Source organism: Spirillospora sp. NPDC000708, assembly GCF_040299565.1.
Taxonomy (GTDB): Bacteria; Actinomycetota; Actinomycetes; order Streptosporangiales; family Streptosporangiaceae; genus Spirillospora.
On record NZ_JBEPCJ010000013.1, the window covers coordinates 1 to 55,139 of the forward strand.

A 55,139-nucleotide genomic window follows, 5' to 3' on the forward strand; every position below is an offset into this window, starting at 1 on the left:
GACCTGGGGCGGCAAGGAGCCGGTCGAGGTCGGCGGCGAGCCCCGGACGTTCCTGGAGGACGGCGACACCGTCACGATCTCCGCCACCGCGCCGGGTCCGGGCGGCGCGCGCCTCGGCCTCGGCGCGGTGACGGGCCGGGTCCTTCCCGCTCGTTGACCTCATGCGGCTCGCAATGACGGCGACTCGCCGCATCTCAGCGCGGGCCGGGTGGTCGCGGCCATGAGGGACGCGGCGGTGAGGGCGGCCGCGGCGGCGAGCAGTGCCGCCGCCGCGAAGCCGAGCGACGCCGACAGGGCGCCGAACGTGAACGGGGCGATCGTCGCGCCGGTGTAGACGCCGACCTGGACGGTGTGGCCCGCGTTCTCCGCGCGGTCCGGCAGGAGGCGGAGCGCCGCCGACAGGAGCAGGCCCGTCCAGCCCCATCCGGCGGAGAACGCCAGGACGGCCCCGGCGAGGAACGTGACCGGGGAGCCGACGGCGATGAGCGCCAGCCCGGCGGCGCCGCTCAGCATCATCACCGCGATGACCGTCCGGTCGCCGCGCGGCGCCCGGTCGGCGAGCGCGCCGGCGGCCAGCCGCACGGCGATCGCGATGACCGCGCTCATCGCGAGGAGGTCGCCGGTGAGGCCGTCCGGCACCCCGGAGTGCGCGCCGAGCTGCACGAAGTACGAGGCCACCGCGTTGTTCCCCGTCGCGGACAGGGCCGCCGCGACCGCCCACAGGACCAGCGTCCGCCGGACGGCGCGCGGCATCGGCGCGGACGCCGCCGCCGCGCGCCGGGGCCCGGCCGCGGGCGTGCGGGTCAGCGGGGCCAGCGCCACGGGGACGAGCGCCAGCAGCCCGGCGATCGCCATCGCGGCGCGCCAGCCGTACGGGTGCACGACGAGCGCGACGAGCAGGCCGGGGACGAGCGTGCCGGCGCCGAGCGCGGCGCCGATCGTCCCGGCGGCGAGGGAGCGGCGGCGGTCGGGGGCGCGGGCGGCGATGAGCCGGCCGGCGGCGGGCTGGACGAGCCCGTTGGCGAACCCGGCGGCGACCAGCACCGGGAAGAGGACGGCGACGTGCCCGGCGCGGGAGAGGGCCAGCATCGACAGCGACGCGACGGCCGCCGCCGCGGACAGGGCCACTGGGACGGGCAGCCGCGCGGCCAGCCGCTTCGCGGCGGGCGAGCCGAGCGCGCTCGCCGCGTAGAAGGCGCTCATCGCCAGCCCCAGCGTGGTCCGGTTCGTGTGCAGGGCGTGCTGCATCGACGGGGCGAGCGCGCCGACGGTGAACCCGGGCATCACCGCCGCGGTCGCGGCGGCCGCGGCGGCGACGATGGCGGGCCAGTGGCCCGTGCGGGCGGTGGCGGACGCGGTCACCGGTCCTCCGGGAGCCAGCCGGGGGTGCCGGGGACGACGCGCCCGAACTGGACGTCGCCGAAGTGGACGCCGAAGCCGATCGTGTCCGGGTCGGCGAGCTCGGCGATGAGGCTCCGGCGGACGTCGGCGGACAGTTCCGGGTCGTGGTCGACCACGGCGGAGATCTCCGGGTGGTCCACCTGGACGGGCGAGTGCAGCGCGTCGCCGAACGCGAGGAGCCGCCGCCCGCCCGAGGCGATCTCGTAGACGGTGTGCCCGGCGGTGTGGCCGGCCGTCGTCCGGACCCGCACGCCGGGGAAGATCTCCTCGCCGTCGGCGGTCGTCCGGACCCGCGCGGCGAAGCCGTCGAGGACGGCGGGGTCGGTGTCGGACAGCGCGCGGTGCTCCCACTCGGACGCGCTGACCAGCACCTCCGCGCCGGCGAGCGGTGACGGGCCGCCGGCGGCGGGCGCCAGCCAGCCGGTGTGGTCGACGTGCAGGTGGGTGATGGCGACGGCCTCGATCGCGGCGGGGGCGCGGCCGAGCCCGGCGAGGCTCGCGGGCAGCGCGCCGCCGCGCAGGGCGCCGATCGGCCGGTCCGGGGCGTCCGGCCAGGCGAGCGGGCCGACGCCGGCGTCGATCAGCAGGGCGCGGTCGCCGTGCTCGACCAGCAGGCCGCCGATGCTCGCGACGAGGTTGCCCGCCGCGTTGAGGTACTCGGGGCGTTCGGCCCAGAACGCGTCGGTGGTGCCGGGAAACCAGGCGCGGGGCTTCAGCTCGACGGCGCCGTCCGGGACGTAGGTGATCGCCAGGTCGCCGAGCCGGATCGTCCTGGCGCCCGCCTCGGCGGCGAACCGGTTCCGGGTGCCCGCGTCGGGCGTGCCGGGGGTGCTGGGCATGGGTGTCTCCCTTCGGGACGGCCGCGCCCTGCGGCCGCCGCACGACGGAAAACTTACAACTAGAACTATTCAAGCTGCAACCATTGCAGCTTGATGTAAGCTCGAGCCATGAGCACCGATCCGGAGTTCGCCGCCACCGCCGAGCGGGAGCTGTGCGGGCTGGTGACCGGGCTGTCCCGGCAGATCGAGGAGCACGTCCGCGAGCGCGCCACGACGCTCGGGCTCACCGGCCCGCAGGCCACCGCGCTGCGCGAGCTGACCGGGCCGATGACGATGCGCGACCTCGCCGAACGGATGAGCTGCGAGCCGTCCAACGCCACGTTCGTCGTCGACAAGCTGGAGAAGCGCGGCCTGGTCGAGCGCCGCCCCCACCCGCAGGACCGCCGCGCCAAGCAGCTCGTCCTGACCGCGGACGGCACCGAACTGCGCGCGCGCCTGCTCGAACTGCTCTCGAAGGACTCGCCCCTGGGCGGCCTCGGCGAGGACGAGCTCGGCGCCCTCCAGAACCTGCTGCTCCGCGCCCGGCAACCGCGCTGACCAGCGCCGGTCGGGTGCCTCAGGCGCCGTGGGCGCGGCGCCGGTGGTACGCGAACGTGACCGCCGCGAGCAGCGGCCCCCAGGCGACCAGCGGGACGTAGGAGACGACGACCAAGGCGCCCTGCCAGGTGTCGGCGTTGAGCGGCGAGTCGGCGGTGAGCCGGTCGCCCGCGATGTTGCGGCCGAACGCCAGCATCACGAACACCCACGTCCACAGGCACGTCAGGACGGCGGCGCCGATCGCGCCCGGGACGACCGCGGCGAGCGTCGGCACGCGCCGTCCGCGCAGGAACGGCACCCATTTCGGGAACACCTCGCCCCACGTCGACACGAGCCCGACGGCGGTGAACGCCAGCAGCTCGGAGAGGATCGACAGCAGCACCACGTACAGCTCGATCGGCAGCCAGGACGGCAGGTTGCCGCTCTCGTCGCCTCCCGTGTGCCGGACGATCGGCAGGTGCAGGGCGACGCCCGCGATCCGCCACAGGCTGGACGGCAGCACGACGAGCGGGACGGTCAGCGCGGCGGCCCGCGCCCAGCGCGGCACCCCGGGGACGGGCGCGTGCGCGGAGGCCCACGCGGCCCGCAGCCGCCCGGGGCGCACGGCGGCAACAGCGGAATCGGTCATGCTTCGAAGATCGCGCGCACGCCCCGGCCACACCTCCCCCACCGGCACGACCCGCCTCCCCCGCCGGAGTGAATCTCCAACGGCGCCGCTACACCTCGCCGCAGACAAGGGCGAGGCGCGGGTCGGGGGCCGGACGCGAAGCGCGGGTCAGAGGCGGGACGCCAGGTGCCGGACGAGGTCGGCGGCCGGGGTCTCGGCGGCGGCGCGGAAGGCGGTGCCGGCCCAGAGGTTGGGGATGTCCGGGTCGCCCTGCGCGGCGGCGGCCTTGCGCAGCGGCGACGTCACGTAGTGGACGTCCGGGTAGGCGGCGGGCGCGTCGGCGGAGTGCTCGGCGAGGAAGCGGTTGACCAGGCCGCGCGCGGGACGTCCACTGAACGCCCTGGTCATCGCGGTGGACGTGAAGCGCGGGTCGGCGAGCGCGGCCTTGTGCACGGCGCTCGCGCCGCTCTCCGGGCAGCGCAGGAACACCGTGCCGAGCTGGGCGGCGACGGCGCCGAGGGCGAGGACGCCGGCGACGTCGTCCGGCGTGCCGAGACCGCCGGCGGCGATGACGGGGAGGTCCGTGACCGCGAGGACGTCGCGGAGCAGGTCGTGGAGCGGGAGCGCGCCGTCGAAGGTGTTGGTGAACGAGCCGCGGTGCCCGCCCGCCTCGGTGCCCTGCGCGCACAGCGCGTCGGCGGCGGACGCCGGCCGGGCCTCCTCGGCGGTGGTCACGGTGACGACGACGGTGGTGCCGCGCTCCTGGAAGGCGCGGATGACGGCGGCGTCCGGGCAGCCGAACGTGAAGCTCACGACGGCGGGCGGGTCCGCCAGCAGGACGGCGATCTTGGCGTCGTAGGCGTCGTCGCGGGCCCCCGGGGTGCCGGGGTCGACGCCGAGCCGCCGCGCCTCGGGGGCGAGGGCGTCCCGGTAGGCGGCGACGGCGGCGGGGTCGACGTCGTCGTGCGACGGCATGAAGACGTTGACGCCGAACGGGCGGGACGTCAGCGCCCGCGTCCGGTCGATGTCGGCGCGCACGGCGTCCGCCGTCTTGTAGCCGGCGCCGAGGAAGCCGAGCCCGCCCGCGTCCGACACGGCCGCGGCGAGCTCCGGCGTGGACGGGCCGCCCGCCATCGGCGCCTGGACGATCGGCAGGTCGGGAAGCCAGGATGCCGTCATATCGGTTCCCTTTCCGGGGCGTCGCGGATCAACCACCGCCCGCGCGGCCGCCGGGGGCGGCCCTTCCCGGGCTCGCGGCATGCGCCACGATCGGAAAGATAGCCGCGGGACACCGGCCGCGACCGCCGGGTTCAGCGAACGTGAACCGACCGAGAGGGACCAGGATGCGGGTGCTGCTGCACTACGACATGGACCACACCGAGCCCGGCCTGGACATCGTCTCCTGCTCCGAGCAGGACGACGCCCGCTTCCACGCGCTGCTGCCGGACACCGAGGTGATCTGGCACGTGCTGCGGCCGCTGACCGCCGCCGACATGGACCGGGCGCCGAAGCTGCGGCTGGTCCAGAAGCTCGGCACCGGGGTGAACACCATCGACCTGGACGCCGCCGCCGAGCGCGGGATCGCCGTCGCGAACATGCCGGGCCGCAACGCGCAGGCCGTCGCGGAGACGAGCCTGCTGCTGGCGCTCGCGGCGCTGCGCAAGCTGGTCGCGTTCGACGCGCGGACGCGGCGCGGCGAGGGCTGGCCCGCCGACCGGTCGCTGGCCGGCGGTGAGCTGCGGGGCCGGACGGTCGGGCTGCTCGGCGGCGGCGAGATCGCGGGGCTGCTGCGCGGGATGCTGGAGGCGGTCGGCGCCCGCGTCCTGTACACCTCGCGGCGCCCGCGCCGCGACGACCCGGCCTGGCGGGAGCTGGACGACCTGCTGCGGGCGAGCGACGTCCTGTCGGTGCACATCCCGCTGACCGACGAGACGCACCACCTGCTGGACGCCGAGCGGCTCGCGCTGCTGCCGCCCGGCGCGGTCGTGGTGAACACGGCGCGCGGCGCGGTGATCGACGAATCGGCGCTGGTCGCGGCGCTGGAGTCCGGGCGGCTCGGCGGCGCCGGCCTGGACGTCTTCGAGCGCGAGCCGGTCGATCCGGGGAACCCGCTGCTCGCGCTCGACAACGTCGTCGTGATGCCGCACGTCGCGTGGCTCACCGGGGAGACGTGGGACCGGTACTTCGAGGTCGCGGCGGAGAACTGCCGCCGGCTCGCCTCCGGCCGCGACCTCCTCCACCGCGTGCGGTGACCCGCGACGGCCCGCGGCGGGTCGCGGCGGGTCGCGGCGGCTCGCGGCTCAGCCGGGCAGGAGGACGGGCTTGACGACCTTCCCGGACGCGGCGTCCGCCTCGGCCTCGTTGATCCGGTCGAGCGGGTAGGTCGCGATGAGGCGGTCGAAGGGGAACAGGTCCCTGCGCCACAGGTCGATCATCTTCGGGATGAAGGTGTGCGGGACGGCGTCGCCCTCGATGATGCCCTTGACCGTCCGGCCCATGAGCAGCAGGTTCGGGTCGAGCCGGTACTCCTCGGAGCCGACGCCGACGAGGCCGCAGACGCCGGTGGTGCGCAGCGACGCGACGGCGGTCGACACCACGGACGGGACGGCGGTCGTGTCGAACGAGTACTGCACGCCCTCGCCACCCGACAGCGCCCGGATCCGGCCCGCGATGTCGTCGTCCGCGCCGTCGACCGTGTGGGTGGCGCCGAGCTCGCGGGCCAGGTCGAGGCGCGCGCCGTTCAGGTCGACCGCGACGATCGTGGTGGCGCCCGCGACCTTCGCGGCCATCACGGCGGCGAGCCCGACCGCGCCCGCGCCGAACACCGCGATGCTGTCGCCGGCCCGGACGCCGAGGGAGATCAGCACGGACGCGGCGCCGGTCTGCACGCCGCAGCCGAGCGGCCCGAGCCGCTCGATCGGCACGTCCTTGGTCACCGGGACGACGTTCCGCACGGTGCCGAGGGCGTGCGACGCGAACGACGACTGCCCGAACCACCGGTTGCCGACCGCGTTCCCGTCGGCGTCCGTGGCGCGGGGCCGCCCGTCCAGCGGGACCGCGATCATGTTCAGCGCGGCCATCCGCGGGCAGGCGCCGGGCACCGCGTCGCGGCAGTTCGCGCAGGACCCGCACGAGTCGAACGACATGACCACGTGGTCGCCTTCGGTGACGCCGGTGACGTCCGGCCCCACCGCCTCGACCACGCCGGACCCCTCGTGCCCGAGGATCACCGGCTTCGCGACCAGGTCGCCCGGCACCCGCCCGAGCAGGTCGGTGTGGCACATCCCGACGCCCGCGATCCGGACGACGATCTCGCCGGGACCGGGGTCGGCGAGCTCGACGCGCTCGATCGTGTAGGGGGCGTCTGCGGCGCGCAGCACCGCGGCGTCGATCTGCACTGGGGCTCTCCTGTCAGGACGGCGGGTGTCGGGCGGCCGGTGCCGGGCGGCGGGCGGTCCCGGGCGGGCGGCGGGGAGGCGGGCGCGTCAGTCCAGCGAGTAGCGGACGGGCAGCCGCTTCAGCCCGCCGACGAACGTGGTCGCGATGCTCTCCGCCGGTCCCGCGAGCTCGATCGAGCGCAGCCGCGGCAGCAGCTCCTCGAAGAAGGCGCGGACCTCGATGCGGGCCAGCGCCGCGCCCAGGCAGTAGTGCACGCCGAACCCGAACGCCAGGTGCTTGTTCGGGTCGCGCCCGACGTCGAAGGAGAACGGGTCGTCGAACACGTCCTCGTCGCGGTTCGCCGACGGGTAGGACAGCAGCACCGCGTCGCCCTCCCGGATCGTCACGCCGCGCAGGTCGTAGTCGCGGGTCGCGGTCCGCATGAACTCCTTCACCGGGGTGACCCAGCGGATCATCTCGTCCACGGCGAGGGGCATCAGGCCCGGGTCGTCCGCGAGCCGCTTGCGCTGCTCGGGGTGCTCGATGAGGGCCTGGAGGCCGCCCGCGATCGTCGCGCTGGTCGTGTCGTGCCCGGCCGTCGCGATGATGACGTAGTAGGACGCGGTGTCGAAGTCGTTCAGCGGCTCCCCGTCGATCCGCGCGTTCGCGATGGCGGACGCCAGGTCGTCGGTCGGGTGCTTGCGGCGCTCCTCCGTCAGCCCCTGGAAGTAGGCGAAGAAGTCCAGCAGGACCTGCAGCTTCTCCTCGTTCGTCTGGCCGCGCTGCAGCTCGTCGTCGTCCCCGCCGAACAGCTCCTGCGTCAGCTTCAGCATCCGGTCGAAGTCGCTCTCCGGCAGGCCGAGCAGCGACAGGATGACGTACAGCGGGAAGTGCACCGCGACCTGCCGGGCGAAGTCGCACTCGCCGCCGAGCTCCACCATCCGGTCGACGTACCGCTTCGCCAGCTCCTTCACGCGCGGTTCGAGCGCCCGCATCGCGCGCGGCCGGAACCAGTCCGCGCCGATCGCCCGGATCACCCGGTGGTCGGGGTCGTCCATGTGGATCAGCGTGCGCAGCGCGATGCCCTGCTCCGCGCGCTCCCGGTTCAGCTCGTCGAACTCGGCGGTGCCGAGCAGCGGGCGCGGGGCGTTCAGGAAGATCTCGTGGTTCCGCTCGATCTCCAGCACGTCGGCGTGCTTCGTGATCGCCCAGAACGGGTTGTAGTCCGGTGCGTCCACCCACCGCACCGGCGACTCCCGCCGCAGCAGCGCGAGGGCCTCGTGCAGCCGGGCCTCGTCGGCGTACGCCTTCGGGTCGGCGAGCGCCCGGCCCGCCTCGTCCACGCTCAGGGTCATACCGCTCCTTCGGGTCGTCGGTGTCGAGCTTAGAACGGCGCGCCCCGGACCGTAAGTGCAGGGTTACTCCCGGGGCGGCGCCGGGTCAGGTGACCTGGAAGGCGTCGATCGCCGAACCGTGGCGGATCGCGAACACGTCTCCGGCGGTCTCGACGGAGCGGTAGGGGTTCCCGCCCTCGTCCGCGGGGAGCGGATACTCCCAGCGCCGCTTCCCCGTGCCCGCCTCCCAGCCGTGCACGGCAGGGTGCTCCCTGTCGAGGTCCACGGCGAGCAGCAGGTCCTCGCAGATCGCGAGGCGCCCGAGCGTCCCGCCCGCCTCCACCTGCCAGCGCGGCGCGCCGGTGCGCGCGTCGAGCGCGGTGAGGCGGGGCAGCGTGACGAAGACGTCGCCGCCCCGGACGGCGGCACGCCCGTCCGTCCCGGTGGCGAACGCCCAGCGCCGGCGCCCGGTCGCGGCGTCCAGCGAGTACAGGTAGCCCCCTGACACGTAGACGGCGTCCCCGGCCGCGATCACCGGCCGGCCGCCGGCGGCCGTGTCGGTCGGGGCCTGCCAGCGCTCGGTGCCGTCCGCGACCGCGTGGGCGTGCACGGTCCCGGACCGCTCGGTCCGGAACACCAGGCCCCCGGCGGGCGGGACGGTGATCATCTCGTCCATCGCGCTCTGCCCCTGGTACGACCAGAGGACCTTCCGGGACGCCGCGTCGACCGCGATCAGGGCGCGGGCGGCGCCGGAGGACCTGCAGAAGACCACCGGTCCCTGCGCTCCCCACACGAGGCCCGGTCCGAGGTCGCCGGGCAGCTCGATCGTCGCCCAGACGGCGCCGGTGGCCGGGTCGAGGGCGCGCATCGGAGCGCCGTCGTCGAGCGACCCCAGCGCGGCGTACAGGGCACTGCCGGACGCCGCGACGGGCGGCCGGGCCCACTCCCCGCCGGGCTGGTCGGCGAACAGCAGCCCGCCCTTGCGCCACCGCCGCCGTCCCGTGCTCAGGTCGAGCGCGACGAGGTCCGCGGAGAACGCGCCGGTGGCGTAGAGCACCAGGCCGTCCGCGATCGCCAGGCCGTCCGGGTTCTCGGCCCGCGCACTCCAGAGCGGGCGCGGGGTGACCTTCGGCTCGGCCGACGGCCGGGGCCGGGGCGCCGAGCCGCCGCGGGACGCGAAGGCGATCACGCCGCCCGCCGCCGCCGCGACCCCGGCGGCCGCCAGCCCCGCCAGCAGCCACCGGCGGCCGACCCCTCCGCCACCGGACGTGCCGTCCCCGGCGTTGGCGGCGTCCGCGAGCCACTCCGCCACCTCGGCCGCGACCGGGTCCGGCAACCAGTGCCGCGCCGGAGCCGGGGCGGCGCCGGGTTCGGGGAGGAACAACGCGGGCAGCCGGCCGACGGGCGGCCGCCGCTCCGGATCCCGTTGCAGGCAGGCGGCCAGGACGTCGCGGAGGGGTCCCGGCAGCCCGGCCAGGTCGGGGTCCTCGTGGCCGACCCGGTAGAGCAGCACCTCCAGGCGGGCGTCGCCGAACGGCGGGCGGCCGGTCGCGGCGAAGGCGAGGGTCGCGCCGAGCGAGAACACGTCGGACGCCGGGCCCGCCTCGTCCGCGGCGGCCTGCTCGGGCGACAGGTACCCGGCCGAGCCGACGACCGCCCCGGCGGCCGTCAGCGCCGCGTCGTCCACCGCCCGGCTGACGCCGAAGTCGATCAGCCGCGGCCCGTCGGCCGCCAGCAGGACGTTCGACGGCTTGAGGTCGCGGTGCACGAGCCCCGCCGCGTGCACGGCGGCCAGCGCCTCGGCGAGCCCGGCCCCGAGCGCGCGGACCGTGCCCTCCGGCAGCGGGCCGTGCCGCAGCACCGCGTCCCGCAGCGACGGCCCGGGCACGTACGCGGTGGCGAGCCACGGCGGCGATCCGTCCGGGTCGGCGTCGACGACGGGCGCGGTGAAGGCCCCCGCCACCCGCCGCGCGGCGTCGATCTCCCGCCGGAACCGCGCGCGGAACGCCGGGTCGTCGGCGTACTCGGCGTGGACGGCCTTCACCGCGAGCAGCCGCCCGGCGCGGGAGCGCGCGAGGTAGACCCTCCCCATCCCGCCCTGCCCCAGCCGCCCGACGATGCGGTGCGGCCCGAGCGTCTCCGGGTCCTCGGGGCGCAGCGGCTCCGTCATCTCCACTCCGGTCCTCTCCGCACTCCGGTCCTCTCCGCGTCGGCCGTCATCCTCGGAACACCAGCAGCCGCCTGCCGTCGAAGGCGTACACGCGGGCGCCGTCGGTCCGCACGTCCCACTCGGTCACGGCGTCGTTGGGGACGCGGTACGTCCAGCGGACGCGGCCGCCGCCCGGGTCCAGCGACGCCAGCCCGGCGCCGGCCCCGGCCCGGGCCTGCGCGTCATCGGGGGCGAGCGGCACGGCGACCAGCGCCGGGGACCACGGCGGCGTCGCGGCGGCCGGGGCGGCGGGCAGCCGGGTGCGCCACCGGACGCTCCCCGTGCGCGCGTCCAGGCCGATCGCGGTGGGGCCGTCGGCGACGCACACCAGGTTCCCGGCGGCCGCGAGGACGGTCGGCAGGAGCCGGCCCAACCCTCCGGCGGTCCACAGCCGCGCTCCGGTGCCGCTCGCGAACGCCGTGAGCGTGCCGGCCCCCGGGACCAGCACGGCCGACTCGGACACCTGGAGGGACGGCGGGTCCTCGGCCAGCGGCGTCCGCCACATCCGCCGCCCCGTCGCCGCGTCGACCGCCAGCACGGCGCCCTTCCCGGCCGCCAGCAGGCGGCCCGCCGCCAGCACGGGCATGAGCCGGGACGCCACCTCCAGCCGCCACCGCGTCCGCCCGCCCGGCACCTCGAACGCCCGGACGGACGCCGGGCCCTCGCCCGTGGGATACCGGCGGCCGATCATGAGCGTGCCCGCGACCCCGGCCACGTCGTCGTCGGGACGCAGGGGAAGGCGGTCACCGGCGACCCGCCACCGGCGCTCGCCGGTGGCGGCGTCGAACGCGAACAGCTCGCCGTCGCGCGCCCGGCCGTACACCGTGTCGCCGGAGACCTCGACGTGGTCGAATCCAGCGTCCACGCGGACCGCCCATCGCCGGGCGCCTGTGGCGGCGTCCAGGCACGTGAGCCCGGACGTCTCGCCGAGCAGGACCGTGCCGCCGCGCACGACGGTCGGCGGGTTCGGCACCAGGTCGTCCAGCGCCGGGGTGTAGGTCCAGAGCGGGCGCGGTCCCTGGGGCGCGCCGACGGTCGCGGAGCGCGGGCCGTGCGGCCGGTCGGAGTCGCGGTCGTGCAGCAGCCATCCGGTGACGCCCGCCGCCGCGGTGGCCCCCGCGGCGGCACCGGCCACGACCAGGAAGCGGCGGCGGCCGGGAGGTTCGGTCAGAATGCGCGTCGGCGACGGCTCGCGCACCGTCGGCGCGTCGTCTTCGGCCGCCCCCGGGTGCGTCGGGATCCCGTCCGGGACGGGCGGAGCGAGGGGCGGCGCGGCGAGCAGGGCGGACGCCTCGCCCGCGCGCGCGGCGATCTCCGCGCGGACCGGCGCGGGCCACCACTCCCCCGGATCGGCCCCGCCGAGCCGCTCGACCAGCTCCTCCGGGGACGGGCGCCGGCCGGGATCCTTGTCCAGGCACGCGGCCACCACGGGCCGCAGGCCGTCCGGCACGCCGTCCAGGCGCGGGTCCGCCCCGACGACGCGGGCGAGCACGGCCGGGACCGCCCCGGTGCCGAACGGCGGCGTGCCGGTCACGGCGTGCACCAGCACGCCGCCCAGCGCGAACACGTCGGCGGCGGGCCCCGCGCGGCGTCCCGAGGCGACCTGCTCGGGCGCCATGAACGCCGGAGACCCGACCAGCGCGCCGCTGCGGGTGACCGCCGTGCCGTCCAGCGCCCGGCTGATCCCGAAGTCGATGACCCGGGGGCCGTCGGCGGCGAGCAGCACGTTCGCGGGCTTGAGGTCGCGGTGGACGAGCCCCGCCGCGTGCACCGCCGCCAGCGCCTCGGCGAGCGCGGCGCCGAGGACGCGCACGACCGGCTCTTCCAGCGGGCCGTGCGCCCGCACCGCGTCGCTCAGCGGGGGCCCGGCGACGAACGCGGTGGCCAGCCACGGCGGATCCGCCGAGGGGTCGGCGTCCAGGACGGGCGAGGTGAAGGCGCCGCCGACCGCGCGAGCCGCCGCCACCTCGCGCTGGAACCGCGCCAGGAACGCCGGGTCGCCGGACAGCTCGGGACGCACCACCTTGACGGCCGCGGCCCGCGCCCCCGGGGACCGCCCCAGGTAGACGCGGCCCATCCCGCCGCTGCCGAGCACCGCCAGCAACCGGTACGGTCCCACCCGTGCGGGGTCGTGCGCGCCCAGGCTCTTCAACCGGCTGTCCACCGGCCGACATGATAGAGCGATCCGGGCATTCCGCGGCGGCCTTCGCGCCCGCCTCCCGCCCGTCCCGCGGCGGGCGCGGCGGGCGGGCGCGGCGGTGCGAGCGCCGTCAGCCCAGGTCGCCGAAATCCCCGTGGCGGCCGTGGCCCGCGGTGAACCTCCCGGCGCCGTCGAGCGCGTCCCGCAGGGAGCCGAGGCCGTGCCGGTACTCGACGGCGAGCGCCTCGTCCTCCGGCAGGCCCTCCGCGTCCAGGACGGACATGCGGTCGTTGCGCAGGCACGCCTGCGGGAAGCGGGCGAGGTCCGCCGCCAGATCCTCCGCCGCCTCCCGGGACGTCCCCGGCGGGACGAGCCGGTTCGCGAGGCCGATGTCGAACGCCTCCCGCGCGCCGACCGGACGGCCCGTGAGGATCAGGTCCATGGCGCGGCTCGTCCCGATCAGCCGCGGCAGCCGGACCGTCCCGCCGTCCACCAGCGGGACGCCCCAGCGGCGGCAGTACACGCCGAACGTCGCGTCCTCCTCGACGACCCGCAGGTCGCACCAGAGCGCCAGCTCCATGCCGCCCGCGACCGCGTGCCCCGCGACGGCCGCGACCACCGGCTTCGACAGCCGCATCCGCGTGCAGCCGAGCGGGCCGTCGGCGGGCGGCGCGTCCACGCGCGGGCTCCGCTCCGTGCCGATCGACTTCAGGTCGGCGCCCGCGCAGAACGTCCCGCCCTCGCCCCACAGGACGGCGACGCTCGCGTCCGGGTCGGCGTCGAACGCCCGGAACGCCGCCGCGAGCCCGTCCGCCACCGCCCCGTCCACGGCGTTGCGCGCCTCCGGACGGGACATGATCACGGTCGTCACGGGCCCGCGGCGCTCGCTCCTGACGCGCATGTCACTCCTCCGCGCGGACGAACGCGCCGTCCGCCAGGTCCTTGAAGCGTTCGAGGTCCTCCGCCGGCGCGTCGATCGCCCGCAGCGGGCCCGCGTCGGCGAGGTGCCTCCGAGCGTAGAGGCGCGCGACGAGGGCCTTGCGGTCGGTGCCCGAGTCGGCGCGCTCCCAGCCGGCCTGCTCCAGCAGCAGCGCCGCCGCGTACACGTCGGCCATGTACTGGGCGAGCGGGTACAGGCGCGCCTCCGCCGTCGCCCGGTCGAGGCCGCGCCACTTCCCGATCGCCTCGCGGAGGTGCCCGATCCGCGCGGTCACCAGCTCGGCGGTCGCGTCGTCGCCGCCGGGGGCGCTCGCGACGGCCTCGGTGAGCCGGTCGAGGAACGGCTCGTGCGCGTCGTCGCGTTCGATGGCGCGGCGGACGTCCAGGCAGAGAATGTTGTCGCCGCCCTCCCAGATCGGGTTGACCTGCGCGTCCCGCAGGATGCGGGCGACCGGCCACTGCTCGATGTACCCGTTGCCGCCGTGGATCTCGATCGCGTCGCTCGCCGCGGTCACGCCGAGCCGCGCCGCGCGCAGCTTCACCAGCGCCGCCCCGACCCGCAGCCTCGGTCGCCCGAGGTACCCGTCGAACACCAGCGCCTGGACGGCCTCGGTCTCGACGATCATCTCGGCGAGCTTGCGGCGCATCAGCGGCTGCTCGTCCAGCGACGCCCCGAACGCCTCGCGCGCCCGCGTGTAGCAGAGCGACTCCACCAGCGACCGGCGCGCGCAACCGAGCCCCATCATCGCGATGCCGAGCCGGGCGCCGTTCGTCAGCTCCATCATCCGCGCGAGGCCCTTGCCGTCCCCGCCCTCGCCCGCGCTCGACGCCGGAGCCAGCAGGAACGCCTCCGCGTCCGTGAACTCGATCTCCGCCGACGCCACCGACCGGGTGCCGAGCTTGTCCTTCAGCCGGCGGATCCGCACCCCGTTGCGCGTCCCGTCCCGCCGCTCCCGCAGCACCAGGAACGGCGCGATGCCGCGCACCCCGTCCACCGCGCCCTCGGGCTTGGCGAGGACGACGAACGCCGACCCGTTGGCGTTCGACGCGAACCACTTGAACCCGTTGAGACGCCACGCGTCGCCGTCCCGCGTCGCCGTCGACTCCAGCGCGCCGAGGTCGGAGCCGCCCGACCGCTCGGTGAGCATCTGCGCCGCCTCGCCGGAGAACGCGCCCGCCGCGAACAGCTCCCGGACGCGCTCCTTCACCTCGTCCGGCGCGAACAGCTCGGTGAGCCCGACGACCATGTCCCCGCCGGTGCCGAGCGCGCACGCCATGCCGATGTCGGCCTGGTCGAGCAGGTAGCTCCAGGCGACGCCGAGCGGCGCCGGGTCCACGCCGTTCGCCTTCGCCTCCGCGACGAAGGCGGGCCGGGTGAACGACGTCGCCACCAGCTCCCGCCGGGCCGCCTCGAACGACCCCGGCATGACGACCTCGCTGACGTCGCGCCCCCACCGGTCGTACTTCTCCAGCCGCGGCGGATTCCGGTCGGTCTCCTCCGCCCACGCGTTGACCGGGCCGCCCATGAGCGCGCCCAGCTCGCGGAGCCGGGGCTCGGCCCAGCCGAAGCCGTCGCCGAGGTGGCGCCGCATCAGGAACCGCAGCGTCGGGTCGCAGTCGTACCAGTTGAGGCCCGCCGCCCCCTGGTAGCGCTCCGTCGCGTACCGGCGGGCCTTGTCCGCGCCGCCGAAGGGGAGCCGGTCGAACGGCTCGATCAGGTAAGAGGCCATGCCCCGGACATTACGCTTCCATTTCACGTGATGTAAGGCTGTAATCTCACCGGCGGCCGCACCCGGACCGCCCGCTCCGCCGGGCCCGCACCGGCTAAAGTCCGCAGCAGCCATGGACACGCTGAACATCCGCCCGCTCACGGCACGCTCCGTCGTGCTGAGCACCCTGCTGGGCGTCCACCCGCCCCGCCTCGCCGCCCGCCACCTCGTCCGCGTCGGCGACCTGTTCGGCATCGCCGAGGGCACCGTCCGCGTCGCGCTCTCCCGCATGGTCACCTCCGGCGACCTCGTCCAGACCGACGGCCGGTACGCCCTCACCGACCGGCTCCTGGAGCGCCAGGCCCGCCAGGACGAGAGCCGCCGCCCCCGCACCCGCCCCTGGGACGGCGCCTGGGAGATCGCCGTCATCACCGCCGAGCGCCGCCCCGCCGCCGACCGCGCCGCGCTCCGGCAGGCCATGTCCGCGCTCCGCCTCGCCGAACTGCGCGAGGGCACCTGGCTGCGCCCCGCCAACCTCGACCGGCCCCGCCCCGGCACCGTCGTCCGCCAGTGCACCTTCCTCGAAGGCCGCCCCGAGCAGGACCCCGCCGCCCTCGCCCGGACCCTCTGGGACCTCGACGGCTGGGCCGCCACCGCCGAGGCGCTCCGCGCCGCCCTCGCCGGCGCCGACGGCATCGCCGAGCGCTTCACCCTCGCGGCCGCCGCCCTCCGCCACCTGCTCCGCGACCCGATCCTGCCGCCCGAACTCCTCCCGCCCGGCTGGCCCGGCGACGCCCTCCGCGGCGGCTACGAGACCTTCGAGACCGACTTCGCCCGGCTCCTCACCAGCGAACTCCAACCCTGACCGCCGCGCCCGCCACCCTCGCGCCCGCCGCCCTCGCGCCCGCCGCCCTCGCGGAGCCCGCTCACGGCGCCGCGAGCACCCGGAACCCCGCGTCGACCGGGATGCGCGCGCCCGCCACCGCGGGCAGCGCCCCGTCCGCCACCGCGGCGATCACCGCCGCCACGTCGTCCGGCTCCACCATCCGCTCCAGCACGGACCGCCCGGCCAGCGCCGCCTCGATCTCCGGCGTCCGCGCGGCCGACGACCCCTCGGTGCGCACCGCCGCAGGCGCGACCACGTTGACCGCCACCGGGCTCGCCTCCGCCGCCACATGCCGCGCGAACGCGTCCAGCGCCGCCTTCGCCGTCGTGTGCGCGCCGGTCATCGGCCGCGTGAGGTCGGCGCTGAGGCTCGACACGTAGACGATCCGCCCGTGCTCCGGCATGTCCGGCAGGACGGCCTGGGTCACGTGGTACGCGGCGGCCAGCTCGCCCTCCACCTTCCCGATGAACGCCTCCCACGGCAGCGACCGCACCGGCCCGAACGACGGATCGATGTTCGCGTTGCACACCAGGGCGGTGACCGGCCCGCACGCGGCCACGAGCGCCGCCACCTCGGCCGGGTCCCGGACGTCGGCGCGGATCGCCGTCCCGCCCGCCTCCGCGGCGACGGCCTCCGCCGACGCCCGGTCGCGGTGGTAGTTGACGACCACGCGGTATCCGCGGCGGCCGAGTTCCCTTGCGGTGGCGGCGCCGATGCCACGGCCCCCACCGGTCACGAGCGCGACTGGTTCCATGCCGCCCACGCTAGGAGAGGGGCTAACCTTTCGAAAGTACGTACCGAAAGGTAAGCCCATGCGCCGAGAGTAGGTGCCCTGATGGACGACGTCTTCCGGCGCGACTGCCCCGCAAGGGTGGTCCTCGACCACGTGACCCGCCGCTGGGGCATCCTCGTCCTCACCGCACTGGACTCCTCCGACCTGCGCTTCTACGAGCTCCGCGACCGCATCGAGGGCGTCAGCGAGAAGATGCTGTCGCAGACCCTCCGCACCCTCGTCCGCGACGGCCTCGTCCTGCGCACCGTGGAGCCGACCGTCCCGCCCTCGGTCACCTACGCCCTCACCCCGCTGGGCCGCGGCATCACCGTCCCCCTCCGCGGCCTGACCGGCTGGATCCGCGAGCACGCCGCCGAGATCATCACCGCCCAGCACACCTACGACGCCGCCACCGACCCGGCCGCCGGCGGGTTTGCGGCGCGGGGCTGGGGCACATGATCTGCCGTGGCGACGGTGCCTGGGAGGTGGCTGCATGCCTTCGGTCCTGGACGGGATGGTCCGGCGGAAGCCGATCGAGCAGATCGAGGACGAGTCGGGGGGCGCGGGCCTGACCCGGACGCTCGGGTTGTGGCAGCTGACCGCGATCGGGGTCGGCGGCATCATCGGCGCGGGGATCTTCTCGCTGGCCGGGGCCGTGGCGAACGAGAAGGCCGGGCCGGCGGTGCTGATCTCGTTCCTCGTCGCCGGGGTGGCGAGCGCGGCGGCGGCGTTCTCGTACGCCGAGTTCGCGGGGCTGATCCCCAAGGCGGGGTCGGCGTACACCTACGGGTACGCGGTGCTCGGCGAGTTCACCGGCTGGGCGATCGGGTGGGACCTGCTGCTGGAGTACACCGCGATCGTGGCGGTGGTCGCGATCGGGATATCCGGGTACTTCGACGACCTGCTCGGGTTCATGCACGTCCATCTGCCGCTGTGGATGAGCGGCGCGCCGGGGACCGAGCCGAAGGACGTGGCGGGCGGCAGCTACAAGGTCAACCTGTTCGCGGCACTGCTGTGCCTGCTGATCGCGTGGGTGCTGAACCTCGGGATGCGCAGCGCGGCGCGGTTCGAGACGGTGCTGGTGTACCTGAAGGTCGCGATCGTCCTGCTGGTGATCGTGGTCGGCGTCTTCAAGATCCGGAGCGGGAACTACTCGCCGTTCTTCCCGTTCGGCCTGTCCGGCGCGTTCACCGGGGCCGCGACGGTCTTCTTCGCCGTCTTCGGCTACGACGCGATGAGCACCGCGGCGGAGGAGTCGCGGGAGGCCCGCAAGCACATGCCGAAGGCGATCATCTACTCGCTGGCGATCTCGATGGTGCTGTACGTGCTGGCGTGCCTGGTGCTGACCGGGATGGTCGACTACCGGGAGATCAACCCGAACGCCGCGTTCTCCTCGGCGTTCAAGTCGGTCGGGCTGGACACCGTCGGGATCGTCATCGCGGTCGGCGCGATCCTGGGCGTGCTGACGGTGCTGTTCACGTTCATGATGGGCGCGACGCGGGTGTGGTTCTCGATGAGCCGGGACGGGCTGCTGCCCGGCTGGTTCGCGAGGACGCACCCGGCGCGGCACGTCCCGACGCGGATCACCTGGATCCTGGGGCTCGGGTCGGCGCTGATCGCGGGGTTCCTGCCGATCGCGGAGGCGGCGGAGCTCACCAACATCGGGATCCTGCTGGCGTTCATCGTGGTGTGCGTCGCGGTGATCGTGCTGCGCTACCGGCGCCCCGACCTGCCGCGCGAGTTCCGGACGCCGGGGATGCCGGTGGTGCCCGCCGTCGGGGTCGTCTTCTCGGTCTGGCTGATCACGTTCCTGCAGTGGCAGACCTGGGTGCGGTTCGTGGTGTGGTTCCTGATCGGCTGCGCCGTCTACTTCGCCTACAGCCGGCGCCATTCCCTGCTGAACCGGCGCTGACCAGCCCCGGACGCGCGGCCCCGGACGCCGTCACGCCACGACGAGCTTGGCCATCTCCGTGCGCATCGGCTCGGCGATCGGCACGGGACGGCGGGTCTCCCGGTCGACGAAGACGTGCACGAAGTGGCCCTCGGCGATGAGCGCGTCGTCGGACGCCCGGTACATGCCGATCTCCCAGCGGACGCTGGACGTGCCGAGCTTGCCGACGCGGAGGCCGAGACGGATCGTGTCCGGGAACGACACCTCGGCCTTGTACTGGCAGTGCGACTCCACGCAGAGCGCGATCGACGGCGCGTCCAGCGGCGCGAACCCCGCCTTGCCGATCATCCACTCGTTGATGGCGGTGTCCATCAGCGAGTAGTGCACGGCGTTGTTGACGTGGCCGTAGACGTCGTTGTCCTTCCAGCGCGTCGGCACGCTGACCTGGTGCGGGTAGTCGCTCATCACGCGCGCCAGTCTAGGTATCCCCTGGTGGCACGCGGCACGGCGCCCTCCGGGCCGCAGGGAAAGGGTTCTGAGCACGATCCCGGCCTGGAGGGCGCCGTGGTCTCGGGACGCGGCGCGGCGGCCGTCTACGCGGTGCCGGCCTTGTCGAAGCGGGCCTTGTCGAAGCGGGCCTTGACGTCCGTCCAGTTCACCAGCGACCAGAGCTTCTCGACGTAGTCCGGCCGCACGTTGCGGTACTGCAGGTAGTACGCGTGCTCCCAGGCGTCGAACACCAGCAGCGGCGTGGTGTTCATGCCCACGTTCCCGTGGTGGTCGTAGACCTGCTCGACCACGAGCCGCTCACCGAGCGGCTCCCACGCGAGCACGCCCCACCCGGCCCCCTGGACGGTGGACGTCGCGGTCGTCAGCTGCTTGCGGAACGCGTCGAACGTCCCGAAGTGCTCGTCGATCGCGGCGGCCAGCTCGCCGTCCGGGCGGTCCCCGCCGTCCGGCGACAGGTTGTCCCAGAAGATCGAGTGCAGGACGTGCCCGGACAGGTTGAACGCGAACGTCTTCTCCAGCCCCACCAGCCCGCCGAACTGCTCCTTGCCGCGCGCCTCGGCGAGCCTCTCCAGCGTGTCGTTGGCGCCCTTGACGTAGGCGGCGTGGTGCTTGGAGTGGTGCAGCTCCAGGATCTCCCCGGTGATCGCCGGCTCCAGCGCGGCGTAGTCGTACGGCAGGTCGGGCAGCGTGTAGTCGGCCATGCCGCCACTATTGCAAATTATTCGCACCTACGTCCAGCTTGCAACAAGCGCGCCCGATGTCCGAGGCCCCCGGCAGAATCGGCGCGACGGCTCGTCCTGCCACTCCGACGGAGGCCCCATGCCGCACCCGAGGCTGCCCGCGCCCGCGCCCGGCGAGGTGCTGCTCGTCTGCACCTCCTACGAGGACGGCAAGGCCCGCTGGGGCGGCGCCCTCACCGCCCTGGGCGGACGGCGCGAGGGCGACACGGTCACGCTGGACGGCGGCGTACGGCTCCGCCTCGCCGAGCACCCCGGCTGGGACTACCTGCACGGCGGGGACTTCCCCGCGCTGGCCGCGGCGGACGGCCCGGCGCCGCAGGTGATCGTGCACGCCGACATCCCCGTCGTGTTCGGCGGTGACGATCCGCTGGTGGTCGACATGCGCGACGTCCCCGGACGCGGTGTCCGGGTCGCCGCGAACGACCTCGGCCGCGTCCTGGCGGACCTGGCGTCCGGCGCCCTGCGCTTCGACGAGCTCGTCCAGGGCATGGACCGGTGCGGCAGGTACCGGGGCGACGGCGGCGCCCCGGAGACCCCCACCCCGACCGCGGTCGTCCGCACCTCGTTCCCGCGGCTGCCCGCCGGCGGCGGGACGATCCTCGTCCGCACCGATTTCCTCGATGACGCGGGCTGGCGCGCGCTGCTCGGCGCCCTCCCCGATCCGGAGCCGGACGGGGAGCCCGAGGACGGCGAGTACGGCGACCACGTCGACCTGGACCCCGTGGTCGTCGACGACCCCGCCTACGCGGACCTGCAGCCGGGCCAGGTCCCGGCTCTCGTGCCGCCCGGCCGGAGCCCGGACGGCCACACCACGATGGTGGCGCTCGCGGACGCGGAGGCCCTCGCGGATCCGGCCCGCCCGCTGCTCGTCGTCGACCTCTACGACACCCCCGGCCAGGTGGCCCGCGTCCCCCTCGACGAGGCCGGGAGCATGGCCGCCAACCTGGAGATCGCGAACATGGACTTCGCCGACTTCGTCTAGCGCCCGCTCAGAGTTCGCGGGCGTCCCCCGGGGCGAGGAGCGTCATCTCCAGGCCGGTCAGGTTGTTCAGCATTCCGGCGACCGAGTTCTGGCCCAGCTCGCTGAGCATCAGCTCGTGGATCTGGAGCAGCCTGCTGGGCCGGACGTTCCGGACGAAGTCGACGGCCTCGGCGAGCTTCGTCCACGGCCCGCTGGTGGGCAGCAGCAGCGCCTCCACCGGGACGTCCGGCACGTGGTAGGCGTCGCCCGGGTGGTACAGCCGGCCGTCGATCAGGTAGCCGGTGTTGGCCACGATCGGGATGTCCGGGTGGATCACCGCGTGCCGCTCGCCGTGGACGGTGACGGCGAAGTCCCCGATGGAGAGCGCGTCGCCGGACGCGACGGCCCGCACCCGCCCGCCGTGCTCGCCGAGCTTGTCCCGCACCGAGGCGGGACCGTAGACGTGCAGGTCGGGACGCTTGTCGAGGGCGGCGCCGAGGAGCGCGTCGTCGAAGTGGTCGAAGTGCTCGTGGGTGATCAGGACGGCGTCCGCGGCGGCGACGGCGGCCTCCGCGTCCGGGGTGAACTTCCCCGGGTCGAGGACGATCGTCGTGCCCTCCTTCTCGAGGACGACGCAGGCGTGGGCGTGCTTGGTGAGCTGCATCGGGCGGCCTTCCTTCCTGTCCGTTCCGCCATATCTACAGCTCAAACTGTACACCTTTGCTGTATATACTGGCGGGACGCCGCACCCCGGAGGCCGCCATGACGGACCACGACCAGCTCGCCGAGCGGCTGCGCACGTCCATCGGCGGGCTCGTCCGCACCGCCCGGTCCCAGGCCGACGCGCTCGCGCCGCCGGTCGCGCAGACGCTCGGGCTGCTCGACCGCGAGGGCGAGGCGAGCATCGCCTCGCTCGCGCAGCGGCGCCGCGTCCGGCACCAGAGCCAGAGCCGCACGGTGAAGGACCTCGAGAGCCTCGGCTACGCCGTCCGCCGTCCCGACCCCCGCGACGGCCGGGGCCGCGTCATCGCGATCACCCCCGAGGGCCGCGCCGCCCTCGACCGCGACCGCCGCGCCCGCCGCGACTGGCTCGCCGCCGCGATCGCCACCGCCCTCACCCCGGACGAGCAGGACCGCCTCGCCGAGCTCCCCGCCCTCCTCGACCGCCTGACCGCGTCCGCCGGCCCGCACTGATCCGGCACGGGGTCAGTCGCGCGCTCCCCCGGGAACGGCCGCCGGGTCGTGGAGCAGGTCCAGGACGCGCCGCAGGTCGGGGCGCCTGGCGGTGCCCGCCCGGCTGACGGTGAAGATGGTCCGGGAGACGGGCTGGACCAGCGGGTGGAGGCTGAGGGCCGCGGTGGTCTCCGGCAACGCCATGCGAGGGATCAGGGCGGCGCCCGCTCCCGCCGCGACCAGGGCGGCCAGCACGGAGAAGTCGCTGCCGCGGGCGCGGATGTCCGGGACGAAGCCCGCGATGCCGCAGGCGCGCTGGATCATCTCGTGGCAGGAGGTCTCCGGCCCGGGCGTCAGCCACGGCATATCGGACAGCCGGGAGAGATCCGCGGGTTGCCCGGGGGCCAGGTGCAGATCCTCGGCCTGCCGGGGATGCAGGGCCAGCAGCACCGGCTCCTCCATCAGGACGGCCTGCTCGCATGCGGCGGGGAAGTCGCGCGGCAGCACGGTGTAGCTGTGCACCACGGCGAGGTCGGTGGAGCGCTTGCGCAGCTGGTCGAGGGCTTCGTCGGGTTCCACGACGGAGAGCCGCAGCGAAGGGGCGGGCGAGGCGTCCGTCTCGGCCAGGCGCCGCCACAGGGGCGCGACGAGGGCGCGGGCGGCGGAGGGGAACGCGGCGATCCGCACGATGCCGCGCCGTCCGGTCTGCAGGGCGGCCAGGCCGGACTCGGCCGCCGCGAGCTCCGCCAGGATGATCTCGGCATGGGCCACCAGCAGCTCTCCGGCCGCGGTCAGCCGCAGCGTGCGGCCGACCTTCTCCACCACCGGCGTGCCCGCCTCCTTCCGCAGGGCGGCGAGGTGCTGGGAAACGGCCGGCGGCGTCAGATGCAGGGCCTCGGCGGTGGCCGCGACGGTGCCGTAGGCGGCCAGGTGCTGGAGGATCCGCAGACGGCGTACGTCGAGCACGGACGGGCTCCTTACTCGGTTCGCTCGAATCGGGGCGGAGGTTCCAAGTGTGTCCCGACGGCCTCGGGCACGTCGCCGTCCGGGGCGTCGCCGGGATCCGGAGCCGCCCTGTGCCGGTGGATGAGGATCACCCCCGCCGCGCTGACCGCGCCGCCCAACAGCTCGACGGGGTGGGGCACCTCGCCGAGCCAGGCGAACGAGACGATCAGCGCCACCGGCGGCACCAGGTACAGGGCCGCCGTGGAGGCCGCGAGCGGCAGGCGGGCGACCGCGTAGGCCCAGATGACGAAGCCGAGCGCGGACGGCAGCAGCCCCAGGTAGACCGCGGAGGCCAACGCGTCCGCCGGTGCGCGGAACGTCGCGGGCCACGCCGCGGGGACCAGGGGCAGCGCGAAGACGGTTCCCGCGGCCATCGCGTAGGTGGCGACCTCCAGGCCGGTGTAGCGGCGGAGCAGGGGCTTGGTCGCGAAGTGGTAGGTCCCCTGGACGACGGCGGCGGCGAGGACGATGAGGGCCGAGACGGTGAACCCGCCGGTGCCCTCGGCCAGGCCGACCATGGCCGCGCCGGCGAGCGCGACGACGCTCCCGGCGATGACGGTGCGGGTCGGCCGCTCCTCGAGGAGCAGGCTTCCCAGCAGGACGCTGAAGACGGGAGCGGTCGCGATCAGCAGGCTCGCGGTCCCGGCCTCCACCCGGACCTCGCCCCAGTTGAGCAGGACCTGGTAGGCGGTGACGCCGGTGGCCCCGCACAAGGCGATCATCGGCAGGTCGCGGCGCCGGGGCGGGCGCACCTTGGCCAGCGGCGCCACCAGGGCCAGCGCCATCGCCGCGATCGCGATCCGCAGGAACGACAGCGCCGCCACGCCGAGGCCGTCGATGCCGACCCGGATGGCGGGGAAGGCCGAGGCCCAGAGCACGACGGTGCCCGCCAGGGCGAGAACGTGAGCGGAACCGGAGCGGGAGGCCATCCCGCCACCGTCCCGGACCACACGGAGAAGATCCAGTTACTTTTTGCTGCGAAAAGCTTCAGTGATGCTTATTCGATGTGCGCCGGCGCTCGGGAGCGGGCCAGGGCGGCGAGCTCGTCCAGGGCGGCTCGGGCGGGGCCGTCCTCGGGGGCGGTGAGCGTGACGAACTGGTGGTCGGGGGTGCCCGGGAGGACCATGCCGATGTAGTCGAGGGCCAGCCGCCCGACCACCGGATGCCGGTACTCCTTGCGGCCCATGCCTGGGCCCTTGACGTCCTGCCGGTCCCACCAGGTGCCGAAGTGCGGCGTCCGTGACAGCTCGCGGATCAGGGCCCGCGTCGCGGGGTCGTCCGGGTCGCGGCCGGTGGCGGTGCGCAGTTGCGCGATGCCGTGCCGGGCCACCTCCTCCCACTCCACGTAGAACGTGCGGGCGCGCGGGTCGCAGAGCGCGTACCGGAGCATGTTGCGGCGCGACGCGGGCTGCTCCGCCAGGTGCGGCATGAGCGCGGCGGCCGTCCCGTTCCAGGCCAGCACGTCCAGGCGGGGGTTGATCACGTAGGCGGGGACCGGGGCGATCTCGTCCAGCAGGCGCCGCACGGTGGGGTGCACCGGGGCGTCCGCCACCGGGGCGTCCGCGGCGGCGGAGGGCGGGGACGGCAGCGACAGCGCCAGCCGGTAGAGGTGGTCGCGCTCGTCGTCGTTGAGGACGAGCGCCCGGGCGAGACCGTCCAGGACCGACGGCGAGGGGCGGATGCCGCGGCCCTGCTCCAGCCGCATGTAGTAGTCGGGGCTGATCCCGGCGAGCAGCGCCACCTCCGCGCGGCGCAGGCCGGGGGCGCGCCGCCGCCCGCCGTCGGGCAGGCCCACGGACGAGGGTCTGATGCGGTCGCGCCGGGAACGCAGGAAGTCCGCCATCTCGCGTGTCGCCATAGGCCCAGTGTGCCTCCGGACGGTGGCCCTCTGAGTCCTAGCCATCGGCGGGCACTGGTCGCCCGGGGGCGCGCGCGGCAGGGTGAAAGCACATCCATGACAGACGAGAGGTGACTGACCAGTGCGCTATCGCACCCTTGGAACGGGCGGCCCGCAGGTGTCGGTGGTGGGGTTCGGCGCGATGAACGTGGCGCCCGTCTACGGCGGCGTCGAGGAGCGCGACGCCACCGAGACGCTCCTGGCCGCGCTGGACTCCGGCGTCACGTTCGTCGACACCGCCGACATCTACGGCGCCGGGTACAGCGAGACCCTGATCGGCCGCACGCTGGAGAAGCGGCGGGACGAGTACGTCCTCGCCACCAAGTTCGGCGGGAACCAGGACGCGGACGGCATCCTCGTCCCCGGCATGGGGCGGCCCGAGTACGTCCGGCGGGCCCTGGACGCCAGCCTGTCGCGGCTCCGGACCGACCACGTGGACCTGTACTACCTGCACCGCCTCGACCCCACGACCCCGATCGAGGAGACGGCCGGGGTGCTCGGCGAGCTCGTCCAGGCGGGGAAGATCGGCGGGTACGGGCTGTCGGAGGTGTCGGAGCGGACGCTGCGGCGCGCGCACGCCGTCCACCCCGTGACGGCGCTGCAGACCGAGTACTCGCCGCTCCAGCGGGCGCCGGAGAAGGAGCTGATCCCGGCGTGCGCGGAGCTGGGCGTCGCGTTCGTCGCCTACAGCCCGCTCGGGCGGGGCCTCCTCGGCGGCCAGGTCCGCGGCTTCGACGACCTGGAGGCGGGCGACTGGCGGCGCGGGAACCCGCGCTTCCAGGCCGGCAACGTGGAGCGCAACGTCTCGCTCGCGGACCGGGTGGCGGCGCTCGCCGCCGAGCAGGGCGTCACGGCGGCGCAGCTCGTGCTGGCCTGGCTGGTCGACCGCGGCGCGCTGCCGATCCCGGGGACCCGCAAGGCCGCGAACGCCCGCGCCAACGCCGCCGCCGGGGACCTGGCGCTGGACGCGCCGGTCTTCGCGCGGCTGGAGGAGATCGTCCCCCCGGACGCGGCGGCGGGCGCCCAGGGCAACGAGTCCTACCTCGCCAACCTCGACACCTGAGCCGGCCCCCACGCCGGAGCCGCCGGACGGCCCGTCCCGGGATCGGGGCGGGCCGTCCGCGCGGTCAGCGGCGGGGACCGCCGCGCAGGCGGGAGAGGAGGTTGCGGGCCTTCTCATGGTTGCGCGGGTCGTTGATGAACCGCTCCGCCTTCGCGCGGGCCTTCTGCGCCTGCGGGCTGCGGGCGAGCTGCTCCGCCTTGGCCCGCGCCTTCTGGCCCTGCGGGCCGTGCGCGAACTGCTCCGCCTTGGCCTTCGCCTTCTGCGCCTGCGGGCTCTGCGCGAGCCGCTCCGCCTTCGCCCGGGCCTTCTGCCCCTGCGGTCCCCGGACGAAATTCATGATCCGGTCGATGAGAGAAGCCATGTTCTTCCTCCTCGGCCTAGCTTCCCCAGTTCAACGCGTATCCCGGCCGGAAAGTTCGGGGCCGGGGCCCGCGGGGCGTCAGAACGCCTCGTCGAAGGCGACGGTGCCCTCCACACCGATCTGGTATGCCGACACGCGGCGCTCGAAGAAGTTCGACAGCTCCTGGACGTCCTGCAGCTCCATGAACGCGAACGGGTTCGCCGTCCCGTAGCGGACCGGCAGGCCGAGGCGGGCGAGCCGCTGGTCGGCGACGTACTCCAGGTAGGCGCGCATGTCGCCGGCGCTCATCCCGGGCAGGCCGTCGCCGCACAGGTCGCGCGCGAACGCCAGCTCCGCCTCGACGGCCTCCTCCAGCATCGTCGTGACCTGCGCGGTCAGCTCCGCGTCGAACAGCTCCGGCTCCTCCGCCCGGACGGTGTCGACGACGGAGAACGCGAACTCCATGTGCATGGACTCGTCCCGGAAGACCCAGTTCGTCCCGGACGCGAGACCGTTCAGCAGGCCGCGGGAGCGCAGCCAGTACACGTAGGCGAACGCGCCGTAGAAGAACAGGCCCTCGATGCACGCGGCGAAGCAGATCAGGTTAAGCAGGAACGCGCGCCGGTCCGCGGCGGTGCGCAGCTCGTCCAGCGCGCCGAGCGAGTCGATCCAGCGGAAGCAGAACTCCGCCTTCGCCCGGATGGACGGGATGTGCTCGATCGCCGCGAACGCCCGGGCCCGCTCGTCCTGGTCGGGCAGGTAGGTGTCGAGGAGGGTCAGGTAGAACTGGACGTGCACGGCCTCCTCGAACAGCTGCCGCGACAGGTACAGCCGCGCCTCCGGCGCGTTGACGTGCTTGTAGAGGTTGAGGACGAGGTTGTTCGCCACGATCGAGTCGCCGGTGGCGAAGAACGCGACGAGCCTGTTCACCAGGTGCAGCTCCGCCGGCGTGAGGCGGGCGAGATCGGCGAGGTCGGAGGCGAGGTCCACCTCCTCGACCGTCCAGGTGTTGCGGATCGCGGCGCGGTAGCGCTCGTAGAAGTCGGGATAGCGCATGGGCCGCAGGGTCAGGTCCATGCCGGGGTCGAGCAGCGGCATTACTGGCACGCCTCGCAGGTCTCGGGGTTCTCCAGGGAGCAGACCGCCGCGGCGACGGTCGTCTGCGCGATCCGCGTGGCGGGCCGGGAGCGCAGGTAGTAGGTGGTCTTGAGGCCGCTGCGCCACGCGTAGGCGTACATCGAGGACAGCTTCCCGATCGTCGGCGTCTCCATGAACAGGTTCAGGGAGTGCGACTGGTCGATGTACGGGGTGCGGGCGGCGGCGAGGTCGATGAGGGCCTTCTGCGGCAGCTCCCAGGCCGTCCGGTAGAGGTCCCGCATCTCCTCGGGCAGGTCGACGAGGCCCTGGATCGAGCCGTTCGCCCGCTTGATCGCCTCGCGGACGGCGTCGTTCCACAGCCCGAGCGACTTCAGGTCCTCGACGAGGTACCCGTTGATCTGCAGGAACTCGCCGGACAGCGTCTCGCGCTTGAACAGGTTGGACACCTGCGGCTCGATGCACTCGTAGCAGCCCGCGATGGACGCGATCGTGGCGGTCGGCGCGATCGCGATCAGCAGCGAGTTGCGGAGCCCGACGTCGGCGATCCGGGCGCGGAGCGCGTCCCATTCGGCGGGACGGGTGGGCGCGGCGTCCGGGAAGTGGTCGATGTGCAGCTGGCCGCGCGCGGTGCGGGTCTCGGCGTAGGCGGGGAGCCGGCCGTGCGCCTCGGCGAGGTCGGCGGACGCGGCGTAGGCGGCGAGCGCGATCTCCTCGGCGATCCGGGTGGACAGCTCGCGGGCCTCGGCGGAGTCGAACGGGAGCCGGAGCGTGAAGAACACGTCGGCGAGACCCATGACGCCGAGGCCGACGGGACGCCACTTCCGGTTGGCCGTTTCCGCCTCGGGCGTCGGGTAGAAGCCGCGGTCGATGGTGCGGTCCAGGAACCGGACGGCGGTGCGGACGGTCGCGCGGAGCCGGTCCCAGTCGATCCCGGACGGCGACACGTGCGCGGCCAGGTTCACCGACCCGAGGTTGCACACCGCCGCCTCGTTATCGCCCGTGACCTCCAGGATCTCGGTGCACAGGTTCGACAGGTGGACGGTCCGGCCCGGCTCGGCGGTCTGGTTGCAGGCCCGGTTCGCGGCGTCCTTGAAGGTCATCCAGCCGTTGCCGGTCTCCGCGAGCGTCCGCATCATCCGCCCGTACAGCTTCCGCGCCGGGACCTGCCGGACGTACCGGCCCTCCTTTTCGGCCGCCCGGTACGCGGCGTCGAAGGCGTCGCCCCACAGGTCCGTCAGCTCCGGGACCTCCTTCGGGTCGAACAGCGACCACGTCCCGTCCGCCTCGACGCGGCGCATGAACTCGTCCGGGATCCAGTTCGCCAGGTTCAGGTCGTGGGTGCGGCGCGCCTCCTCGCCGGTGTTGTCGCGCAGTTCGAGGAACTCCTCGACGTCGGCGTGCCACGGCTCCAGGTACACGCACGCGGCGCCCTTGCGGCGGCCGCCCTGGTTGACGGCGGCGACGGACGCGTCCAGCGTGCGCAGCCACGGGACGATCCCGTTCGAGTGCCCGTTCGTCCCCCGGATCAGCGACCCGCGCGACCGGACCCGCGTCCAGGAGATCCCGATCCCGCCCGCGTACTTGCTGAGCCGCGCGACCTGCCCGTACCGCTCGTAGATCGCCTCCAGCTCGTCGCGCGGCGAGTCCAGCAGGAAGCACGACGACAGCTGCGGGCGCCGCGCCGCGGAGTTGAACAGGGTCGGCGAGCTGGGCAGATAGGACAGCGTGCTGAGCAGCCGGTACAGCTCGGCGGCCTCGTCGACGGTGTCGGACAGGCCCACGGCCACCCGCAGGAAGAAGTGCTGCGGCCGCTCCAGGACGAGCCGGGTCCGCGGATGCCGCAGCAGGTACCGGTCGTAGAGGGTGCGGAGCCCGAAGTATCCGAACCGGTCGTCCGCCTCCTCGACCGCGCCTCCCGAGGGGGGGCGACCCCCCGCGCCCCCCGGACCCTCGTCGATGAGGCGGTCCAGCGCGGCGGCGTTCTCGGCGACGAACGCGGCGGGGCCGTCGGCGAGGAGGCCCTCGGCGTGCGCGGCGGCGACGGACTCCGCGAAGCCCCGGACGCCGGCCTCGGCGGTCTCGTCGCGGATCCGGGCGGCCAGCAGCCGCGCGGCGACCCGGGAGTACCCCGGCTCCACCGCGACCAGCGCGGCGGCCTCCCCGATCGCCAGGTCCCGCAGGGCGGCGGCGCTCGCGCCGTCCCCGGCCCGGACCGCGCCGAGCACCCGTTCCGGCGCGGTCCCCTCGACGCCGGCGCAGGCCGCGGCGACCTCGGCCGCGATCCGCTCGGCGGCCGGCGCCTCCGCGGGCATGGTGACTGTCACGTTCTCTCCCCTCGTGAGACGGCCTCGCGAGGGCATGCGAACGGGCGCGGCGGCAGGCTGCCGCGCACCGTCCCCCGGCTCACCCGCGAAGCCTCGGACGTACGGCGTGCATGGCAGGTCTTCGGACTCGCGGGCACCCGCGCCTCCTGCCGGAGGCACGACCTACTGGCCGTCGCTTCCCGATCCGGACGATCCGGTTCAGTGCCTGTGACGGCGGTCGTTCCCGCTCACCGCTGCGGGGCAGTCCCGGACTTGCACCGGGTTCCCTCTTACGACGCCCCCGCCGCGAGCGGCGGGGGCGAACCAGCACGGGATTGAACCCTACATCTTGTTGATCCTCATTGCGCAACCCCAACATGTAGGGCGCGTCGGGACCGGATCGCGGGGGTCGGATGCGCGCCCGCGGACCGGGGTGGGACGATGTCCCCGTCATGTCCCCGCGTCCCAGGCAGCCGGCCTTCCGCACCGCGCGCGCGGTCGTCTTCGCGACCGTGTGCGTCGCGCTCGCGACCGTCGGCCACGACCTGGCGTCGCACGAGCCGGTGCCGGGCTGGGCGGTGCTCGCCGGGTTCGGCGCGGCCCTCGCCGTCGCCGCCGCCCTCGCCGGCCACGAGCGCTCCCTCCCGACGATCATGGGCGGGCTGCTCGGCGGCCAGTTCGCGCTGCACACGCTGTTCGCGAGCGCCACCGAGGGCATGCGCGACTGCGACACCGCCGCGCACGCGGGACACGCCGCCGCGACGCCCGCGATGCACGGCTCCGGCACGTCCATGACCGTCGCGCACGTCGCCGCCGCCGTGGTCGCGGCCTGGTGGCTGCGGCGCGGCGAGCGGGCCGCGTGGTCCCTCGCGCGGCGCCTCGCGTCCGCCGCCGACCGCCCGATCCGGCTGCTGCTCGCGCTGCTGCTGATCGAACCGGCGGAGCGCCCGCTGCGTACCCCGGTGGTGCCGGTGGCGGCCGGCGCGATCGCCACGGGACGCGCGCTCCGGCACCAGGTCGTCCGGCGGGGACCCCCTCCGCGTTCGAGGGCGCTCGCCCACCTCTGAGCGAGCGCCGTACGTCACCGGCCGCCGGATCCACGGCGCCCGGCCCTTCCCGTACGACTCGAACGGAGTTCCGTCTTGCCTTCCCGCACGCATGCCCGCCGGCTCGGCACGCTCGCCGTCCTCGCCGGCGCCGGCGTGGTCGCGTTCGCGACCGCCGCGTCCGCGCACGTCACCGTCAACCCGAAGACCGCCGAGCAGGGCTCCTACGCCAAGGTCTCGTTCCGGGTGCCGAACGAGGAGGACAACGCCGCCACCACCAAGCTCGTGGTGAACCTCCCCACCGACCACCCGCTCGCGTCGGTGTCGGTGCGGCCCGTCCCCGGCTGGACGGCGAAGGTCGTGGAGTCCACGCTGCCGAAGCCGGTCAAGACCGAGGGCGGCGAGCTGACCAAGGCCGTCACGCAGATCACCTGGTCCGGCGGCAGGATCGAGCCCGGCCAGTTCCAGGAGTTCGACGTCTCGCTCGGCCCGCTGCCGACCGACACCGACACGTTGACGTTCAAGGCCGACCAGACCTACTCCGACGGCCAGGTCGTCAAGTGGGAGCAGGACCCGGGCGACGGCACCAACGAGCCCGAGCACCCGGCGCCCACGCTCAAGCTGACGCCCAAGGGCGCCTCCGACACCGCAGCCGCCGGGCTCACCGCCCGGTCCAAGCCCGCCGCCAAGGCGGAGGCGAATTCCGACGACGGCACCGCCCGCGTGCTCGGCGGCGCCGGCATCGGCGTCGGCGTGATCGGCATCGCGGTCGGCGGCTACGGCCTGTCCCGGGCGCGGAGCCGGGCGTGAGCCGGGCCGTCCGGCGCACCGCCGCCGGCGCCGCCGCGGCCCTCGCCGCGCTGGCGCTGACCGTCCCGCCCGCCTCCGCCCATACGTCGCTGACCGGCGCGAACCCCGCCGCGAACGCGACGGTCGCGCCGCCGACCCAGATCGTCCTGACGTACGCCGACCCGGTGCAGCTGCCGCAGGTCGTGCTGACGGACGCCGGCGGCGGGCGGCACGAGGCGGGCAAGGCCCAGGCGGTGGACAACAAGGTCACCGAGGCGGTGAAGGGCACGCTGCCGAACGGTGTGTACACGGTCGGCTGGCGCGTCGTGTCGCCGGACGGCCACCCGATCAGCGGCACCTACACGTTCACCGTCACCGGGTCCACCGGCGCCGCCGGCACCGCGCCCGGGGCGACCGCGCCCGCCGCGAAGGCCGCCGGGAACGGCTCCGGCGGCTCGTCCGGCTGGCTGTGGATCGGCCTGGCCGCCGCCGTCGTGGTGGTCGCGGGCGGCGGGCTCGCCTGGTACCGCCGAACCTCGGGAGAATCCCCGGAGAAATGATCATCGGTCTTCCGGTCGGGTGATTACAGCGTTACAGTGATTACCGACCGGAAGATCACCCCTGGGGGCCCAGTGATCGTCGAGTACATCCGCTACCGGATCGACCGGGCGAGGGCGGAGGAGTTCGAAGCCGCCTACGCCCGCGCCGCCGTCCCGCTCGCCGCCGCCCCTCAGTGCGTCGACTACGAGCTGACCCGCTGCGTCGACGAGCCCGAGTGCTACATCCTGCGGATCCGCTGGACGTCCGCCGAGGACCACTCCCAGGGCTTCCGCTCCGGCGAGCACTTCCCCGCCTTCTTCGCCGAGATCAAGCCGTACGTCCAGCAGATCGAGGAGATGCGGCACTACGAGGCGACGCCCGTCCACGGCAAGGGCTCGTCCGTCCCCACCATGTACGACTGGGCCGGCGGCGCCGACGCCCTCCAGCGCCTCACCGAGGTCTTCTACACCGCCGTCCTCAAGGACGACCTGCTCCGCCCCCTCTTCGAGCACATGGCCCCGGACCACCCGAAATGGGTCGCGATCTGGCTGGGCGAGGTGTTCCGGGGCCCCGAGCGTTACAGCCGCGAGCGCGGCGGCTACCACCACATGGTCCGGCAGCACCTCGGCAAGGCGATCACCGAGGCGCAGCGCCGCCGCTGGGTGAGCCTGCTCATGGACGCGGCGGACGAGGCCGGACTGCCCGCCGACCCCGAGTTCCGCGCCGCGTTCGCGTCCTACATCGAGTGGGGCACCCGCATCGCGCTGGCGAACTCCCAGCCGGGCGCGACCCCGCCCCTCGAAGCGCCCATGCCCCACTGGAGCTGGGGCGAAGCCCCGCCCTACACCCCCGCCAAGTAGCGGCTGCGCCGCTACCGCGCGGCCAGATCGACCACCGCCTCGCGGGCCTCGGCGAGTGACCGTGCCGCCATTCCCCTGAATCGCGCCAGATGCGGGACGAGGTCGGCGAGGGTCATTTCGGCGTTGACGAAGGAAACGGCGTCCTCGGCGACACCGAGATTGCCGAAATAGGCCCGCAGATAGGGCTCCTGGAAATCGAAGCCCTCGCGCGGCGTACCGGGACCGTACGCGCCGCCGCGCGCCGTCACGACGACGACCCGCTTGCCGTGCAGTAGGCTCCGGCCCGTGTCCGGGTCGTTGTACGCGCCGGGAAAGGTGATCCGGTCGATCCACGCCTTGAGCGACGCGGGGATCGAGAAGTTGTACATCGGAGCGCCGATCAGCACCGTTCCGGCGTCCAGGAACTGCTCGATCAGCGGCAGGGTCAGCGACCATTCGCGTTCCTCGGCGGCGCCCTCGACGAGCGCGTCGACCTTTGCGGGCGGGACGTAGCCGTTCTTCTCGACGCGGCGTCCGAGCTCGCAGTAGGCCGCCGAGATCGGCGGCACCGGATCGGCGACGAGATCGCGGTACCGGTAGCCGGACGTCCCGTGCCGTTCCCGCCACGCGTCCGCGAACCGCGCGGACAGGCGCCGGGTGATGGAGTCGCCGGAGTGGCTGGAGTCCAGGTGCAGCAGCGAGGTGACCTGGTCGTGGGCCGATAGCATGGTGGAGCGCGTCTCCTTCGCTCTCGTGTCGTCCTTGTTCCCACAGCTATGACGACCCGCGCCGACGAAAGGGGACCGATGGACGAGCAGGTGCTGGCCGAGCGGTTCGACGAGTGCCGCGGCCACCTGCGGGCGGTCGCGTACCGGATGCTCGGCTCGCTGGACGAGGCCGACGATGCCGTCCAGGAGACGTGGCTGCGGGCGTCCCGGGCGGGCGCCGGGGGCGTCGCGAACCTGCCCGGCTGGCTGACCACGATCGCCGGGCGGATCTGCCTCGACATGCTGCGGTCGCGGCGGCGCCGCGGCGAGGACCCCGGCGGCCTCGACGGACTGGACGGGCCGGAGCACGCCGGGGGCGACCCCGAGGAGGAGGCGGTCCTCGCCGACTCGGTGGGGCTGGCGATGCTCGTCGTCCTGGACCGCCTCGGCCCCGCCGAGCGCGTCGCGTTCGTGCTGCACGACCTGTTCGCCGTGCCGTTCGCGGAGATCGCCGGGATCGTCGAGCGGACACCGGAGACCACGAAGAAGCTGGCCAGCCGGGCCCGGCAGCGCGTCCAGGGGTCGCCGTCGGTGCCCGCCGCCGACCTCGCGCGGCAGCGGGAGGCCGTGTCGGCGTTCCTCGCCGCGTCCCGCTCCGGCGACATGGACGCGCTGCTCGCGGTCCTCGCGCCGGACGCGTTCCGGCGCGCCGAGGGTGCGGCGGAGGTCCGCGGCGCCCGCCGCATCGCCGGGGAGACCCTCGCCAACCCCGTCCGCGCCCGGAACGCCCGTCTCGCCCTGGTGGACGGCGCGGTCGGCGTCGTCGTCGCCCCCCGCGGGCGCCTCGCGGCCGTCCTCCAGGTCGCCGTGGAGGACAGCCGGATCGCCGGCTTCACCGTGATCAGCGACCCGGCCCGCCTACACCGCCTCCGCCTCGCCCTCCTGCGCTGACTTGCGGACGAGGAGGTGGCCCTGGCGGTGGCGCTCGCCTTCGCCGGGCTCGCGGCGGAGCCGCGCGACCTCGGCGAAGCCGGCGCCGGCCGCCAGGTCGGCGAGGGCGTCGATGGGCCAGCGGGTCGCCGGCGCCACCTTGTGGTCGAACGGGACGGGCTCGGCGGTGTCGGACGCGAAGAAGCCGAGCAGCAGGTGCCCGCCGGGCGCCAGCATCCGGTGGAACGCGGCGAGCAGGCCGGGCACGTCCGCCACCGGCGCGTGGATGATCGAGTACCAGGCGAGGACGCCGCCGAGCTCGCCGTCGCGGACGTCCACCTCGGTCATCGGGACGTGGTCGAACCGGACGCCCGGGTGCGCCGCGCGGGCGATCCGGATCATCTCCGCGGACACGTCGGCGCCGAACGCGTCGCAGCCGAGCGAGCGCAGGTGGGCGGTGAGGTGCCCGGGGCCGCAGCCGAGGTCGGCGACCGGCCCGGCGTCCCGGACGAGCCGCCCGAACGCGTTGATCATCCCGAGGTCGAACGGCATGTCGAGGAACGCGGTGCCGAACAGGTCGGCGTACAGGTCCGCGACGGAGTCGTAGCCGGCGCGGGTGGTGGCGAGGTGGGAGGCGATCATGCTCACCGACCCTACGGCGATCGGCGGCGGCGCCGCGCGGGTAGGAGTACCCCCGTTCGGGGGTGGCGTGGGTCACTCTGGATGTCCGACCATGCCCCTGACCACGCCTTTCGGGCGGTGGCGTCCCGGGAGACCGGGGGCCGCCCCCGTGGGGCGGGAGTGCCAGGTGTCCGTGCGGCTACGAGGAGAGACCATGCCCGCAGTCGAGTTCCGTGCGGCGCGCGACTTCCTGCTCGCGCATCGCGACGACTACGCGACCGCGTACGAGAAGTTCCGCTGGCCGGTGCTGACCGGGTTCAACTGGGCGCTCGACTGGTTCGACAAGATCGCCGAGGGGAACGACGCGCCCGCGCTGTGGATCGTCGAGGAGGACGGCGCGGAGGAGCGGTACTCGTTCGCGCAGCTCGCGCGGCGGTCGAACCAGGTCGCGAACATGCTGCGCGCGGCCGGGGTGCGGCGCGGCGACCGGATCGTGCTGATGCTCGGGAACCAGGTCGAGCTGTGGGAGACGGTCCTCGCGGCGATGAAGCTCGGCGCGGTGCTGATCCCGTGCACGCCGCTGCTCGGCCCGGCGGACCTCCAGGACCGGCTGACGCGGGGACGGGCCCGCCACGTGGTGGCGGGCTCGTCCGACGCCGGGAAGTTCGCCGGGCTGGACGGCGAGTTCACCCGGATCGCGGTCGGCGAGCCGGTCGACGGGTGGCTGCGGTACGCCGACGCCTACGACGGAAGCGACGCGTTCTCCCAGTACGGGATGACGATGTCGTCGGACACGCTGCTGCTGTACTTCACGTCCGGGACGACGGCGCAGCCGAAGCTGGTCGAGCACACGCACGCGTCGTACCCGGCGGGGCACCTGTCGACGATGTACTGGCTCGGGCTGCGGCCCGGGGACGTCCACCTGAACATCTCGTCGCCGGGGTGGGCGAAGCACGCGTGGAGCAACATCTTCGCGCCGTGGAACGCCGAGGCGTGCGTGTTCATCTTCAACTACACGCGGTTCGACGCCGACCGGCTGCTGGACGCGATGGAGCGGTGCGGCGTGACGAGCTTCTGCGCGCCGCCGACGGTGTGGCGGATGCTGATCCAGTCCGACCTCGGCCGGCTGCCGACGCCGCCGCGCGAGGTGGTCGCGGCGGGCGAGCCGCTGAACCCCGAGGTCATCCAGCGGGTGAAGGACGCGTGGGGCCGGACGATCCGGGACGGTTTCGGGCAGACCGAGACGACCGTCCAGATCGCGAACACGCCCGGCCAGGAGGTGAAGCCGGGCTCGATGGGACGTCCCGTGCCGGGCTACGCGGTGGCGCTGATCGACCCGGTGACCGGGGAGCGGGGCGAGGAGGGCGAGATCTGCCTCGACCTGGAGGACCGGCCGCTCGGGCTGATGACGGGCTACCACGGGGACGAGGCGCGGACCGAAGAGGCGATGGCGGGCGGTTTCTACCACACCGGCGACATCGGCTCCCGGGACGCGGACGGCTACATCACCTATGTCGGGCGCGCGGACGACGTGTTCAAGGCGTCCGACTACAAGATCTCCCCGTTCGAGCTGGAGAGCGTGCTGATCGAGCATCCGGCGGTGGCGGAGGCGGCGGTGGTGCCGTCGCCGGACCCGGTGCGGCTCGCGGTGCCGAAGGCGTACGTGACGCTCGCGGCGGGCTGGGAGCCGACCGCGGAGACCGCGAGGGCGATCTTCGAGCACAGCCGGGCGCAGCTGTCCCCGTACAAGCGGCTGCGGCTGCTGGAGTTCGGCGAGCTGCCGAAGACGATCTCCGGGAAGATCCGCCGGGTGGAGCTGCGGACGGCGGAGATCGGCAAGCATCCGGGCGCGGACGACCGGCCGCCCGGGGAGTTCCGTGAGGAGGACCTGCGATGACGCTCTCCTACGCGTCGGGCGTCTCGGCGACGCCGCTGCTCGGCGACACGATCGGCGCCAACCTGGACGCGACGGTCGCCGCGTTCGCCGACCGCGAGGCCGTGGTGGACATGGCGTCCGGGCGGCGCTGGACCTACGACCAGTTCGCCGCCGACGTCGACGCGGTCGCGCTCGGGCTGCGGGACCTCGGCGTGACGAAGGGCGACCGGGTCGGGATCTGGGCGCCGAACTGCGCGGAGTGGATGCTGGTCCAGTACGCGACGGCGAAGCTCGGCGCGATCCTGGTCAACATCAACCCGGCGTACCGGGTGCACGAGCTGGAGTTCGTGCTGAACCAGGCGGGGATCCGCACGCTCGTCGCGGCGCCGTCGTTCAAGACGTCCGACTACGCGGCGATGATCGAGGAGGTGCGGCCGCGCTGCGCCGCGCTGGCCGACGTGGTCCTCATCGGCACGGACGCGTGGGACGCGCTGGTGGCGACGGGGCGCGCCGGCGACCGGCACCTGCTGCACGGCATCGGCGCGGGCCTCGGCGCGGACGACCCGATCAACATCCAGTACACGTCGGGGACGACCGGGTTCCCGAAGGGCGCGACGCTGTCGCACCACAACATCCTGAACAACGGGTTCTTCGTCGGGGAGCTGTGCGGCTACGACGAGGAGGACCGGATCTGCGTGCCGGTGCCCTTCTACCACTGCTTCGGCATGGTGATGGGGAACCTCGCGGCGACCAGCCACGGCGCGTGCATCGTCATCCCGGCGCCCGCGTTCGACCCGAAGGCGACGCTGGACGCGGTGGCGGCGGAGCGCTGCACGTCGCTGTACGGGGTGCCGACGATGTTCATCGCGGTGCTGAACGAGCCGTCCGCCGACGCCCTGGACCTGTCGAGCCTGCGCACCGGGATCATGGCGGGGTCGCCGTGCCCGGTGGAGGTGATGAAGCAGGTCATCGACCGGCTCGGGATGGCGGAGGTCGCGATCTGCTACGGCATGACGGAGACGTCGCCGGTGTCGACGCAGACCCGGGCGGGCGACTCCCTGGACCGCCGCGTGTCGACGGTCGGCACGGTGATGCCGCACCTGGAGATCAAGGTGGTGGACCCGGAGACGGGCGTCACCGTCCCGCGCGGCACGCCCGGGGAGTTCTGCACGCGCGGCTACTCGGTGATGCTCGGGTACTGGGAGGAGCTGGAGAAGACGGCCGAGGCGATCGACCCGGCCCGCTGGATGCACACCGGCGACCTGGCGGTGATGGACGACGAGGGCTACGTCAACATCACCGGCCGGATCAAGGACATGGTGATCCGCGGCGGCGAGAACGTGTATCCGCGCGAGATCGAGGAGTTCCTCTACACCCATCCCGACATCGTGGACGCGCAGGTCATCGGGGTCCCGGACGAGAAGTACGGCGAGGAGCTGATGGCGTGGGTGCGGCTGCGCGAGGGCGCGCCGGAGCTCACCGCCGAGGCGCTGCGCGACTTCTGCCACGGCAAACTGGCGCACTTCAAGATCCCTCGCTACGTGCACGTGGTGGACGAGTTCCCGATGACGGTCACCGGGAAGATCCGCAAGGTGCAGATGCGGGCCGAGGCCGTGGACATCCTCGGGCTCGGCGACGTGGCCGCCCGGAAGCACGCGTGAGGTCCGGCCGGCGCGTTTTTCCGGGCGCGTGACCTTCCGTGATCGGTCCCGCGCGGGCATGCTGGGCGGCATGGGCGACGACGCCGGGGCGGTCCGGTCGGCGGTGCTGACGCTGCACCGCACGACCGGCCTGCCCATGGTGTTCGGCGGCGCGCTCAGCGGCCGAGACCGGCTGCGCATCACCGAGCTGGTCGGCAACACCACCGACTCGCTGAACGGGCTCGTCGTCCGGCACGGCAACGGGCTCGGCGGCAAGTCGATGGCGACGGGCCGGCCGGTGTGGGTGAGCAACTACCCGTGCGCGGCGTCCATCAGCCACGACTATGACAAGCCGGTCGGCCGCGAGGGGCTGCTGTCGATCGTGGCGGTGCCGGTGGTGGTGCGGCGGCGCGTCCGCGGCGTGCTGTACGGGGCGCTGCGCGAGCCGCTGTCGCTCGCCGACCGGATCGTCGGCGCGGCGGTGCAGGCGGCCCGCGACCTGGAGCAGGACCTCGCCGTCCGGGACCGTGCCGACGAGGCGCTGGCGTGGCGCCCGCCGGAGCCGCCGGACGCGGCGGCGCGGTGGGAGGAGGTCCGGGCGGTGCACGCCGAGCTGCGGGCGCTCGCCGAGCAGGTGGCGGACGGCCCGACCCGCGACCGGCTGCGCGCGATGACGCTGCGGCTCGCCGCCGCCGGGCTGGCCCCCGGCGCCGCCGGACCCGACCCGGACGCCGCGGGACCGGCGGTGCCGCCGCGTCCGGTGCTGTCGCCGCGCGAGCTGGACGTGCTGTCGTACGTCGCGATCGGCTGCACGAACGCGGAGGCCGCCGACCGCCTCGGGCTGCTGCCGGAGACGGTGAAGAGCTACCTGCGGTCGGCGATGCGCAAGCTCGACGCTCACACCCGGCTGGAGGCGGTGACGTCGGCGCGCCGCGCCGGGCTGCTGCCCTGACCCGGGGCCTGCTCGCGGCGCGCGGCGGCCCATCCGGCGAACCCGGCGGCGCACGCGGCGAGCGCGGTGCCCGCGAACACGGTCATCACGACGGTGAAGGCGTGCCGCGGCGTGCCGCCGAGGCCGAGGTACAGGGTGCCGAAGACGGCGACGCCCGCGACGGCCGACAGCTGCGAGTTGGTGTTGACGACGCCGCTGAGGTCGGGGGCGAACCGGGCCGGGACGTCGGCGGTGGCGCGCCCGAGCTGGGACGCGAAGCCGAGCCCGAGCCCGAGGCCGCCGAAGCCGAGCAGCACGACGAGGAGCGCCCCGTCCGCCCTGGTCAGGCCGATGGCGAGGTACGCGGCGGCGAGGATCAGGTAGCCGGCGACCGGGGCGTGGGCGGCGACGCGGGCCGGGAGGCGCGGCAGCAGCGGCCCGGCGACGCCGAACGCGGCGACCCACGACACGAGCACCAGGCCGGAGAACATCGCGCTCTTCCCGAGGCCCTGCTGCAGGTAGAGCGCGAGGGTGAACAGCATCGCGAAGTAGGTGGACGTCGCGAGCGCGATCGACGCGAGCGACCAGGCGACGACGGGCCGGGCGAGCACGCGCGGGTCGATCAGCGGCGTCCCGCCGCGCGCCGCGACGCGCCGCTGCCGCCGGACGAACAGCGCCAGCGCGGGGGCGCTCGCGGCGAGGCAGATCCACGTCCAGGCGGGCCAGCCGGCCTCGCGCCCGAAGATCAGCGGGACGGTCGCCAGCAGCGCGCTCCCCGACAGCAGCGCGACGCCGCCGAGGTCGAGCCGGCCGGGGCCGTTCCCGGCGTCCCGGGGCAGGAGGCGGGCGCCCGCCGCGAGCAGCGCGATCCCCGCCGGGACGTTCACCAGGAAGACGGGCCGCCAGCCGAGCCCGAACAGGTCGGCGGACACCACGACGCCGCCGAGGACCTGTCCCGCGACCGCGCCGCCGGACAGCGTCAGCACCAGCATGCCCTGCGCGCGCGCCCGGGCCTTACCGGTGAAGTGGATCTGGATGCCGGACAGCACCTGCGGCACCATCAGCGCGCCCGCCGCGCCCTGGACGAGCCGCGCCGCCGCCAGCGCCCCGGTGGCCGGTGCGAGGCCGCAGGCCAGCGACGAGGCGGTGAAGGCGGCGAGGCCGAGCAGGAACATCCGCCGGTGCCCGCGCGCCTGGCCGAGCCGCGCGCCGGTGACCAGCAGCACCGCGTAGGTCAGCGTGTAGCCGGACACGACCAGCTCCAGCGCGCCGCCGGACGGGTGCAGGTCGTCCTGGACGGACGGGCCCGCCACGTTCACGATCGCGGTGTCGACGTTCACCAGGAACTGGCCGAGGAACAGCACCGCGAGCATCCCGCGCGGATGCCGGACGCGGTCGTCTGTGGGAGTCATGACGGGACAACCCCGCGCGCGCACAACCCGTTGCGGAACCGGCGGTCGGCAGAGCCGGCTGGACGGGCGGGGCGGGCGATCGGCCCGGCGACGGGGTCAGCCTTGGTGGTGCGGCGGCACGCGCCGTCCAGTGCAGATCGGCCCCCGTGGCGCACTGCCTGGACGTAGCGACATCACCGCGCACCGGCTGCGCCGGGCCCTGATCGCTCGGCCGTCCCGCCGTACGCGCCGGCGGAGACGTCCGGCCCCCCATGTGCAAGGGAAAACCGTAACATCCCCGCGAACACGATTGTTCGTGAACAACCCGATCTACTGGGCGGAGACGCCGCGACCGGCTAGCGTTTGCGCCGTGAGCGGTGGCGGTGCGGGCGCGCGTTCCGGCGGTGCGGGTGCAAGGCCCGGCGAGGCGGGGGGCGGGTCGCTGCCGCGCGGGCGGCACCATCTGAGCCGCGAGCAGGTCAGGGCGTCCCAGCGGCTCCGGCTGCTGGAGGGCATGACGGCGGCGGTCGGCGAGCGCGGCTACGCCCGCACGACGGTCGCGGACGTGCTGAAACGCGCGCGCGTGTCGCGCGAGACGTTCTACGAGCACTTCGCCGACAAGCAGGAGTGCTTCATGTCGGCGTACGAGCACGCCGCCGACCGCATCCTCGGCGTCGTGAACGAGGCGCTGAGCGCGCGCGACGAGCCGGTGATGGGCCGCCTAGAGCGCGCGCTGCGCGCCTACCTGCGGGAACTGGCGGCGGACGCGGCGGCGGCCCGCACGTTCCTGCTGGAGATCTACGCGGCGGGCCCGGCCGCCGCCGCGCTGCGGTACCGGGTGCAGCGCCGCTTCACCGAGGTCGTGGACGGGCTGCTGGCCGAGGACAAGCGGTTCCGCGCGCTGCCCGACCCGGAGTTCGCCTGCCGGATGCTCATCGGCGGCATCGCGTCGCTGGTCACCGGCCGCGTCGCGCTGGGCGAGCACGCGACCCTCCCGGCCCTCTGCACCCCGATCCTCGGGCACGTCCGCTCCCTCCTCGACCACTGACGCCGGGCCGGGGGGCGGTCGGGAGAAGGGCGGTCAGAAGTAGGTGCGGATGTAGTCGGTCACCACGGGGTGCTCGGCGGCGGCGTCGTCGACGACCGGGATGAGCGTCCACTTGTCGAACGCGGTGCAGGGGTGGGACAGGCCGAGGCGGACGATGTCGCCGGGCTCGACGGACGCGTCCCGCAGGAAGGCGTGCTGGTCGTTCAGCGCGGTGACGCGCGCGCCCTCGACCGGCCCGGCGCCCTTGCCGCGGACGAGCTGCGGCCGCGGCAGGCCCGAGTCGAACGGGACGTCGCGGCGCCCCACGTCCAGCAGCGCCAGAGCGGGCTCCGGCGCGGACACGACGCGGCCCCACGCGTGCATGGCCGGGCGCAGGTGCTCGCCGCCCGCTCCGGCGCCCCGGTCGAACGGCGTGATGTCCTGGTAGAAGCCGTCGTCGTGGACGAGGTACGCGCCGGACCGCAGCACCACCCGCGCGTCGAGCCCGCCGAGCACCTCGGCGACCTGGTCGAAGAAGGCGCTGCCGCCCGCCGTGACGACCGGGTCGTCCGTCTCGTAGGCGAGCCGCCCGTGCAGGTTCGCGAGCCGCCGCAGGTAGGCGTCGACGGCGTCGAGGCTCTCCGCGGACGCGTCGTGCGCGAGCGCGCCCTCGTAGCCGCCGATCCCGGCGAGCCGCAGCGACGGCGCCGCGCGGATCGCGTCGGCGACGGCCCGCGCCTCGCCGTCGTCGCGGACGCCCGTCCGGCCGTTCGGGCCGCCGAGCTCGACGCACACGTCCACGCGCCGCTGCGCCCGCGCGAGGTGCAGCGCCTCGTGCATCAGCTCGACGGACCGCACCGAGTCGGCCCAGCAGACGAACGCGAACTCGGGGTCGCCGTCCAGCTCGCCGGCCAGCCAGGCGAGGCCGGCGGGGTCGAGCGGCGCGCCCGCGAGCAGCAGGCGGCGGACGCCGAACGCGCGCGCGACGCGCAGCTGCGGGAACGTCGCGAGCGTGATGCCCCACGCGCCCGCGTCGAGCTGCCGGCGCCAGAGCGCGGGCGCCATCGTCGTCTTACCGTGCGGTGCGAGTTCCATACCGGTGGCGCTCACCCAGTCCGCCATCAACCGGACGTTGTGGTCGAGCGCTCCGCCGTCGAGCGTGAGCAGCGGCGTGCCGAAGTCGTCCAGCGGCAGCCGGGCGTCCCGCGCCTGCGCCACCGTCATGCCCTGCGCGGACGCCGGAATCGCCTTGAACCGCCAGTCGAGCGGCTCCTCGTCCAGCTCGTCCACGGCCGTGGTGTCGATCCCGGTCACCGGCATGCCCTCCCCTGTCGCCTCCGCCCGCCATGATCCTTCCCCACGCCGCGCGGCGCGACCCCCGGGCGGGCCCTCCGCGCGCGGCGGCTCGGGCGGTGCGGGGCCGCGGGTACGCTGCGGCATCGGCCGCCGGGAGGAGGGAACCCGATGAGCCAGAGCCTCGGACGCGGGCTGAGCATCCTGATCGAGCTCGGCGACGGCCCGCGCAACCTGGACGAGCTGGCCGGCAGGCTCGGCGTCCACAAGACGACCGTCCTGCGGCTGCTGCGCACGCTGGAGGCCGAGCGCTTCGTGCGCCGCGACGAGAACCACCGCTTCCACCTCGGCGCGCGGCTCGCCGCGCTCGCCGCGCTCGCCGACGCCCCCGGCCGTCCCGGCGCCCGCGACGTGCGCGCCGTCGCGGCGCCGCACCTGGCGCGGCTGAACGCGGCGACCGGCGGCGCGGCCCGCCTGGTCACCGGCCCGCCCGCGCTGCTCGGCGACCTGGCGCGCGCGGGCGCGCCCGGCCGCTACGCCGCCGCGCCGGTCCGCGACGCGGCGGGAGACGTGGTGGCGGCGGTGACCGTCCCGGACGGCGGCGACCTCACCGGCCTGCTCGCGACCGCCGACGCCATCTCCGCCGACTACCGCCGTCCGGCGGCCGGCGGCCCGCCCGGGTGAGGACGCCCGCCGCGACGAGTTCGAGCGTGATGAGCACCGCGATGACCTCGATGGCGAGCAGCCCGATGAGCACCAGCAGCTGCGTCGCGCCCGCCTGGACGGGGTCGGCGCCGCCGAGCAGCACGCCGACGAACGCGCCGGGCAGCGTGACGAGCCCGACCGTCCGGGTCTGGTCGAGCACGGGGAACAGCGCGAGCGCGGCGGCCGGGCGGCACACCTCCATCGCCGCGTCCCGCGGCATCAGCCCGAGCGCGAGCCCGCCCTCGTACTCGCCGCGCCGCGTGGCCAGCTCGTCGAGCGCGCGCCGCCCGGTCAGCCCGGTCGCCGACATGGCGCCGCCGATGAAGATGCCGGCGATCGGCAGCACCGACACGGTGCGGAACGGGACGAGCCGCGACGCGAGCAGCAGCGCGAGGACGGGCGCGACGCCCGCGACGATCGGCAGCGCGGTCGTCCACGCGCCGGCGCGCAGCGCGCCGGTGATGCGGCGGCCCGCCGTCACCACGGCGATGACCACCATCCCGGCGATGAACGCGGCCGTGTAGCCGGCGTCGCGCAGCACCGCCGCGATCAGCGCGGACACCGCCGCGAGCTGCACCGTCGCGCGCACGGCGACGACCACCAGGTCCCGTCCGAGACCGAGCCGGCCGAGCCGCGCGAGCGCCGCCGCGACCACCGCGAGCGAGCCGAGGACGAGCGCCAGGAGTGGTCCGACCGCGGGCCCCGCGCTCATCCCCACCCCCCGGACCAAACGATCTTCTGTAACCGCTCTTCCCATTTGAGTCGATTGTGATCCGCAAGGCCGCTCAAGGACGCGAAAAGCCCGATAGCGTGGGACTTGTGGAGGACGTGGAGGCAGGCGGGACGTCCCGCCGCAGAGCGCTCTGGCTGATGGGGGCCGCCGCCGTCGGCCTCACCGCGATCGGCGCGGACGAGGCGCATCCGTCCCATGGGGCGCGCGCCTCGGCGAAGCCGTCCGTGCCCATGCCGCGGGCCCGGCCCGTCATCCATCCGAAGCCGACGCCGACACCGTCCCCGACGCCGACGCCGCGCCCCGCGTCGTGGACCACGGCGCGGCTGACCGCGCTGGAGACGCCCGTCCGCGAGCTGACGCAGCTGTCCCCGGCGCCGCCGCCGAAGACGATCGCGCTCACCATCGACGACGGCCCGCATCCGGAGTACACGCCGAAGGTGCTCGACCTGCTGGCCGAGCACGAGATCCACGCGACCTTCTTCATGATCGGCGAGCAGGTGAAGGAGTGGCCGAAGCTGGTGCGCCGGGTCGCCGCCGCCGGCCACCAGATCTGCAACCACACCGAGACGCACCCCATCACCATCGCGGGCCTGCCGAGGAAGCGGGTCAAGAAGGAGATGATGCAGGCGCGCGACCGGATCGCCGACACCACCGGCATCGAGCCGCAGTTCTTCCGCTCGCCGGGCGGCGCGTGGTCGAAGACGATCCTGGAGCTCGTCGCCGAGCACAACATGCTGCCGATCGACTGGGCGGTCGACCCGCGCGACTGGTCCCGGCCGGGCGTCGGGCACATCCGCCGGACGATGCTGCGCGGCAAGGCCGGCAACATCATGCTGTGCCACGACGGCGGCGGCGACCGCTCGCAGACCATCGCGGCGCTGCGCAAGGTCATCCCGAAGATGAAGAAGCGCGGCCTCACCTTCGTCGCGCTCTAACACACGGCGGTAGGCAAGCGGAGGCCGGCGAACAGGTCGTCCTCCGGCAGCGGCGTCTCGACGTGCGAGCGGGCGAGCCGGTAGTCCTCGGTGGGCCACACCTCCCGCTCGACGTCGCGCGGGTGCAGCATGAACCCGGCGTGCGGGTCGACCTGCGTGGCGTGGGCGAGGAGCGCCCGGTCCCGGACGGGGAAGTACTCCGCGCACGGGACGCGCGTGGTGATCTCCAGGGGCGCGGCGCCGTCGGGCCATTCCGCGAGCACCGGCCCCATCGGCGACTCCAGGCCGCGCGCGAGCATCCCTTCGTGCAGCGCCTGGAACCAGTCCCGCGAGAACGCGCCCTGGTAGTACAGCTTCGCCGGCCGCCATGGGCGTCCCGTCCCGGGGTAGCGCTCCGGGTCCGCGGCGGCGTCGAACGCCTCCGCCGTGACCTCGTGCGTCTTGATGTGGTCGGGGTGCGGGTACCCGCCGGTCTCGTCGTAGGTGACCACGACGTGCGGGCGGAACTCGCGGATGAGCGCGACGAGCGGGCGCGCCGCGTCCGCGAGCGGCTCCAGCGCGAAGCAGCCCGCCGGCAGAGCCTCGCCGTCGCCCGGCAGGCCCGAGTCGGTGAAGCCGAGGAACCGCTGCCGGACGCCGAGGATCCGCCGCGCCGCCTCCATCTCGCGGCGCCGGATCGCGGGCAGGTCCGCGCGGACCTCCGGCCGGTCGAGCGCCGGGTTGAGGACGCTGCCCCGCTCCCCGCCCGTGCAGGTCGCGACCAGGACGTCCGCGCCCTCGGCGGCGTACTTGGCGAGCGTCGCGGCGCCCTTGCTCGACTCGTCGTCCGGGTGGGCGTGGACGGTCAGCAGCCGCGGCCGCTCTTCGCGGGTGATGCGCAGGTTCATGCGCGCTCCTTCCGGGAGTCGCGGGAGGGGTAGAAGAAGGCGGGGATCAGCGTCAGGGCGGACAGCCCGACCACCCACCAGAACGTGGCGCCGTACGCGGCGGCCGGTGCGTGGTGGCCGAGCGAGCGCTGCAGGACGACGGCCAGCACCGCGGTGCCGAGCGAGCCCCCGACCCGGTTGACGGTGTTGACGGCTCCGGCGGCGCGGGCGGTCTCGTCCGGGCGGACGCTCGCGTAGACGGCCGCCATGCCGGGCGCCATCACCAGGGCGAGGCCCGCGCCGCGCAGCATCAGCGACAGCACCAGCAGCCAGCCCGCCGGGTGCGAGCCGACCTGCGTGAACGCGACCGTCCCGGCGACCGTGACGGCGATCCCGGTGAGGATCAGCGGGCGCGGCGCCATCCGGTCGGCCAGCCGCGACGCGAGGAGCGTCACGACGGCGGTGGCGAGGGCCTGCGGCGCGAGCAGCAGCCCGGCGTCCAGCGCCGACACGTGCTCGACCTGCTGGTAGTAGAGCGGGAGCAGGAGCATGGAGCTGTAGAGCGCGGCGCCCTGCAGGAACGAGTTGGCCGTCGCGACCGCGAAGCCGCGCCGGGCGAACAGGCCGAGGTCGATCAGCGCCGCGCCGCGGCGGCGCAGGGCGTGGACACCGTATCCGGCGAGCAGGACCGTCCCGGCGGCGAGCGGGACGACGACGCGGGCCGCGCCGAACCCCGCCGTCCCGACCTCGGAGAGGCCGTAGACGACGGCCGCGAGACCGGGCGACAGCAGGGCGAGGCCGCGGACGTCCAGCCGCCGCGCCGCCCCGGCGGCGGCCCCGGCGAACGCGGGGACGTACCGGGCCGCGAGCACCAGCGTGAGCAGGCCGAGCGGGACGTTCACCAGGAACATCCAGCGCCAGTCGAGCCGCTCGACGATGAGCCCGCCGAGCACCGGCCCGAGGACGGGCGCGAACGTCAGCGGCAGGACGGTGACGCCGAAGACCCGGCCGAGCCGCTTCGGACCGGCGGCCCGCACGACGATCGACTGGCCGATCGGCTGGATCAGCCCGCCGCCGATCCCCTGGAGGACCCGGAACGCGATCAGGCTCCCGGCCGACCAGGCGAGCCCGCACAGCGCGGACCCGGCGGTGAACAGCGCGACGGACGTCATCCACATCGTCCGGGCGCCGAACCGGTCGCTCGCCCAGCCGGCGAGCGGCATCACCATCGAGATCGCCAGCAGGTACCCGGCGGACACCCACTGCAGGGTCGTGACGGGGCCGCCGAGGTCGCGGGCGACCGCGTCCAGGCCGACGCCGACGATCGTCGTGTCGAGCAGGGCGAGAATCGGCCCGAGGACCAGCACGAACGACGTCTTCAGCAGCGCCGGGTCGAGCCGTTCCGGGGCGGCGGCCGGCGCGGCGGGCGCGCGGGAGGGCGCGGTCATGGACACCTCCAAGTAAGTAGGTCGAACCGAACTTTAGGCTCAGTCCACTTACTCGGTCAAGGCTATTTTTAGACTCAACCTAGTTTTGGATCGGTGCAGACGAGCGCCTCCCGCTGGCAAGTCGCGGTCAACCGATGGCGGCCGGGGAGCGGGGTCCCTAGGATCGCGATGATCTCCATCGAGCCAGAGGGGTTCCCGCGTGCACGGCCCTCCGCCCTCCCCGTTCCCCGAGCCCTATCGCGGCCCGTACCAGGGCCCCGCGCAACCGGCTCCACCACCGCCCCCGCCGCCGTACACGCCGTATGCGTCATACGGCTCGTATGAACCGTCCGAGCCGTCCGGGCCCGCGAGCGAGGCGGCGCCCCGCGGCCGGCGGCTGCTGGCCTGGTCGATCGACGCCGCGATCCTGGTCGGCGTGGCCGTGCTGCTCGCGGGCGTGACGTGGGGGCGGCTGCAGTCCTACGTCGCCGAGGACCTGCCGCGCAAGGCGATGTCGGCGGGGTTCGAGCTGCTGGTGTCCGGCGGGAGCGTGGGGAAGGCGGCGGGCGAGCTCGGCGCGGGGGCCTGGGGCGCGTTCGTCACCGCCGTCGAGCAGGCCCTGCTGCTGCTCGTCCTCGCGGAACTGCTCCACCAGTTCGTCGGGCTCGCCTGGACCGGGCGGACGGCCGGGAAGGCCGCGATGGACCTGCGCGTCCGGCACGCCTCCGCGGAGGCCGGTCCGGGCAAGGGCCGCGCGCTGCGCCGGGCGCTGCTCACGACCGCGTCGGGCACCGGCCTCTACGCGCTCGCCTGGGTGCTCCTTCTCGAGGGCCTGTTCTTCTTCGCCGTCCTGCTGTGGACGCTCGCGGTCCTCGCCTTCCTGGCCAACAGCCTGCCCGCGCTCGCCGGCCGGCGGCGGCGCACGCTCGCCGACCTCGTGGGCGGCACCGTCGTCATGCGGGCGGGCGCCTACCGGCGCGCCGCGGCGGCCGCGCGGCAGGGCGCCGTCATCGCGTGGGACGGCGCCCAGGCCGCGGGGCAGGTGGTGGGGCAGGCCGCCCGCGACAACGCCGCGCGGCTCGCCCAGCACGAGCGCGTGCAGCAGGCGATCGAGTCCGAGCGGGCCGAGCGGCTGCGGGAGCTCGGCCGGCAGTCCGCCGGGAAGCTGCGCGAGGTCGCGGCGAGCGAGCGCGCGCAGCAGGTGCAGGACGCGGGCAAGCGGTTCGGCGGCCGCATCCGGGACGCCTACCAGGAGCGCAGGGCGGGCCGTGCCGTCGAGCAACCGGCACAGCCCGCCCTACCACCGCCCCCGCCGGCCCTCCCGCAACCGGCCTTCCCGCCGTTCCCGGCCCAGCAACCGGCCCACCAACCGGTACAGCAGCCGGCCCCGCCGCCGCAGCAGCCTCCGTACGGCCATCCCGCGCCGGACGACGCGTTCCGGCAGCCGTACGAGCAGCCGCCGCCCGGCTAGGGCCGGCCGAGGAGGGCTAGGGGACCGGGACGGCGGGCGGCGCCGATGCCGGGACGGGCGCGGCCTCGCCGTGCGAGACCCGCGGCAGCCACCCCAGCCAGCGCGGCAGGTACCAGTTCGCGCGGCCGAGCAGCGCCATCACCGCGGGCAGCAGCACGATCCGGACGACGGTCGCGTCGATCAGCACCGCCACCGCCAGGCCGACGCCGAGCTGCTTGAAGTCCTGCATCGACAGCGTCCCGAAGATCGCGAACGTGGCGACCATGATGACGGCGGCGCTGGTCACGACACCGGCGGTGGCGCGGACGCCCTCGCCGACCGCGCGGGCGGTGTCGAGCCCCCGGTCCCGGGCCTCCCGGATCCGCGACACCACGAACACGTGGTAGTCCATCGACAGCCCGAACAGCACCACGAACACGAACAGCGGGATCCACGACTCCAGCGCGCCCGCGCCCCGGGTCCCGACCAGCGAGTCCCCCCAGCCGTGCTGGAACACCGCGACCATCACCCCGTACGCGGCGCCGACCGACAGCAGGTTCAGCCCGATCGCGGTCAGCGCGATGACGGGGGACCGGAAGAACACCAGCATCAGCAGGAACGTGACGCCCATGACGAACAGGAACACCGGCACGATCGCGTGCCTGAGCTGCGCGTTGTAGTCGGTGGACCAGGCGAGCTGCCCGCTCACCGGCGCGTCCGCGACCCGTCCGACGGTCTGCGGGACGATCGTGTCCCGCAGCGTCCGCAGCGCGTGCTTCGAGGCGGCGTCCGACCCGGAGCCGGCGAGCGGCACCTCGATCTCCGCGACGTTCGCCTTCCGGTGCACGGTCACCTCGATCGGCGCGTTCATCTCGCCGGACGCGAGGGCGCGCCGCTCCAGCTCCCCGATCGCGGCCTTCACCTGCGGGGCGTCGATGTCGCGGGCCTTCACCACGACGTTCGCGGGCGCCGGGTTGCCGGGGAACGCCTTGTTCAGCTCCGTGTAGGTCCGCGCGATCCGCTCGCCGGGCGGGACCTGCTGATCGATGCCGAGCTTCGCCGTCCTCATGCCGAGCGCGGGCGCCGCCAGCGCCAGCAGCAGCCCCGCCGACAGCACCGCCGCGATCCCGGGACGCGCCAGGACGGGCTTGAGCAGCGTCCCCACGACCCCGGCGCGCTCACCGCGACGACCGGCGCGCTCACCGCGGCGGCCCGCCCCGCGCCGGCGCGGCAGCCGGATCCGGCCGAACTCCACCTTGTCGCCGAGCAGCGACAGCAGCGCGGGCAGCACCGTCACCGAGCCGAGCATCGCGATGCACACGACCAGGATCGTCGCGACCGCGAACCCCTTGAACAGCAGCAGCCCGGACAGGAACATCCCGGACATCGCGATCATGACGGTGACGCCGGAGACCAGCACGGACCGTCCCGAGGTGGCCGCGGCGATCGCCAGCGCGCTCTCCCGGTCCCGGCCGCGGCGCCGCTCCTCGCGCTCGCGCTGCAGGTAGAACAGGCAGTAGTCGACGCCGACGGCGAGGCCCATCAGCAGCATCACCGAGTTCGTCGTGTCGTCCACGTGCACCGCGTGGCTGGCCACGGCCAGCAGCCCGCCCGCCGCGAGGTAGGCGGTGAACGCCAGCACCACCGGCAGGACGGCGGCGAGCAGCGCGCCGAACGCGACGAGCAGGATCCCGATCGCCAGCGGCACCGCCGTCATCTCGGCGCGCTTGAAGTCCTTGCCGAGCGCGTTGTCGAACCAGGCGTCCGCCGTCGCGCCGCCGAACTCGCCGATCGTCACCTTCGGGTTGTCGCGCTGCGCCTTCGCGACCGCGTCCTCGACGGCGGGCAGCGGGTCCGGCGCGCCGTCCGGCGCCTTCTTCAGCGTGAACTGGACGATCACGTGCCGCCGGTCCCGCGCGACCGTGTCCGGCCGCAGGTCCGTGATCTTCCCGGTGGCCCGCACGTTCGCCCGGACGGCCGCGACGGCGCGGGCCGTCTCCGGCGCGCCCGCGGGCCCGGTGACCAGCACGGTCTCCGAGTCGGGGTCGTCGATGCCCGCGTCGTCGATGATCTTCTCGGCGTGCGCCGACCGTCCGGCGCCCTGCTCGTGCTCGGCCATCGTGGTCTGGCCCGCCGCGCCGCCCAGCACCGAGGCCAGGACGACGAACAGCAACCAGCCGAGGACGGCCGCCATCCGGTGCCGCGCGCTCCAGCCGCCGAGCGCGGCGGCGAGGTTCCTTCTCATGGGAGTCCCCTGGGGGTCGTCGGTGCGGGGTGACACCAAGAAGCCAATAGGGGCGGCGGTCCCGCCGACATGGCCCTGAACACCGTCCGGGGGTGTATTCAGGTACACCCCTCGTCCGGGTTGCGGGCACACTGTGCTGGACGGACGCCGGCCGGAGACTGGACGCACGACGGCAGGCGACGACCGGAGGAACACGGTGAACGAGCACGCGGTGAACGAACGGCCGGTGAGCGAGGCCCCCTGGCAGCGGCGGCTGAAGACGCCCTGGCGCGGGCTCGGGCTGTGGTTCCTGGGGATCCCGGCGACCTTCGTGGGCCTGTGGTTCCTCACGGTCATCTCGCTGATCTCGAGCTTCGTGGGGATCCTGCTGTTCCCGTCCGCGACGATGGCGCTGCGCAAGCAGCTCGACGTCTACCGCGACAAGATCGAGCGCTGGACGGGCCACCGGATCGAGCGGCCGTACCTCCCCGAGCCCGCGCCGGAGCCCGGGGTCAAGGGCGCGGTGCGCCGCTTCATGGCGCTCGCCTCCGACCCCGCCACCTGGCGGGACTACCTGTGGGTGGCCGCCGACCCGTTCGTCGCGCTGTTCACCGCGGCGCTGCCCGGCATGCTCATCCTGTACGGGCTGTGGGGGTACGCCGTCGCGACGTTCGCCGGCGACATGATCGGCCACTACGGCGGCAGCGACTGGTACGCGTACATCCACGTCACCGACGGCTACGGCCGCGACGCCGGGCGGGTCGGCTCGACGCTGGTCGTCGCCACGCTGTGCGTCGTCGCCGGTCACCTGCTCGGCCCGGCGATGATGCGGGTGTACGGGCGGTGGGGCAAGGCCGTCCTCGGCCCGACCGAGAAGTCCCGGCTCGCGCTGCGCGTCCGGCACCTCACCGAGACCCGCTCCGAGGCGGTGGACGCCTCCGCCGCCGAGCTGCGCCGCATCGAGCGCGACCTGCACGACGGCGCGCAGGCCCGGCTCGTCGCGATGGGCATGAGCCTCGGCGCGATCGAGCACCTGCTCGACAAGGACCCGGAGAAGGCGCGGATCCTGCTGGCGCAGACCCGCGAGTCGTCCGCGAAGGCGCTGCACGAGCTGCGCGACCTCGTCCGCGGCATCCACCCGCCGGTGCTCGCCGACCGCGGCATCGGCGACGCGGTGAAGGCGCTCGCGCTCGACCACCCGCTGCACGTCGAGGTCACCGCCGACCTGCCGGCCCGCCCCGAGCCGCCCGTCGAGTCCGCCGCCTACTTCGCGGTGTCGGAGATCCTCACCAACGCGGCCAAGCACTCCGGCGCGTCCCGCGTCTGGGTCGACATGCGGCACGAGCGGGGCATGCTGCGCATCACCGTCACCGACGACGGGCACGGCGGCGCGTCCCTGGCCGGCGGCACCGGGCTGCGCGGGATCGAGCGGCGGATCGGTACATTCGACGGCGTGCTCGCCCTCAACTCCCCCGTGGGCGGCCCGACCATCGTCACGCTGGAGCTGCCGTGCGCGTTGTCCTCGCCGAAGACCTCGCCCTCCTGAGAGAGGGCCTCGTCAGCCTCCTGGAGACGCACGGCTTCGAGATCGCCGACGCCGTCGACAACGGGCCCTCGCTGCTGAAGGCACTGGTCGACCACCGCCCGGACGTGGCGGTGGTCGACGTGCGCCTGCCGCCGTCCTTCACCGACGAGGGCCTGCAGGCGGCGCTGGAGGCGCGCCGCCGGATCCCGGGCCTGCCGGTGCTGGTGCTGTCGCAGTACGTCGAGCAGCTGTACGCCCGGGAGCTGCTCGCCGACGGCACCGGCGGCATCGGCTACCTGCTGAAGGACCGGGTGTTCGACACCGCCCAGTTCGTCGACGCGGTCCGCCGGGTCGCCTCCGGCGGCACCGCGATGGACCCCGAGGTCATCTCCCGGCTGGTCGCCAGCGGCACCCGCGACACCCCGCTGGGCCGGCTCACCCCCCGCGAGACCGAGGTGCTGGAGCTGATGGCGCAGGGCCGCTCGAACGCGGCGATCGCGGAGCGGCTGGTCGTGACCGAGCGCGCCGTCACCAAGCACACCGCGAACATCTTCGCCAAGCTCGACCTGCCCGTCACCGACGACACCAACCGCCGCGTCCTCGCCGTCCTCGCCTACCTCAACCACTGACGGAGCGGACTACCCGGGCCCCCGCGCGGTGAACTATGTTGCTCGGGCGAAAAGGGGCCCTTGGGAGGGCGCGATGAAGGTGATCCTGGTCCTGCTCTGCCTGGCGATCGCGGGCCGCGAGCTCTACCTGGCGTTCGACCGCAGGCGGCGGGCCGGCGCACCGGAGATCGCCGACATCCGCACCCAGCTCACCGCGCTCAAGGACACCCGCGACGAGCTGGAGCACTTCCGCTCCGCGCAGCGCGAGCGGCTGGAGCGGCTCACCGCCGAGCGGGCCGCGGAGCTGGCGCCGCTCGCCGCCGGGCAGGACCGGCTGGCCGAGTCGCTGCGCGAGACCGACGACCGGATCGGCTCGCTGGTCGCGCAGATCAACGACCGGATGGTGCCGGAGGTCAACGAGCGGCTGAACGCCCAGAAGGCGGCCCTCGAACGGCTCGCCGCCGACGTCGCCGCGCTCCGCGCGCACCTGGTCGCGCGGCTCGACCAGGCCGTGGCCGCGTCGCTCGGCGCGGAGCCCGCCGACCTCGTCGCCGCGTCCCTCACCGCCGCGCCCGACACGGCCCGCGCCGCGCTGGCCGGCCCGTTCGAGCGGTTCCTCGAACGGTACGGGCTGTGGTGCGAGCTGGCGGACGGCGACCGCCTCTACCTGTCCGGCCGCAGCCCTCGCGGCCTGGAACGCGACTTCATCGAGCTGCTCGCCGCGCTCCGCCCGGGCCCCGGCGCCGCCACCGCCGAGGCGGCGGCGCTGCTGGACGCGCTGCGCCGCGCCGCGCGGGCCGCCGCGCAGGTCGGGCCTCTGCTGATCGTCCGGACGTCCGGGGACCTGCTGTGCGGCGTGCTGCCGCTGGCGGAGCTGCGCCTCCCGGAGACCGCCGGGCTCCTGGACGACCCGTCCCGCGCGGCCGCCCGGCTGCGCCGGCTCCCCGCCGCCCGCCTCCTTGACGCGTCCTAGCCCGTATTTCTACAGTCCCGGCCCACTTCGAGACGGACCCCAGCCCGCGGTCCCGGCGAACTACTTGCCCGTCCAGGTGAAGCGGGGCGGGCGGCGTTCGAGGAACGCCGCGATGCCCTCGGCGACCTCGCCGCGCGCCGCGACCTCCTCCAGCCACCCCCGGACCTTCTCCTCGACGGGGCCGTCCGCGGCGATGGCGTCCACGATGTCCTTGGTGGCCTGCTGGGTCAGCAGCGAGCGCGACGCGAGGGTCTCGGCGAACGCCGCGACCCGCGCCGGGAGGTCGCCGGCGATCTCGTTCAGCAGCCCGATCCGCAGCGCGTGGTCGGCG

Annotated in this window: 52 protein-coding genes, 1 pseudogene and 1 riboswitch (1 of these 54 running past the window's edge); of the genes and pseudogenes, 24 read left to right on the forward strand and 29 right to left on the reverse strand. The window is 74.6% G+C overall.

Annotated elements, in window-relative coordinates; all coding sequences use genetic code 11:
- Nucleotides 1-157: pseudogene (locus tag ABT299_RS12065) on the forward strand (fumarylacetoacetase); the annotation flags it as partial.
- Between the two features lie 2 nt (nucleotides 158-159).
- Here the strand turns inward: ABT299_RS12065 and ABT299_RS12070 are convergent.
- On the reverse strand, nucleotides 160-1,362 hold the full coding sequence (locus ABT299_RS12070) for an MFS transporter (RefSeq protein ID WP_500250712.1): 1,203 nt from the start codon (nucleotides 1,360-1,362) through the stop codon (nucleotides 160-162).
- Entirely contained in the window at nucleotides 1,359-2,240 is an 882-nt protein-coding gene (locus tag ABT299_RS12075; RefSeq protein WP_500250713.1) for an MBL fold metallo-hydrolase, read from the reverse strand. Before ABT299_RS12075 ends, ABT299_RS12070 begins: the two co-directional genes overlap by 4 nt.
- A 108-nt stretch (nucleotides 2,241-2,348) precedes the next feature.
- On the opposite strand from ABT299_RS12075, the gene ABT299_RS12080 reads away from it, so the two are divergent.
- Nucleotides 2,349-2,777, forward strand: coding sequence for a MarR family winged helix-turn-helix transcriptional regulator (locus tag ABT299_RS12080; protein ID WP_500250714.1), 429 nt, complete (start codon nucleotides 2,349-2,351; stop codon nucleotides 2,775-2,777).
- Nucleotides 2,778-2,796: 19 nt separating this feature from the next.
- Here the strand turns inward: ABT299_RS12080 and ABT299_RS12085 are convergent, their stop codons facing one another.
- On the reverse strand, nucleotides 2,797-3,405 hold the full coding sequence (locus tag ABT299_RS12085; protein WP_500250715.1) for a hypothetical protein: 609 nt from the start codon (nucleotides 3,403-3,405) through the stop codon (nucleotides 2,797-2,799).
- Between the two features lie 147 nt (nucleotides 3,406-3,552).
- The gene (locus ABT299_RS12090; RefSeq protein WP_500250716.1) at nucleotides 3,553-4,563 is read right to left on the reverse strand and encodes a nitronate monooxygenase; all 1,011 of its coding nucleotides are present in this window, start codon (nucleotides 4,561-4,563) and stop codon (nucleotides 3,553-3,555) included.
- Between the two features lie 140 nt (nucleotides 4,564-4,703).
- Between ABT299_RS12090 and ABT299_RS12095 the strand changes: the two genes are divergently transcribed.
- Nucleotides 4,704-5,636, forward strand: a complete 933-nt coding sequence (locus ABT299_RS12095; protein WP_347256955.1) for a 2-hydroxyacid dehydrogenase — start codon at nucleotides 4,704-4,706, stop codon at nucleotides 5,634-5,636.
- 48 nt (nucleotides 5,637-5,684) lie between these two features.
- On the opposite strand, the gene ABT299_RS12100 is transcribed toward ABT299_RS12095, so the two are convergent.
- The 6 genes from ABT299_RS12100 to ABT299_RS12125 all read right to left on the reverse strand — a co-directional run bounded on the left by ABT299_RS12100 (nucleotide 5,685) and on the right by ABT299_RS12125 (nucleotide 15,114).
- Nucleotides 5,685-6,782 carry an NAD(P)-dependent alcohol dehydrogenase gene (locus ABT299_RS12100; RefSeq protein ID WP_500250717.1) on the reverse strand — a complete coding sequence of 366 codons (1,098 nt, stop codon included), beginning with the start codon at nucleotides 6,780-6,782 and terminating at the stop codon, nucleotides 5,685-5,687.
- A gap of 87 nt (nucleotides 6,783-6,869) precedes the next feature.
- On the reverse strand, nucleotides 6,870-8,117 hold the full coding sequence (locus ABT299_RS12105) for a cytochrome P450 (protein WP_500250718.1): 1,248 nt from the start codon (nucleotides 8,115-8,117) through the stop codon (nucleotides 6,870-6,872).
- Between the two features lie 85 nt (nucleotides 8,118-8,202).
- On the reverse strand, nucleotides 8,203-10,266 hold the full coding sequence (locus tag ABT299_RS12110) for a protein kinase domain-containing protein (RefSeq protein ID WP_500250719.1): 2,064 nt from the start codon (nucleotides 10,264-10,266) through the stop codon (nucleotides 8,203-8,205).
- 46 nt (nucleotides 10,267-10,312) lie between these two features.
- Nucleotides 10,313-12,469, reverse strand: coding sequence for an outer membrane protein assembly factor BamB family protein (locus ABT299_RS12115; RefSeq protein ID WP_500250720.1), 2,157 nt, complete (start codon nucleotides 12,467-12,469; stop codon nucleotides 10,313-10,315).
- Nucleotides 12,470-12,575: 106 nt separating this feature from the next.
- Nucleotides 12,576-13,346: a crotonase/enoyl-CoA hydratase family protein gene (locus ABT299_RS12120; RefSeq protein WP_500250721.1), complete on the reverse strand. Its 771-nt coding sequence runs from the start codon at nucleotides 13,344-13,346 to the stop codon at nucleotides 12,576-12,578.
- Nucleotide 13,347: 1 nt separating this feature from the next.
- A complete protein-coding gene (locus ABT299_RS12125) occupies nucleotides 13,348-15,114 on the reverse strand; it encodes an acyl-CoA dehydrogenase family protein (protein WP_500250722.1) in 1,767 nt (588 codons plus the stop codon).
- A 112-nt stretch (nucleotides 15,115-15,226) separates the two neighbouring features.
- On the opposite strand from ABT299_RS12125, the gene ABT299_RS12130 reads away from it, so the two are divergent.
- Complete coding sequence (locus ABT299_RS12130; protein ID WP_190863433.1) at nucleotides 15,227-15,958, forward strand: PaaX family transcriptional regulator C-terminal domain-containing protein; 732 nt, start codon at nucleotides 15,227-15,229, stop codon at nucleotides 15,956-15,958.
- Between the two features lie 61 nt (nucleotides 15,959-16,019).
- Here the strand turns inward: ABT299_RS12130 and ABT299_RS12135 are convergent, their stop codons facing one another.
- Nucleotides 16,020-16,733: an SDR family oxidoreductase gene (locus ABT299_RS12135; protein ID WP_500250723.1), complete on the reverse strand. Its 714-nt coding sequence runs from the start codon at nucleotides 16,731-16,733 to the stop codon at nucleotides 16,020-16,022.
- An 81-nt stretch (nucleotides 16,734-16,814) separates the two neighbouring features.
- On the opposite strand from ABT299_RS12135, the gene ABT299_RS12140 reads away from it, so the two are divergent.
- Complete coding sequence (locus tag ABT299_RS12140) at nucleotides 16,815-17,210, forward strand: winged helix-turn-helix transcriptional regulator (protein WP_500250724.1); 396 nt, start codon at nucleotides 16,815-16,817, stop codon at nucleotides 17,208-17,210.
- Between the two features lie 34 nt (nucleotides 17,211-17,244).
- Complete coding sequence (locus tag ABT299_RS12145; RefSeq protein WP_387027929.1) at nucleotides 17,245-18,663, forward strand: amino acid permease; 1,419 nt, start codon at nucleotides 17,245-17,247, stop codon at nucleotides 18,661-18,663.
- Between the two features lie 30 nt (nucleotides 18,664-18,693).
- Here the strand turns inward: ABT299_RS12145 and ABT299_RS12150 are convergent, their stop codons facing one another.
- Nucleotides 18,694-19,107, reverse strand: coding sequence for an acyl-CoA thioesterase (locus ABT299_RS12150; RefSeq protein ID WP_190863522.1), 414 nt, complete (start codon nucleotides 19,105-19,107; stop codon nucleotides 18,694-18,696).
- Nucleotides 19,108-19,235: 128 nt separating this feature from the next.
- Nucleotides 19,236-19,853: a superoxide dismutase gene (locus ABT299_RS12155; protein WP_500250725.1), complete on the reverse strand. Its 618-nt coding sequence runs from the start codon at nucleotides 19,851-19,853 to the stop codon at nucleotides 19,236-19,238.
- Between the two features lie 118 nt (nucleotides 19,854-19,971).
- On the opposite strand from ABT299_RS12155, the gene ABT299_RS12160 reads away from it, so the two are divergent.
- Nucleotides 19,972-20,874, forward strand: coding sequence for a DUF6924 domain-containing protein (locus tag ABT299_RS12160; RefSeq protein ID WP_500250726.1), 903 nt, complete (start codon nucleotides 19,972-19,974; stop codon nucleotides 20,872-20,874).
- Nucleotides 20,875-20,881: 7 nt separating this feature from the next.
- Here the strand turns inward: ABT299_RS12160 and ABT299_RS12165 are convergent, their stop codons facing one another.
- The gene (locus tag ABT299_RS12165) at nucleotides 20,882-21,517 is read right to left on the reverse strand and encodes an MBL fold metallo-hydrolase (protein WP_190863422.1); all 636 of its coding nucleotides are present in this window, start codon (nucleotides 21,515-21,517) and stop codon (nucleotides 20,882-20,884) included.
- Between the two features lie 98 nt (nucleotides 21,518-21,615).
- Between ABT299_RS12165 and ABT299_RS12170 the strand changes: the two genes are divergently transcribed.
- Entirely contained in the window at nucleotides 21,616-22,047 is a 432-nt protein-coding gene (locus tag ABT299_RS12170) for a MarR family winged helix-turn-helix transcriptional regulator (protein ID WP_500192454.1), read from the forward strand.
- 12 nt (nucleotides 22,048-22,059) lie between these two features.
- Here ABT299_RS12170 and ABT299_RS12175 read toward each other — a convergent pair whose 3' ends face one another.
- The 3 genes from ABT299_RS12175 to ABT299_RS12185 form a co-directional block, all read right to left on the reverse strand.
- Nucleotides 22,060-22,992 (reverse strand): LysR family transcriptional regulator, encoded by a 933-nt coding sequence (locus ABT299_RS12175; RefSeq protein WP_500250727.1) that lies wholly within the window; start codon nucleotides 22,990-22,992, stop codon nucleotides 22,060-22,062.
- Between the two features lie 11 nt (nucleotides 22,993-23,003).
- Nucleotides 23,004-23,960, reverse strand: coding sequence for a DMT family transporter (locus ABT299_RS12180; protein ID WP_500250728.1), 957 nt, complete (start codon nucleotides 23,958-23,960; stop codon nucleotides 23,004-23,006).
- A 68-nt stretch (nucleotides 23,961-24,028) separates the two neighbouring features.
- Nucleotides 24,029-24,889 carry a helix-turn-helix transcriptional regulator gene (locus ABT299_RS12185; RefSeq protein ID WP_500250729.1) on the reverse strand — a complete coding sequence of 287 codons (861 nt, stop codon included), beginning with the start codon at nucleotides 24,887-24,889 and terminating at the stop codon, nucleotides 24,029-24,031.
- Nucleotides 24,890-25,010: 121 nt separating this feature from the next.
- Between ABT299_RS12185 and ABT299_RS12190 the strand changes: the two genes are divergently transcribed.
- Nucleotides 25,011-25,991 carry an aldo/keto reductase gene (locus ABT299_RS12190; protein WP_500250730.1) on the forward strand — a complete coding sequence of 327 codons (981 nt, stop codon included), beginning with the start codon at nucleotides 25,011-25,013 and terminating at the stop codon, nucleotides 25,989-25,991.
- A gap of 64 nt (nucleotides 25,992-26,055) precedes the next feature.
- Here ABT299_RS12190 and ABT299_RS12195 read toward each other — a convergent pair whose 3' ends face one another.
- The 3 genes from ABT299_RS12195 to ABT299_RS12205 all read right to left on the reverse strand — a co-directional run bounded on the left by ABT299_RS12195 (nucleotide 26,056) and on the right by ABT299_RS12205 (nucleotide 29,753).
- Entirely contained in the window at nucleotides 26,056-26,352 is a 297-nt protein-coding gene (locus ABT299_RS12195) for a hypothetical protein (RefSeq protein ID WP_500250731.1), read from the reverse strand.
- Nucleotides 26,353-26,430: 78 nt separating this feature from the next.
- On the reverse strand, nucleotides 26,431-27,429 hold the full coding sequence (locus ABT299_RS12200; RefSeq protein WP_387027946.1) for a ribonucleotide-diphosphate reductase subunit beta: 999 nt from the start codon (nucleotides 27,427-27,429) through the stop codon (nucleotides 26,431-26,433).
- Nucleotides 27,429-29,753: a ribonucleoside-diphosphate reductase subunit alpha gene (locus tag ABT299_RS12205; RefSeq protein ID WP_500250732.1), complete on the reverse strand. Its 2,325-nt coding sequence runs from the start codon at nucleotides 29,751-29,753 to the stop codon at nucleotides 27,429-27,431. Before ABT299_RS12205 ends, ABT299_RS12200 begins: the two co-directional genes overlap by 1 nt.
- Nucleotides 29,754-29,847: 94 nt before the next feature.
- Nucleotides 29,848-30,076, reverse strand: a riboswitch (cobalamin riboswitch).
- 108 nt (nucleotides 30,077-30,184) lie between these two features.
- Here ABT299_RS12205 and ABT299_RS12210 point away from each other — a divergent pair.
- The 4 genes from ABT299_RS12210 (at nucleotide 30,185) to ABT299_RS12225 (ending at nucleotide 32,967) form a co-directional block, all read left to right on the forward strand.
- A complete protein-coding gene (locus ABT299_RS12210; protein WP_190863404.1) occupies nucleotides 30,185-30,799 on the forward strand; it encodes a hypothetical protein in 615 nt (204 codons plus the stop codon).
- A gap of 75 nt (nucleotides 30,800-30,874) precedes the next feature.
- Nucleotides 30,875-31,588: a YcnI family copper-binding membrane protein gene (locus ABT299_RS12215; protein WP_500250733.1), complete on the forward strand. Its 714-nt coding sequence runs from the start codon at nucleotides 30,875-30,877 to the stop codon at nucleotides 31,586-31,588.
- Complete coding sequence (locus tag ABT299_RS12220; RefSeq protein WP_500250734.1) at nucleotides 31,585-32,127, forward strand: copper resistance CopC family protein; 543 nt, start codon at nucleotides 31,585-31,587, stop codon at nucleotides 32,125-32,127. The genes ABT299_RS12215 and ABT299_RS12220 overlap by 4 nt, the downstream gene beginning before the upstream one ends.
- A gap of 72 nt (nucleotides 32,128-32,199) precedes the next feature.
- On the forward strand, nucleotides 32,200-32,967 hold the full coding sequence (locus tag ABT299_RS12225; RefSeq protein WP_190863400.1) for a globin domain-containing protein: 768 nt from the start codon (nucleotides 32,200-32,202) through the stop codon (nucleotides 32,965-32,967).
- Between the two features lie 11 nt (nucleotides 32,968-32,978).
- Here the strand turns inward: ABT299_RS12225 and ABT299_RS12230 are convergent, their stop codons facing one another.
- Nucleotides 32,979-33,674 carry an FMN-dependent NADH-azoreductase gene (locus ABT299_RS12230; RefSeq protein ID WP_500250735.1) on the reverse strand — a complete coding sequence of 232 codons (696 nt, stop codon included), beginning with the start codon at nucleotides 33,672-33,674 and terminating at the stop codon, nucleotides 32,979-32,981.
- A 78-nt stretch (nucleotides 33,675-33,752) separates the two neighbouring features.
- On the opposite strand from ABT299_RS12230, the gene ABT299_RS12235 reads away from it, so the two are divergent.
- Nucleotides 33,753-34,604, forward strand: coding sequence for a sigma-70 family RNA polymerase sigma factor (locus tag ABT299_RS12235; protein ID WP_500250736.1), 852 nt, complete (start codon nucleotides 33,753-33,755; stop codon nucleotides 34,602-34,604).
- Here the strand turns inward: ABT299_RS12235 and ABT299_RS12240 are convergent.
- Nucleotides 34,572-35,225: a class I SAM-dependent methyltransferase gene (locus ABT299_RS12240; RefSeq protein ID WP_500250737.1), complete on the reverse strand. Its 654-nt coding sequence runs from the start codon at nucleotides 35,223-35,225 to the stop codon at nucleotides 34,572-34,574. The genes ABT299_RS12235 and ABT299_RS12240 overlap by 33 nt on opposite strands.
- 193 nt (nucleotides 35,226-35,418) lie before the next feature.
- Here ABT299_RS12240 and ABT299_RS12245 point away from each other — a divergent pair, with 193 nt between their 5' ends.
- The 3 genes from ABT299_RS12245 to ABT299_RS12255 all read left to right on the forward strand — a co-directional run bounded on the left by ABT299_RS12245 (nucleotide 35,419) and on the right by ABT299_RS12255 (nucleotide 39,672).
- Entirely contained in the window at nucleotides 35,419-37,101 is a 1,683-nt protein-coding gene (locus ABT299_RS12245) for an AMP-binding protein (RefSeq protein WP_500250738.1), read from the forward strand.
- A complete protein-coding gene (locus ABT299_RS12250; protein ID WP_500250739.1) occupies nucleotides 37,098-38,741 on the forward strand; it encodes an AMP-binding protein in 1,644 nt (547 codons plus the stop codon). The genes ABT299_RS12245 and ABT299_RS12250 overlap by 4 nt, the downstream gene beginning before the upstream one ends.
- A 70-nt stretch (nucleotides 38,742-38,811) precedes the next feature.
- Nucleotides 38,812-39,672 (forward strand): helix-turn-helix transcriptional regulator, encoded by an 861-nt coding sequence (locus ABT299_RS12255; RefSeq protein ID WP_190863389.1) that lies wholly within the window; start codon nucleotides 38,812-38,814, stop codon nucleotides 39,670-39,672.
- On the opposite strand, the gene ABT299_RS12260 is transcribed toward ABT299_RS12255, so the two are convergent.
- Entirely contained in the window at nucleotides 39,618-41,063 is a 1,446-nt protein-coding gene (locus ABT299_RS12260) for an MFS transporter (RefSeq protein WP_500250740.1), read from the reverse strand. The genes ABT299_RS12255 and ABT299_RS12260 overlap by 55 nt on opposite strands.
- Before the next feature lie 349 nt (nucleotides 41,064-41,412).
- Here ABT299_RS12260 and ABT299_RS12265 point away from each other — a divergent pair, with 349 nt between their 5' ends.
- Nucleotides 41,413-42,090 (forward strand): TetR/AcrR family transcriptional regulator, encoded by a 678-nt coding sequence (locus tag ABT299_RS12265; protein ID WP_500250741.1) that lies wholly within the window; start codon nucleotides 41,413-41,415, stop codon nucleotides 42,088-42,090.
- A gap of 33 nt (nucleotides 42,091-42,123) precedes the next feature.
- On the opposite strand, the gene ABT299_RS12270 is transcribed toward ABT299_RS12265, so the two are convergent.
- Entirely contained in the window at nucleotides 42,124-43,389 is a 1,266-nt protein-coding gene (locus ABT299_RS12270; RefSeq protein ID WP_500250742.1) for an amino acid deaminase, read from the reverse strand.
- 144 nt (nucleotides 43,390-43,533) lie between these two features.
- Here ABT299_RS12270 and ABT299_RS12275 point away from each other — a divergent pair, with 144 nt between their 5' ends.
- Entirely contained in the window at nucleotides 43,534-44,046 is a 513-nt protein-coding gene (locus ABT299_RS12275) for a helix-turn-helix domain-containing protein (protein ID WP_500250743.1), read from the forward strand.
- On the opposite strand, the gene ABT299_RS12280 is transcribed toward ABT299_RS12275, so the two are convergent.
- Nucleotides 43,970-44,779 carry an ABC transporter permease gene (locus ABT299_RS12280; protein ID WP_500250744.1) on the reverse strand — a complete coding sequence of 270 codons (810 nt, stop codon included), beginning with the start codon at nucleotides 44,777-44,779 and terminating at the stop codon, nucleotides 43,970-43,972. The two genes, ABT299_RS12275 and ABT299_RS12280, sit on opposite strands and share 77 nt — an antisense overlap.
- Nucleotides 44,780-44,886: 107 nt before the next feature.
- On the opposite strand from ABT299_RS12280, the gene ABT299_RS12285 reads away from it, so the two are divergent.
- Complete coding sequence (locus tag ABT299_RS12285; protein ID WP_387027972.1) at nucleotides 44,887-45,735, forward strand: polysaccharide deacetylase family protein; 849 nt, start codon at nucleotides 44,887-44,889, stop codon at nucleotides 45,733-45,735.
- Here the strand turns inward: ABT299_RS12285 and mca are convergent.
- Both mca and ABT299_RS12295 read right to left on the reverse strand, forming a co-directional pair.
- The gene (gene mca, locus ABT299_RS12290; RefSeq protein ID WP_500250745.1) at nucleotides 45,732-46,622 is read right to left on the reverse strand and encodes a mycothiol conjugate amidase Mca; all 891 of its coding nucleotides are present in this window, start codon (nucleotides 46,620-46,622) and stop codon (nucleotides 45,732-45,734) included. The genes ABT299_RS12285 and mca overlap by 4 nt on opposite strands.
- Nucleotides 46,619-48,049 (reverse strand): MDR family MFS transporter, encoded by a 1,431-nt coding sequence (locus ABT299_RS12295; protein ID WP_500250746.1) that lies wholly within the window; start codon nucleotides 48,047-48,049, stop codon nucleotides 46,619-46,621. The genes mca and ABT299_RS12295 overlap by 4 nt, the downstream gene beginning before the upstream one ends.
- A gap of 199 nt (nucleotides 48,050-48,248) precedes the next feature.
- On the opposite strand from ABT299_RS12295, the gene ABT299_RS12300 reads away from it, so the two are divergent.
- Nucleotides 48,249-49,499 (forward strand): RDD family protein, encoded by a 1,251-nt coding sequence (locus ABT299_RS12300; RefSeq protein WP_500250747.1) that lies wholly within the window; start codon nucleotides 48,249-48,251, stop codon nucleotides 49,497-49,499.
- A gap of 16 nt (nucleotides 49,500-49,515) precedes the next feature.
- Here the strand turns inward: ABT299_RS12300 and ABT299_RS12305 are convergent, their stop codons facing one another.
- Nucleotides 49,516-51,723, reverse strand: a complete 2,208-nt coding sequence (locus tag ABT299_RS12305) for an MMPL family transporter (protein ID WP_500250748.1) — start codon at nucleotides 51,721-51,723, stop codon at nucleotides 49,516-49,518.
- A 196-nt stretch (nucleotides 51,724-51,919) separates the two neighbouring features.
- Between ABT299_RS12305 and ABT299_RS12310 the strand changes: the two genes are divergently transcribed.
- From ABT299_RS12310 to ABT299_RS12320, 3 genes are all read left to right on the forward strand, one after another.
- On the forward strand, nucleotides 51,920-53,248 hold the full coding sequence (locus ABT299_RS12310; protein WP_387027979.1) for a sensor histidine kinase: 1,329 nt from the start codon (nucleotides 51,920-51,922) through the stop codon (nucleotides 53,246-53,248).
- Nucleotides 53,212-53,856: a LuxR C-terminal-related transcriptional regulator gene (locus ABT299_RS12315; protein WP_190865405.1), complete on the forward strand. Its 645-nt coding sequence runs from the start codon at nucleotides 53,212-53,214 to the stop codon at nucleotides 53,854-53,856. Before ABT299_RS12310 ends, ABT299_RS12315 begins: the two co-directional genes overlap by 37 nt.
- 73 nt (nucleotides 53,857-53,929) lie before the next feature.
- A complete protein-coding gene (locus tag ABT299_RS12320; protein ID WP_500250749.1) occupies nucleotides 53,930-54,808 on the forward strand; it encodes a hypothetical protein in 879 nt (292 codons plus the stop codon).
- A 60-nt stretch (nucleotides 54,809-54,868) separates the two neighbouring features.
- Here the strand turns inward: ABT299_RS12320 and ABT299_RS12325 are convergent, their stop codons facing one another.
- Nucleotides 54,869-55,139, reverse strand: partial view of an enoyl-CoA hydratase/isomerase family protein gene (locus ABT299_RS12325; protein ID WP_190865409.1) — the end only. 491 nt of this gene lie beyond the right edge of the window; 271 of the gene's 762 nt are visible here — the last part of the coding sequence; the start codon falls outside the window, past its right edge; its stop codon occupies nucleotides 54,869-54,871.

Excerpts from the sequence above, each read along its gene's own strand:
- ABT299_RS12075 (WP_500250713.1), bottom strand. The coding sequence starts at position 2,240 with ATGCCCAGCACCCCCGGCACGCCCGACGCGGGCACCCGGAACCGGTTC.
- ABT299_RS12080 (WP_500250714.1), top strand. The coding sequence starts at position 2,349 with ATGAGCACCGATCCGGAGTTCGCCGCCACCGCCGAGCGGGAGCTGTGC.
- ABT299_RS12085 (WP_500250715.1), bottom strand. The coding sequence starts at position 3,405 with ATGACCGATTCCGCTGTTGCCGCCGTGCGCCCCGGGCGGCTGCGGGCC.
- ABT299_RS12090 (WP_500250716.1), bottom strand. The coding sequence starts at position 4,563 with ATGACGGCATCCTGGCTTCCCGACCTGCCGATCGTCCAGGCGCCGATG.
- ABT299_RS12105 (WP_500250718.1), bottom strand. The coding sequence starts at position 8,117 with ATGACCCTGAGCGTGGACGAGGCGGGCCGGGCGCTCGCCGACCCGAAG.
- ABT299_RS12110 (WP_500250719.1), bottom strand. The coding sequence starts at position 10,266 with ATGACGGAGCCGCTGCGCCCCGAGGACCCGGAGACGCTCGGGCCGCAC.
- ABT299_RS12120 (WP_500250721.1), bottom strand. The coding sequence starts at position 13,346 with ATGCGCGTCAGGAGCGAGCGCCGCGGGCCCGTGACGACCGTGATCATG.
- ABT299_RS12125 (WP_500250722.1), bottom strand. The coding sequence starts at position 15,114 with ATGGCCTCTTACCTGATCGAGCCGTTCGACCGGCTCCCCTTCGGCGGC.
- ABT299_RS12130 (WP_190863433.1), top strand. The coding sequence starts at position 15,227 with ATGGACACGCTGAACATCCGCCCGCTCACGGCACGCTCCGTCGTGCTG.
- ABT299_RS12135 (WP_500250723.1), bottom strand. The coding sequence starts at position 16,733 with ATGGAACCAGTCGCGCTCGTGACCGGTGGGGGCCGTGGCATCGGCGCC.
- ABT299_RS12140 (WP_500250724.1), top strand. The coding sequence starts at position 16,815 with ATGGACGACGTCTTCCGGCGCGACTGCCCCGCAAGGGTGGTCCTCGAC.
- ABT299_RS12145 (WP_387027929.1), top strand. The coding sequence starts at position 17,245 with ATGCCTTCGGTCCTGGACGGGATGGTCCGGCGGAAGCCGATCGAGCAG.
- ABT299_RS12150 (WP_190863522.1), bottom strand. The coding sequence starts at position 19,107 with ATGAGCGACTACCCGCACCAGGTCAGCGTGCCGACGCGCTGGAAGGAC.
- ABT299_RS12155 (WP_500250725.1), bottom strand. The coding sequence starts at position 19,853 with ATGGCCGACTACACGCTGCCCGACCTGCCGTACGACTACGCCGCGCTG.
- ABT299_RS12160 (WP_500250726.1), top strand. The coding sequence starts at position 19,972 with ATGCCGCACCCGAGGCTGCCCGCGCCCGCGCCCGGCGAGGTGCTGCTC.
- ABT299_RS12165 (WP_190863422.1), bottom strand. The coding sequence starts at position 21,517 with ATGCAGCTCACCAAGCACGCCCACGCCTGCGTCGTCCTCGAGAAGGAG.
- ABT299_RS12170 (WP_500192454.1), top strand. The coding sequence starts at position 21,616 with ATGACGGACCACGACCAGCTCGCCGAGCGGCTGCGCACGTCCATCGGC.
- ABT299_RS12180 (WP_500250728.1), bottom strand. The coding sequence starts at position 23,960 with ATGGCCTCCCGCTCCGGTTCCGCTCACGTTCTCGCCCTGGCGGGCACC.
- ABT299_RS12185 (WP_500250729.1), bottom strand. The coding sequence starts at position 24,889 with ATGGCGACACGCGAGATGGCGGACTTCCTGCGTTCCCGGCGCGACCGC.
- ABT299_RS12195 (WP_500250731.1), bottom strand. The coding sequence starts at position 26,352 with ATGGCTTCTCTCATCGACCGGATCATGAATTTCGTCCGGGGACCGCAG.
- ABT299_RS12200 (WP_387027946.1), bottom strand. The coding sequence starts at position 27,429 with ATGCCGCTGCTCGACCCCGGCATGGACCTGACCCTGCGGCCCATGCGC.
- ABT299_RS12210 (WP_190863404.1), top strand. The coding sequence starts at position 30,185 with ATGTCCCCGCGTCCCAGGCAGCCGGCCTTCCGCACCGCGCGCGCGGTC.
- ABT299_RS12230 (WP_500250735.1), bottom strand. The coding sequence starts at position 33,674 with ATGCTATCGGCCCACGACCAGGTCACCTCGCTGCTGCACCTGGACTCC.
- ABT299_RS12235 (WP_500250736.1), top strand. The coding sequence starts at position 33,753 with ATGGACGAGCAGGTGCTGGCCGAGCGGTTCGACGAGTGCCGCGGCCAC.
- ABT299_RS12240 (WP_500250737.1), bottom strand. The coding sequence starts at position 35,225 with ATGATCGCCTCCCACCTCGCCACCACCCGCGCCGGCTACGACTCCGTC.
- ABT299_RS12245 (WP_500250738.1), top strand. The coding sequence starts at position 35,419 with ATGCCCGCAGTCGAGTTCCGTGCGGCGCGCGACTTCCTGCTCGCGCAT.
- ABT299_RS12250 (WP_500250739.1), top strand. The coding sequence starts at position 37,098 with ATGACGCTCTCCTACGCGTCGGGCGTCTCGGCGACGCCGCTGCTCGGC.
- ABT299_RS12255 (WP_190863389.1), top strand. The coding sequence starts at position 38,812 with ATGGGCGACGACGCCGGGGCGGTCCGGTCGGCGGTGCTGACGCTGCAC.
- ABT299_RS12260 (WP_500250740.1), bottom strand. The coding sequence starts at position 41,063 with ATGACTCCCACAGACGACCGCGTCCGGCATCCGCGCGGGATGCTCGCG.
- ABT299_RS12270 (WP_500250742.1), bottom strand. The coding sequence starts at position 43,389 with ATGCCGGTGACCGGGATCGACACCACGGCCGTGGACGAGCTGGACGAG.
- ABT299_RS12275 (WP_500250743.1), top strand. The coding sequence starts at position 43,534 with ATGAGCCAGAGCCTCGGACGCGGGCTGAGCATCCTGATCGAGCTCGGC.
- ABT299_RS12280 (WP_500250744.1), bottom strand. The coding sequence starts at position 44,779 with ATGAGCGCGGGGCCCGCGGTCGGACCACTCCTGGCGCTCGTCCTCGGC.
- mca (WP_500250745.1), bottom strand. The coding sequence starts at position 46,622 with ATGAACCTGCGCATCACCCGCGAAGAGCGGCCGCGGCTGCTGACCGTC.
- ABT299_RS12295 (WP_500250746.1), bottom strand. The coding sequence starts at position 48,049 with ATGACCGCGCCCTCCCGCGCGCCCGCCGCGCCGGCCGCCGCCCCGGAA.
- ABT299_RS12305 (WP_500250748.1), bottom strand. The coding sequence starts at position 51,723 with ATGAGAAGGAACCTCGCCGCCGCGCTCGGCGGCTGGAGCGCGCGGCAC.
- ABT299_RS12320 (WP_500250749.1), top strand. The coding sequence starts at position 53,930 with ATGAAGGTGATCCTGGTCCTGCTCTGCCTGGCGATCGCGGGCCGCGAG.